The 55,297-nt window shown below is 72.3% G+C and carries 51 protein-coding genes, 1 tRNA gene and 2 pseudogenes (1 of these 54 running past the window's edge); 17 read left to right on the top strand and 37 right to left on the bottom strand.

Annotated features, from left to right (window positions below; translation table 11 throughout):
- Window positions 1-21 precede the first annotated feature (21 nt).
- Entirely contained in the window at window positions 22-345 is a 324-nt protein-coding gene (locus tag AC07FY_RS26960; RefSeq protein WP_479010958.1) for a PTS sugar transporter subunit IIB, read from the bottom strand.
- Between the two features lie 136 nt (window positions 346-481).
- Between AC07FY_RS26960 and AC07FY_RS26955 the strand changes: the two genes are divergently transcribed.
- The 4 genes and pseudogenes from AC07FY_RS26955 to AC07FY_RS26940 all read left to right on the top strand — a co-directional run.
- Window positions 482-1,783: a PTS transporter subunit EIIC gene (locus tag AC07FY_RS26955; RefSeq protein ID WP_479010955.1), complete on the top strand. Its 1,302-nt coding sequence runs from the start codon at window positions 482-484 to the stop codon at window positions 1,781-1,783.
- 406 nt (window positions 1,784-2,189) lie between these two features.
- Window positions 2,190-3,413: a PTS transporter subunit EIIC gene (locus AC07FY_RS26950; RefSeq protein ID WP_479011037.1), complete on the top strand. Its 1,224-nt coding sequence runs from the start codon at window positions 2,190-2,192 to the stop codon at window positions 3,411-3,413.
- A 104-nt stretch (window positions 3,414-3,517) separates the two neighbouring features.
- Window positions 3,518-3,682: pseudogene (locus tag AC07FY_RS26945) on the top strand (hypothetical protein); the annotation flags it as partial.
- A 68-nt stretch (window positions 3,683-3,750) separates the two neighbouring features.
- Window positions 3,751-3,903: pseudogene (locus AC07FY_RS26940) on the top strand (DUF7916 family protein); the annotation flags it as partial.
- Window positions 3,904-3,907: 4 nt separating this feature from the next.
- Here the strand turns inward: AC07FY_RS26940 and AC07FY_RS26935 are convergent.
- Complete coding sequence (locus AC07FY_RS26935) at window positions 3,908-4,660, bottom strand: MBL fold metallo-hydrolase (protein ID WP_479010952.1); 753 nt, start codon at window positions 4,658-4,660, stop codon at window positions 3,908-3,910.
- Window positions 4,661-4,865: 205 nt separating this feature from the next.
- On the opposite strand from AC07FY_RS26935, the gene AC07FY_RS26930 reads away from it, so the two are divergent.
- Window positions 4,866-5,300, top strand: a complete 435-nt coding sequence (locus AC07FY_RS26930; protein ID WP_479010949.1) for a hypothetical protein — start codon at window positions 4,866-4,868, stop codon at window positions 5,298-5,300.
- On the top strand, window positions 5,297-5,677 hold the full coding sequence (locus tag AC07FY_RS26925; RefSeq protein WP_479010946.1) for a DUF488 domain-containing protein: 381 nt from the start codon (window positions 5,297-5,299) through the stop codon (window positions 5,675-5,677). The genes AC07FY_RS26930 and AC07FY_RS26925 overlap by 4 nt, the downstream gene beginning before the upstream one ends.
- A gap of 55 nt (window positions 5,678-5,732) precedes the next feature.
- Here the strand turns inward: AC07FY_RS26925 and AC07FY_RS26920 are convergent, their stop codons facing one another.
- From AC07FY_RS26920 to clpS, 8 genes are all read right to left on the bottom strand, one after another.
- Window positions 5,733-6,194 (bottom strand): DUF7144 family membrane protein, encoded by a 462-nt coding sequence (locus AC07FY_RS26920; protein ID WP_479010943.1) that lies wholly within the window; start codon window positions 6,192-6,194, stop codon window positions 5,733-5,735.
- 222 nt (window positions 6,195-6,416) lie between these two features.
- Entirely contained in the window at window positions 6,417-7,367 is a 951-nt protein-coding gene (locus AC07FY_RS26915; protein ID WP_479010940.1) for a PLP-dependent cysteine synthase family protein, read from the bottom strand.
- Window positions 7,367-7,654 carry a MoaD/ThiS family protein gene (locus AC07FY_RS26910; RefSeq protein ID WP_479010938.1) on the bottom strand — a complete coding sequence of 96 codons (288 nt, stop codon included), beginning with the start codon at window positions 7,652-7,654 and terminating at the stop codon, window positions 7,367-7,369. The genes AC07FY_RS26915 and AC07FY_RS26910 overlap by 1 nt, the downstream gene beginning before the upstream one ends.
- Window positions 7,655-7,744: 90 nt before the next feature.
- The gene (locus AC07FY_RS26905) at window positions 7,745-7,852 is read right to left on the bottom strand and encodes a putative leader peptide (RefSeq protein ID WP_312847437.1); all 108 of its coding nucleotides are present in this window, start codon (window positions 7,850-7,852) and stop codon (window positions 7,745-7,747) included.
- A gap of 88 nt (window positions 7,853-7,940) precedes the next feature.
- Complete coding sequence (locus tag AC07FY_RS26900; RefSeq protein ID WP_479010935.1) at window positions 7,941-8,363, bottom strand: M67 family metallopeptidase; 423 nt, start codon at window positions 8,361-8,363, stop codon at window positions 7,941-7,943.
- Window positions 8,364-8,439: 76 nt separating this feature from the next.
- Window positions 8,440-9,882, bottom strand: a complete 1,443-nt coding sequence (locus AC07FY_RS26895) for an amino acid permease (protein WP_479010932.1) — start codon at window positions 9,880-9,882, stop codon at window positions 8,440-8,442.
- Window positions 9,883-10,200: 318 nt separating this feature from the next.
- Complete coding sequence (locus AC07FY_RS26890; protein WP_479010929.1) at window positions 10,201-10,803, bottom strand: DUF2017 domain-containing protein; 603 nt, start codon at window positions 10,801-10,803, stop codon at window positions 10,201-10,203.
- Window positions 10,803-11,117 (bottom strand): ATP-dependent Clp protease adapter ClpS, encoded by a 315-nt coding sequence (gene clpS, locus AC07FY_RS26885; protein ID WP_479010926.1) that lies wholly within the window; start codon window positions 11,115-11,117, stop codon window positions 10,803-10,805. Before clpS ends, AC07FY_RS26890 begins: the two co-directional genes overlap by 1 nt.
- 80 nt (window positions 11,118-11,197) lie before the next feature.
- Here clpS and AC07FY_RS26880 point away from each other — a divergent pair, with 80 nt between their 5' ends.
- Entirely contained in the window at window positions 11,198-12,526 is a 1,329-nt protein-coding gene (locus AC07FY_RS26880) for a nicotinate phosphoribosyltransferase (RefSeq protein ID WP_479010923.1), read from the top strand.
- A 268-nt stretch (window positions 12,527-12,794) separates the two neighbouring features.
- On the top strand, window positions 12,795-13,397 hold the full coding sequence (locus AC07FY_RS26875) for an isochorismatase family protein (protein ID WP_479010920.1): 603 nt from the start codon (window positions 12,795-12,797) through the stop codon (window positions 13,395-13,397).
- A 37-nt stretch (window positions 13,398-13,434) separates the two neighbouring features.
- Here AC07FY_RS26875 and AC07FY_RS26870 read toward each other — a convergent pair whose 3' ends face one another.
- The gene (locus AC07FY_RS26870; protein WP_479010918.1) at window positions 13,435-13,737 is read right to left on the bottom strand and encodes a hypothetical protein; all 303 of its coding nucleotides are present in this window, start codon (window positions 13,735-13,737) and stop codon (window positions 13,435-13,437) included.
- Window positions 13,738-13,849: 112 nt separating this feature from the next.
- Complete coding sequence (locus AC07FY_RS26865) at window positions 13,850-16,204, bottom strand: immune inhibitor A domain-containing protein (protein ID WP_479011034.1); 2,355 nt, start codon at window positions 16,202-16,204, stop codon at window positions 13,850-13,852.
- A 471-nt stretch (window positions 16,205-16,675) separates the two neighbouring features.
- Between AC07FY_RS26865 and AC07FY_RS26860 the strand changes: the two genes are divergently transcribed.
- Entirely contained in the window at window positions 16,676-17,038 is a 363-nt protein-coding gene (locus AC07FY_RS26860; protein WP_479010916.1) for a hypothetical protein, read from the top strand.
- A 4-nt stretch (window positions 17,039-17,042) separates the two neighbouring features.
- On the opposite strand, the gene AC07FY_RS26855 is transcribed toward AC07FY_RS26860, so the two are convergent.
- The gene (locus AC07FY_RS26855) at window positions 17,043-17,771 is read right to left on the bottom strand and encodes an RDD family protein (protein WP_479010913.1); all 729 of its coding nucleotides are present in this window, start codon (window positions 17,769-17,771) and stop codon (window positions 17,043-17,045) included.
- Window positions 17,772-17,847: 76 nt separating this feature from the next.
- A complete protein-coding gene (locus tag AC07FY_RS26850) occupies window positions 17,848-19,617 on the bottom strand; it encodes an RDD family protein (protein WP_479010910.1) in 1,770 nt (589 codons plus the stop codon).
- Window positions 19,618-19,867: 250 nt separating this feature from the next.
- Here AC07FY_RS26850 and AC07FY_RS26845 point away from each other — a divergent pair, with 250 nt between their 5' ends.
- Window positions 19,868-20,347: an SsgA family sporulation/cell division regulator gene (locus tag AC07FY_RS26845; RefSeq protein WP_479010907.1), complete on the top strand. Its 480-nt coding sequence runs from the start codon at window positions 19,868-19,870 to the stop codon at window positions 20,345-20,347.
- A gap of 32 nt (window positions 20,348-20,379) precedes the next feature.
- Here the strand turns inward: AC07FY_RS26845 and AC07FY_RS26840 are convergent, their stop codons facing one another.
- Complete coding sequence (locus AC07FY_RS26840; RefSeq protein WP_479010904.1) at window positions 20,380-21,762, bottom strand: FAD-binding oxidoreductase; 1,383 nt, start codon at window positions 21,760-21,762, stop codon at window positions 20,380-20,382.
- A 125-nt stretch (window positions 21,763-21,887) separates the two neighbouring features.
- Here AC07FY_RS26840 and AC07FY_RS26835 point away from each other — a divergent pair, with 125 nt between their 5' ends.
- Window positions 21,888-23,399, top strand: coding sequence for a tetratricopeptide repeat protein (locus AC07FY_RS26835; protein ID WP_479010901.1), 1,512 nt, complete (start codon window positions 21,888-21,890; stop codon window positions 23,397-23,399).
- Window positions 23,400-23,690: 291 nt separating this feature from the next.
- Here the strand turns inward: AC07FY_RS26835 and hppD are convergent, their stop codons facing one another.
- A complete protein-coding gene (gene hppD, locus AC07FY_RS26830; protein ID WP_479010898.1) occupies window positions 23,691-24,845 on the bottom strand; it encodes a 4-hydroxyphenylpyruvate dioxygenase in 1,155 nt (384 codons plus the stop codon).
- A 121-nt stretch (window positions 24,846-24,966) separates the two neighbouring features.
- On the opposite strand from hppD, the gene AC07FY_RS26825 reads away from it, so the two are divergent.
- The 4 genes from AC07FY_RS26825 (at window position 24,967) to AC07FY_RS26810 (ending at window position 27,739) form a co-directional block, all read left to right on the top strand.
- Window positions 24,967-25,455: an Lrp/AsnC family transcriptional regulator gene (locus tag AC07FY_RS26825; RefSeq protein ID WP_479010895.1), complete on the top strand. Its 489-nt coding sequence runs from the start codon at window positions 24,967-24,969 to the stop codon at window positions 25,453-25,455.
- A 104-nt stretch (window positions 25,456-25,559) separates the two neighbouring features.
- Window positions 25,560-26,216: an ArsR/SmtB family transcription factor gene (locus AC07FY_RS26820; RefSeq protein WP_479010892.1), complete on the top strand. Its 657-nt coding sequence runs from the start codon at window positions 25,560-25,562 to the stop codon at window positions 26,214-26,216.
- A 27-nt stretch (window positions 26,217-26,243) separates the two neighbouring features.
- On the top strand, window positions 26,244-26,447 hold the full coding sequence (locus AC07FY_RS26815) for a hypothetical protein (protein ID WP_479010889.1): 204 nt from the start codon (window positions 26,244-26,246) through the stop codon (window positions 26,445-26,447).
- A complete protein-coding gene (locus AC07FY_RS26810; RefSeq protein WP_479010886.1) occupies window positions 26,444-27,739 on the top strand; it encodes an MFS transporter in 1,296 nt (431 codons plus the stop codon). The genes AC07FY_RS26815 and AC07FY_RS26810 overlap by 4 nt, the downstream gene beginning before the upstream one ends.
- Here AC07FY_RS26810 and AC07FY_RS26805 read toward each other — a convergent pair.
- The 6 genes from AC07FY_RS26805 to AC07FY_RS26780 form a co-directional block, all read right to left on the bottom strand.
- Window positions 27,669-28,466, bottom strand: a complete 798-nt coding sequence (locus tag AC07FY_RS26805) for a YlbL family protein (protein ID WP_479010883.1) — start codon at window positions 28,464-28,466, stop codon at window positions 27,669-27,671. The two genes, AC07FY_RS26810 and AC07FY_RS26805, sit on opposite strands and share 71 nt — an antisense overlap.
- 310 nt (window positions 28,467-28,776) lie before the next feature.
- Window positions 28,777-29,418, bottom strand: coding sequence for an IclR family transcriptional regulator (locus AC07FY_RS26800; protein WP_069920456.1), 642 nt, complete (start codon window positions 29,416-29,418; stop codon window positions 28,777-28,779).
- Window positions 29,419-29,812: 394 nt separating this feature from the next.
- Window positions 29,813-31,597 (bottom strand): DEAD/DEAH box helicase, encoded by a 1,785-nt coding sequence (locus AC07FY_RS26795; RefSeq protein WP_479010880.1) that lies wholly within the window; start codon window positions 31,595-31,597, stop codon window positions 29,813-29,815.
- Window positions 31,598-31,712: 115 nt separating this feature from the next.
- Window positions 31,713-32,156, bottom strand: a complete 444-nt coding sequence (locus tag AC07FY_RS26790) for a type II toxin-antitoxin system death-on-curing family toxin (RefSeq protein ID WP_479010878.1) — start codon at window positions 32,154-32,156, stop codon at window positions 31,713-31,715.
- On the bottom strand, window positions 32,153-32,353 hold the full coding sequence (locus tag AC07FY_RS26785) for a hypothetical protein (protein WP_479010875.1): 201 nt from the start codon (window positions 32,351-32,353) through the stop codon (window positions 32,153-32,155). Before AC07FY_RS26785 ends, AC07FY_RS26790 begins: the two co-directional genes overlap by 4 nt.
- 9 nt (window positions 32,354-32,362) lie before the next feature.
- Window positions 32,363-33,877 (bottom strand): MFS transporter, encoded by a 1,515-nt coding sequence (locus AC07FY_RS26780; protein WP_479010872.1) that lies wholly within the window; start codon window positions 33,875-33,877, stop codon window positions 32,363-32,365.
- 190 nt (window positions 33,878-34,067) lie between these two features.
- On the opposite strand from AC07FY_RS26780, the gene AC07FY_RS26775 reads away from it, so the two are divergent.
- A tRNA-Cys gene (locus tag AC07FY_RS26775) sits at window positions 34,068-34,142 on the top strand.
- A 64-nt stretch (window positions 34,143-34,206) separates the two neighbouring features.
- On the opposite strand, the gene AC07FY_RS26770 is transcribed toward AC07FY_RS26775, so the two are convergent.
- The 12 genes from AC07FY_RS26770 to AC07FY_RS26715 all read right to left on the bottom strand — a co-directional run bounded on the left by AC07FY_RS26770 (window position 34,207) and on the right by AC07FY_RS26715 (window position 49,270).
- Window positions 34,207-34,752 (bottom strand): hypothetical protein, encoded by a 546-nt coding sequence (locus AC07FY_RS26770; RefSeq protein ID WP_479010869.1) that lies wholly within the window; start codon window positions 34,750-34,752, stop codon window positions 34,207-34,209.
- The gene (locus AC07FY_RS26765; protein WP_479010866.1) at window positions 34,752-37,064 is read right to left on the bottom strand and encodes a DUF6571 family protein; all 2,313 of its coding nucleotides are present in this window, start codon (window positions 37,062-37,064) and stop codon (window positions 34,752-34,754) included. The genes AC07FY_RS26770 and AC07FY_RS26765 overlap by 1 nt, the downstream gene beginning before the upstream one ends.
- An 8-nt stretch (window positions 37,065-37,072) precedes the next feature.
- Window positions 37,073-37,495: a hypothetical protein gene (locus AC07FY_RS26760; protein ID WP_479010863.1), complete on the bottom strand. Its 423-nt coding sequence runs from the start codon at window positions 37,493-37,495 to the stop codon at window positions 37,073-37,075.
- A 52-nt stretch (window positions 37,496-37,547) separates the two neighbouring features.
- Entirely contained in the window at window positions 37,548-38,729 is a 1,182-nt protein-coding gene (mycP, locus tag AC07FY_RS26755) for a type VII secretion-associated serine protease mycosin (RefSeq protein ID WP_479010860.1), read from the bottom strand.
- Between the two features lie 21 nt (window positions 38,730-38,750).
- Window positions 38,751-40,151, bottom strand: a complete 1,401-nt coding sequence (locus AC07FY_RS26750) for a WXG100 family type VII secretion target (RefSeq protein WP_479010857.1) — start codon at window positions 40,149-40,151, stop codon at window positions 38,751-38,753.
- A complete protein-coding gene (locus AC07FY_RS26745; RefSeq protein ID WP_479010855.1) occupies window positions 40,151-40,642 on the bottom strand; it encodes a hypothetical protein in 492 nt (163 codons plus the stop codon). The genes AC07FY_RS26750 and AC07FY_RS26745 overlap by 1 nt, the downstream gene beginning before the upstream one ends.
- A gap of 209 nt (window positions 40,643-40,851) precedes the next feature.
- Window positions 40,852-43,164, bottom strand: coding sequence for a xanthine dehydrogenase family protein molybdopterin-binding subunit (locus AC07FY_RS26740; RefSeq protein ID WP_479011031.1), 2,313 nt, complete (start codon window positions 43,162-43,164; stop codon window positions 40,852-40,854).
- A 32-nt stretch (window positions 43,165-43,196) separates the two neighbouring features.
- Window positions 43,197-45,428 carry a (2Fe-2S)-binding protein gene (locus AC07FY_RS26735; RefSeq protein ID WP_479010852.1) on the bottom strand — a complete coding sequence of 744 codons (2,232 nt, stop codon included), beginning with the start codon at window positions 45,426-45,428 and terminating at the stop codon, window positions 43,197-43,199.
- Complete coding sequence (locus tag AC07FY_RS26730; protein ID WP_479010849.1) at window positions 45,425-46,297, bottom strand: FAD binding domain-containing protein; 873 nt, start codon at window positions 46,295-46,297, stop codon at window positions 45,425-45,427. Before AC07FY_RS26730 ends, AC07FY_RS26735 begins: the two co-directional genes overlap by 4 nt.
- A 252-nt stretch (window positions 46,298-46,549) precedes the next feature.
- Window positions 46,550-48,250 (bottom strand): family 20 glycosylhydrolase, encoded by a 1,701-nt coding sequence (locus AC07FY_RS26725; RefSeq protein ID WP_479010846.1) that lies wholly within the window; start codon window positions 48,248-48,250, stop codon window positions 46,550-46,552.
- A 145-nt stretch (window positions 48,251-48,395) separates the two neighbouring features.
- Window positions 48,396-48,680 carry a DUF3039 domain-containing protein gene (locus AC07FY_RS26720; protein WP_030010729.1) on the bottom strand — a complete coding sequence of 95 codons (285 nt, stop codon included), beginning with the start codon at window positions 48,678-48,680 and terminating at the stop codon, window positions 48,396-48,398.
- Between the two features lie 29 nt (window positions 48,681-48,709).
- Window positions 48,710-49,270, bottom strand: coding sequence for a YqgE/AlgH family protein (locus tag AC07FY_RS26715; RefSeq protein ID WP_479010843.1), 561 nt, complete (start codon window positions 49,268-49,270; stop codon window positions 48,710-48,712).
- 264 nt (window positions 49,271-49,534) lie between these two features.
- Here AC07FY_RS26715 and murA point away from each other — a divergent pair, with 264 nt between their 5' ends.
- Complete coding sequence (gene murA, locus AC07FY_RS26710; RefSeq protein ID WP_479010840.1) at window positions 49,535-50,881, top strand: UDP-N-acetylglucosamine 1-carboxyvinyltransferase; 1,347 nt, start codon at window positions 49,535-49,537, stop codon at window positions 50,879-50,881.
- 282 nt (window positions 50,882-51,163) lie between these two features.
- Here the strand turns inward: murA and AC07FY_RS26705 are convergent, their stop codons facing one another.
- The 3 genes from AC07FY_RS26705 to AC07FY_RS26695 form a co-directional block, all read right to left on the bottom strand.
- On the bottom strand, window positions 51,164-51,445 hold the full coding sequence (locus AC07FY_RS26705; RefSeq protein WP_007264399.1) for an HU family DNA-binding protein: 282 nt from the start codon (window positions 51,443-51,445) through the stop codon (window positions 51,164-51,166).
- Window positions 51,446-51,818: 373 nt separating this feature from the next.
- On the bottom strand, window positions 51,819-53,228 hold the full coding sequence (locus AC07FY_RS26700; protein ID WP_479010837.1) for an NAD-dependent malic enzyme: 1,410 nt from the start codon (window positions 53,226-53,228) through the stop codon (window positions 51,819-51,821).
- A 506-nt stretch (window positions 53,229-53,734) separates the two neighbouring features.
- Window positions 53,735-55,297 carry the 3' portion of a HelD family protein gene (locus AC07FY_RS26695; RefSeq protein WP_479010834.1) on the bottom strand. 744 nt of this gene lie beyond the right edge of the window, so the window shows 1,563 of its 2,307 coding nt (coding positions 745-2,307); the start codon falls outside the window, past its right edge; the stop codon is at window positions 53,735-53,737.

Raw genomic sequence — 55,297 nt, 5'->3', positions numbered from 1 at the left:
GGGTGAGCCGGTGGGCTCAGCTCACATCATGTCTTCGATCTCGCCGGCGATCGGGTCGGCGTCGGTGCCGATGACGACCTGGATCGCGGTGCCCATCTTGACGACGCCGTGGGCGCCGGCGGCCTTCAGGGCGGCCTCGTCGACCAGGCCGGCGTCGTGGACTTCGGTGCGCAGGCGGGTGATGCAGCCTTCGACCTCTTCGATGTTGTCGATGCCGCCGAGCCCGGCGACGATCTTCTCAGCCTTGGTGGCCATGTGTTTCTCCCTGAGTGTTTCGAAGAACGGGTCTCGGCGCCCGGTGCGCGGGCTGGAGCCCGCACGGTCCGCTTTGTCACGGTAACGCACGGTTGGCCCAGCTAGGCGGGCGCGTGACCGCTGCCTGCCGAATCATGACGATCAGCAGCAGTCTGCCCACAACTGGTCTACACCAGTGTGCCGCACGTGCTGCGACTGCCAAAACGGGGCCGGTCAGGAGGATGCGATGAGCGCGAGCAGCGCCGCGGCGAAGCCACGCGGGCAGTGGTGGGGCGGCTTGTTCCAGGGGCTGCAGAAGATGGGCCGCAGCTTGCAGCTGCCGATCGCCGTGCTGCCGGCGGCGGGGATCCTCAACCGCCTGGGCCAGCCGGACGTGTTCGGCAAGGACGGTCTGGACTGGACGGGCCTGGCCAATGTGATCGCGGGCGCGGGTGGCGCGCTGCTCGACCCCGACCTCGGACTGCCGCTGCTGTTCTGCATCGGTGTCGCGATCGGCATGGCGAAGAAGGCGGACGGTTCGACGGCGCTGGCGGCGGTGGCGGGTTTCCTGGTCTACCGGGGGGTGCTGCACGCCTTCCCCAAGGAGTGTCCGCCGGGGACGAAGGACATCGGGGGCGGCTGCCTGACGGCGACGGACACCTTCCAGGGGTTCACCTACCAGAATCCGGGGGTGTTCGGCGGCATCGTGATGGGCCTGCTGGCGGCCTGGTTCTGGCAGCGCTACCACCGGGTGAAGCTGGTGGACTGGCTGGGCTTCTTCAACGGGCGCCGGCTGGTCCCGATCATCATGTCGTTCGTCGCCATCGCCTTCGCGGTGCTGTGCCTGTGGGTCTGGCCGCCGGTGGGCAACGCGCTGGAGAGCTTCTCCGACTGGCTGACCGGGCTGGGCGAGTGGGGCGCGGGGATCTTCGGCGTGGCGAACCGGGCGCTGCTGGTGATCGGGCTGCACCAGTTCCTGAACGTGCCGATGTGGTTCCAGTTCGGCTCGTACACCACGCCGGACGGGAAGACGGTCAACGGCGACATCAACATGTTCCTGAACGGGGACCCGGAGGCGGGCCTGTTCCTGTCCGGGTTCTTCCCCATCATGATGTTCGCCCTGCCGGCGGCGGCGCTGGCGATCACGCACTGCGCGAAGCCGCTGCGCCGCAAGGAGGTCGGGGGGCTGATGCTGTCGGTGGCCCTGACCTCGTTCGTCACGGGCATCACCGAGCCGCTGGAGTACTCGTTCCTGTTCGTGGCGCCCGCGCTGTACGCGGTGCACGCGGTGCTGACGGGTGTGTCGATGGCGGTGACGTGGGCGCTGGGCGTGCACGACGGGTTCAGTTTCTCGGCGGGCCTGATCGACTACGTCATCAACTGGAACCTGGCGACCAAGCCGTGGCTGATCGTTCCGATCGGGCTGGGTTTCGCGGTCGTCTACTACGCGGTGTTCCGCTTCGCGATCACGAAGTTCGACATCAAGACGCCGGGTCGGGAGTCGGACGAGGAGATCGAGGAGATGCGGAAGGAGAACACGAAGGCGTAGGCGCGGGCGCGGCGGTCGCCGCCGGCCGCGGGGCCGCGCCTTTCGGGCGGCCCGGGCCGGCCCCGGCCGGGCCGGGCCGTTCGGCCATGTGGTGCGAGCCCTCGGATCTGCGGATCCGGGGGCTTCGGTCGTGTCCGCGGGGGCGGATCGGCGGGTGCGGGGCGGGCCGGAAGCCCGTGTGGTGTAGACCACAGGAAATCGAAGGTTCCTTATCTATCCCTCACCGTGTTACAACTGGTCTACACCACGCATTGGTGTAGACCACGCGGGCCTGTCTTGCGCTCGCGTACCCCCTTTCTGAGACGCCGCCGTCTCCCTTTTCCCCTTGGCGGCGCCTTGCCCACTGGAGGAAGTTGTGACCACGGCTGCCGCCCCCGCGGCTGAGAAGAAGAAGGGCGCTGGCGTGATGGCCGTCATGCAGCGCATCGGCCGGAGCCTGATGCTCCCCGTCGCCGTGATGCCCGCCGCCGCCCTCCTGGTCCGCTTCGGCCAGGACGACATGCTGGCGCGCGCTTCGTTCCCCGACTTCGTCCAGAAGCTCGCCGGGTACATGGCCGCCGGCGGCGACGCGATCCTCGGCAACATGGCGCTGCTCTTCTGCGTCGGCATCGCGATCGGCTTCGCCAAGAAGTCGGACGGCTCGACCGCGCTGGCGGCCGTGGCCGGATACCTCGTCTTCCAGAAGGTGCTCGCCACCTTCACCGACGGCAACCTCCCGAAGGTCGCCAAAGTCGCGGGTGACAAGATCGTCCACGTCGACGCCCCGGTCAACGCCGGCGTGCTCGGCGGCGTGGTGATGGGCATCGTCGTCGCCCTGCTGTACCAAAAGTTCTACCGGACCAAGCTGCCGGACTGGGCGGGCTTCTTCGGCGGCCGCCGCCTCGTCCCGATCCTGTCCTCCTTCGCGGGCCTGGCCATCGGCATCCTCTTCGGTCTGATCTGGCCCGTCCTCGGCACCCTGCTCCACAACTTCAGCGAGTGGCTGGTCGGCTCCGGCGCCGTCGGCGCGGGCATCTTCGGTGTCGCCAACCGCGCCCTCATCCCGATCGGCATGCACCACCTGCTCAACTCCTTCCCGTGGTTCCAGGCCGGCACGTACTCCGACGCCGGTACCGACTACCACGGCGACATCGCCCGCTTCCTGCACGGCGACCCGACGGCCGGCCAGTTCATGACCGGCTTCTTCCCGATCATGATGTTCGCCCTCCCGGCGGCCTGCCTCGCGATCACTCACGCCGCCCGCCCCGAGCGCCGCAAGGTCGTCGGCGGCATGATGTTCTCCCTCGCGCTCACCGCCTTCGTCACCGGTGTGACCGAGCCGATCGAGTTCACCTTCATGTTCATCGCCCCGGTGCTCTACGCGATCCACGCGGTCCTTACCGGTGTGTCCATGGCCCTGACCTGGGCCCTCGGCATGAAGGACGGCTTCGGCTTCTCCGCGGGAGCGGTCGACTACCTGCTGAACCTCGGTAAGGCCACCAACCCCCTGGGGCTCGCCGTCGTCGGTCTCTGCTTCGCCGCGCTGTACTACGTGATCTTCCGCGTCGCGATCACGAAGTTCAACATCCCCACCCCGGGCCGCGAGTCCGACGAGGAGCTCGCCGAGCTGGCCAAGGCCGAGGCGAAGTAAGCCCCGCCCCGCGCGAAAACAAGGTCCGAAGCCCCCGTCCTTCCTTCCGAAGGACGGGGGCTTCGGCCTGTCCGCGCCGCATAGCGTGGAAACCATGACAGCGCATTCTCGACCTGGACCGTGACCAGCTCGCCGCCCTGCGCGGCCGCGCCCTGACCGGGGCGGTGGCCGCCGCCGAGGGGCGCACGATGGTCGCCGAGGTGTTCGCCGAGCGCGCCGCGCTCTCCCCGCACCCGGACGGCCGCGGCGTGCACAACGCCGAGCTGGTGGCGGCCTTCGGCGGACATTGTCGTCCTGAACCTCATCGAGCAGGCCTGGGACGGGGGCCAAGGAGGCGGGGTTCGACGCGCACCACTTCGGGGACTCGTACCTTCCCGGCATGTGCGATCCGGAGGGGATGTACGCCTACTCGGTCGCGATACGCGGCCGCCGGCACACGTGGAACCGGATGGCCCTCGGCGGCCGGCAATCCCGCGCCGCCACCGGCTAGCCGTCTAGATCTCGTACACGGCGCCGGGGCGGGCCAGTTCGACGGGGCCGTCGTAGACCGCGCGGGCGTCGGCGAGGTTCTGCCGGGCGTCCGTCCACGGCGGGATGTGCGTCAGAACGAGCCGGCCGGCCCGGGCGTCCCGGGCGTACTGTCCGGCCTCGCGGCCGTTGAGGTGGAGGCCGGGGATGTCCTCCTTGCCGTGGGTGAAGGACGCCTCGCACAGGAAGAGGTCGGTGCCCTCGGTGAGGAGGCCGAGCTCGGGACAGGTCCCGGTGTCGCCGGAGTAGGTGAGCGTGCGGCCGCCGTGCTCGACGCGGATGCCGTACGACTCGACGGGGTGGCTGACCCGTTCGGTGCGGACCTGGAAGGGGCCGATCTCGAAGGTGCCGGACTTCAGCGTGCGGAAGTCGAAGACCTCGCTCATCGAGCGCTCGTCGGGGACGTCGTCGTAGGCGGTGGTCAGGCGCTTCTCGGTGCCGTCGGGGCCGTAGACGGGGATGGTGCCGCAGCGGCCGCCCTCGTGCCGGTAGAAGCGGGCGACGAAGTAGGCGCACATGTCGATGCAGTGGTCGGCGTGCAGGTGGCTCAGGAAGATCGCGTCGAGGTCGTACAGACCGATGTGGCGCTGGAGGTCGCCGAGGGCGCCGTTGCCCATGTCGAGGAGCAGCCGGAAGCCGTCGGCCTCGACGAGGTAGCTCGAGCAGGCCGATTCCGCGGACGGGAACGAGCCGGAGCAGCCGACGACGGTGAGCTTCATGGAGCGTGAACCTCCGTGGACGGTCCGTGGACGGAATGCGGGCCGTGCGTGGGTCGAGCGTAAGGCGCGAAACGACCGGTCGCTCCTCCGCGGCGGGCCGTTGTGGGGGGAATCACCTGCGCTGTCACCCGGGGGAGCGACGGCGGGCACGGGCGTTGCCGCACGTTGCCATGCCGGGGCGTTCCCGCACGGCTACGGTCGAAACATGGACACGTCCTGGTGGCCCGCGGTGGCCGCGGTCGTGGCCGTGGCGGTGGTGGCGCTGTCCGGGCTGGTCGCGGGCAGGCGGCTGGGGCTGCCCAGCGAGGCCAGGCCGGTTGCCGCGCGGGGTCCTGGGCCGCCGCCGCGGCCCCGGGCGGGTGAGCTGTGGTACCTGGCGGACGGCCGGGCGTGCCTGGTGCTGGCGGTCGGGCAGGTGCGGGGGCACCGGGCGCGGGTGGCGTGGATCAGTTCGAAGTACGACGACCGGCGGGCCGGGGTGATTCCGCTGCCGCCGGGGACGGTGGGGGCGCGGGGCCGGACGGCGTTCCTGGAGGCGGACCGGCCGCAGGAGGTGTCGCTGTGGGAGTTCGCCAGGCGGGTGGGGATGCTGGATCCGGTGGTGTGGGACGAGGTCAAGGGCCTGGGGGGCGGGCGGTGAGGCGGGCGGCGGTCCGCGTGCGGCGGGTCTACGACGCTCCGGAGCCGGGGGCGGACGGGGTCCGGGTGCTGGTGGACCGGTTGTGGCCGCGGGGGGTGTCGAAGGAGGCGGCCGCAGTGGACCGGTGGCCGCGGGCGGTCACTCCGTCCGCAGAGCTGCGGACGTGGTTCCACGCGGGCGGTTCGGCCGCGGAGTTCCGGCGGCGCTACGCGGCGGAGCTGGCGGAGCCGGAGGCGGCGGCCGAGCTGGAGCGACTGCGGGAGCTGGCGGCGGCCGGGCCGGTGACGCTGCTGACCGCGGTGAGGGAGCCGGCCTCCGGTCACGCGGCGGTCCTGGCGGAGCTGCTGGGCGGTGAGGGGGCGGCTGGGAGCGGGTGAGCGCCGCGGGCCGGGGCGCCGTGAGGCGTCCCGGCCCGCGGCGGCCGATGGTGACTCAGGGTGTGCGGAGGGCGTCGTGGGTGCCGTAGGTGCGGTCGGAGCACAGGGCCCAGATGATGAACACGCCGATGGCGATGCAGATCAGGGACCAGAAGGGCTGATAGGGCAGCCACAGGAAGTGCAGGATGATCATGAGGCCGGTCAGGGCGATGCCGAGGGCCCGGCCCCAGGTCGTGCCCTTCAGGACGGCGATGCCGACGATCACGACGATGATGCCCAGGATCAGGTGGATCCAGCCCCAGGACGTCAGGTCGAACTTGAAGGTGTAGCCGCGGACCCGCCAGATGACGTCGTCCTTGGCGAGGGCGGCGATGCCCTCCAAGATCGCGAACACGCCGTTGATCATCATCAGGACGGCGGCGAACAGCACGCCTCCGGATGCCCAGGCGGAGCCGCCACCGGGTGGGGGCGTCGTACGGGGCGTGCCGGAAGCCGCGGGGTTGGGAGTGGTCGTCATCGAGCCACCACCCTCTCTGTGGGGTCGGTCGGGCAGGTCCAGCGTCCGCCCGTACCGCCGTCCCGGCGACTTCACAGGGCCGTTCGGGTGACGTCCGCCGGGCGGGGCCGCGGCCCCGCCCCCTCGAAACGGCCTCGGCCCCGTCCCCTCGAAAACGGCCGCCCCGCTCCCCCGGGGAAGGGGAGACGGGGCGGGAACCGTGCGTGGGGGCGGGGAGCCGGGCTACGCCCAGAGCTGGCCCTGGAGGACCTCGATGGCCTCTTCGGTGGTGGCGGCGGTGTAGACGCCCGTCGACAGGTACTTCCAGCCGCCGTCGGCCACGACGAACACGATGTCGGCGCTCTCGCCCGCGGCGACCGCCTTGCGGCCCATGCCGATCGCGGCGTGCAGCGCGGCCCCGGTGGAGACGCCCGCGAAGATGCCCTCCTGCTGGAGGAGTTCGCGGGTGCGGGTGACCGCGTCGGCCGAGCCCACCGAGAAGCGGGTGGTGAGCACGGAGGCGTCGTACAGCTCGGGGACGAAGCCCTCGTCGAGGTTCCGCAGGCCGTACACCAGGTCGTCGTACCGCGGCTCCGCAGCGACGATCTTGATTGCGGGCACGTTCTCGCGCAGGTAGCGGCCGACGCCCATCAGGGTGCCGGTCGTGCCCAGGCCCGCCACGAAGTGCGTGATGGAGGGCAGGTCGGCGAGGATCTCCGGACCCGTGGTGGCGTAGTGGGCGCCGGCGTTGTCCGGGTTGCCGTACTGGTAGAGCATCACCCAGTCCGGGTGCTCGGCCGCCAGTTCCTTGGCGACCCGCACCGCGGTGTTGGACCCGCCCGCCGCCGGCGACGAGATGATCTCGGCTCCCCACATCGCCAGCAGGTCGCGCCGCTCCTGCGAGGTGTTCTCCGGCATCACGCAGACGATGCGGTAGCCCTTGAGCTTGGCCGCCATCGCCAGGGAGATCCCGGTGTTGCCCGAGGTGGGCTCCAGGATCGTGCAGCCGGGGTACAGCCGGCCGTCCTTCTCCGCCTGCTCGACCATGTGGAGCGCCGGGCGGTCCTTGATCGAGCCGGTGGGGTTGCGGTCCTCGAGCTTCGCCCAGATGCGGACGTCCTGCGAGGGCGACAGCCGGGGCAGCCGCACCAGCGGGGTGTTGCCCACGGCCGCCAGCGGGGAGTCGTAACGCATCAGGCAGCGCCGCCGGCCACGGCCGGGAGGATGGTGACGCTGTCGCCGTCCTTGAGCGCGGTGGAGATGCCGTCGAGGAAGCGGACGTCCTCGTCGTTGAGGTAGACGTTCACGAAGCGGCGCAGCTGGCCCGCGGACGCCTCGTCGACGAGTCGCTCCCGGATGCCCTTGTGCCGCGTCTCCAGGTCGGAGAAGAGGTCGGCGAGGGTGGCGCCCTCCCCGGAGACGGCCTTCTCGCCGTCGGTGTAGGTGCGGAGGATGGTGGGGATGCGGACCTCGATGGCCATGGCCGGCTCCAGTCGTGAGTGAGGGCGTGAGAACGTGTGGGCGCGCGGGTTCGTGGCCCCCCGCGCGAGAGGGCTCTGGTGCTCCGGTGCTCAGACGGCGGGACAGATCGCGCTGGCGAGACGGCACAGGTCGACGTGCAGCCGCGCCACGAGCAGCAGCCTGCCGGGCGTCTCGATGCTCACGTCGTGGGAAACCATGCGGTCATGTTAACGACGCCAGGCCCCCCGTTTGGAGTGGGATCCCGCATGGTGGACGCATCGCGCTCACATGCTGGACGGGAGAGGGTCAGTAGGACGCCACGACCCGGACTTCCTCCTCGGTGATCTCGCCCTCGACGATGCGGTACGAGCGGAACTGGAACTCCCCGAGCCCGTCCTTGTCCGCCGTGGAGACGACCACGTAGTGCGCACCGGGCTCGTTGGCGTAGGTGACGTCCGTGCGGGAGGGGTAGGCCTCGGTCGCGGTGTGCGAGTGGTAGACGATCACCGGATCCTCGTCGCGGTCGTCCAGCTCGCGGTAGAGCTTCAGCAGGTCCTTCGAGTCGAACTCGTAGAACGTGGGCGAGCGGGCCGCGTTGAGCATGGGGATGAAGCGCTCGGGGCGGCCGGTGCCCGCCGGGCCGGCCACGACGCCGCACGCCTCATCGGGGTGGTCCTGGCGGGCGTGCGCGACGATCCGGTCGTACAGGTCCTGGGTGAGGGTCAGCATGAGCGACAGGATAAGCAGACGGGCCCTGCCGTACCGAGGAGTGGTACGGCAGGGCCCGAATGACGGACAGACCCGTTCAGGAGACCTTGGTGAAGGCGGCGCCGCGCGGGTTGCGGGACTTCAGCATCAGGTAGGACAGGCCCAGGACCAGGCCCCACAGGGGTGCGCAGTACAGCGAGACGCGCGCGTCCTTGTCGACGCCCATCATCACGATGACCATGCCGATGAAGAGCAGGGCGAACCAGCTGGTCCAGGGGGCGCCCGGCGCCCGGAAGGAGGACTGCGGCAGTTCGCCGCGGTCGGCCTTGGCGCGGTAGCGGATCTGGCAGACCAGGATCATGACCCAGGCCCACATGCCGGAGATGGTGGCGAAGGAGACGACGTAGTCGAAGGCCTTGCCCGGGGCGACGTAGTTGATCCAGACGCCCACCAGCATCAGCGCGGCGGAGAACGTGGTCCCGATCAGCGGGGTGCCGTTCTTGGTCAGCCGGGTGAAGAACTTCGGCCCCTGGCCGTTCAGCGCGAGGTCGCGCAGCATGCGGCCGGTGGAGTACATGCCCGAGTTGCAGGAGGACAGGGCCGCGGTCAGGACGACGAAGTTGACGATCGCGGCGCCGACGCCCAGGCCCATGCGCTCGAAGGCGGCGACGAAGGGCGAGACGCCGGGCTGGAAGTGCGTCCACGGGACGACCGACAGGATCATGATCAGCGCGCCGACGTAGAAGACGGCGATGCGCCACGGCACGGTGTTGATGGCCTTGGGCAGGGTCGTCTTCGGGTCCTTGGACTCGCCGGCGGTGACGCCGACCAGTTCGACGGCGAGGAAGGCGAACATCACGATCTGCAGGGTCATCAGCGTGCCGCCGAGGCCCTTGGGGAAGAACCCGCCGTCGTTCCACAGGTTGCTGACGGTCGCGGTGTCGGCGGCGTCCGAGAACCCGATGGTGAGGATGCCGGCGCAGATCAGGATCATGCCGACGATGGCGGTGACCTTGACCATGGAGAACCAGAACTCCAGCTCGCCGAAGAGCTTCACGGAGATCAGGTTGGCGCCGTAGAGGATGACGGTGAAGATCAGCGCGTACGCCCACTGCGGGAAGCTGTCATGGGTCCAGTACGCCATGTACTGCGCGGCCGCGGTGACCTCGGTGATGCCGGTGACCACCCAGAACAGCCAGTACGTCCAGCCGGTCACGTACCCCCAGAACGGGCCCAGGAACTCGCGGGCGTAGTCCGAGAAGGAGCCGGACACGGGGCGGTACATGAGCAGCTCGCCCAGGGCCCGCATGATGAAGAAGATGACCAGGCCCGCGATGGCGTAGGCCAGGATCAGGCTCGGTCCGGCCTTGGAGATCGCCTTGCCGGCGCCCAGGAACAGGCCGGTGCCGATGGCTCCGCCGATCGCGATCATCTGGATCTGGCGGGCGCCGAGTGCGCGGTGGTAGCCGTCGCCCTCGCCCTCGCCCCGCGTGCCCTCACCGGGCGTCTTGCCGTGCTGCTCGACCTGCACAGAGGTCATGTCTGCTGCGCCTTTCTCCACGCCGATCCGCGCCTGGACGGCTGCGGATCGGGTCCTCGATCCCCCCGGATACGGATGGAGTTGCACCCCGGCGGTCCGCCGGTTCAAGCAGGCCGCGGGACATGGGTGGCGTCCCGGCGGCGATCGTGAAGATTTATCACGTGCGCAACAGTGACCGGTGGCGCGAAATGTGACGCAGGACACGGCAATTTCAGGACATCGCCCCTGAAACGGATCAGACCACCGCATCGCGGTGATCTGATCGTTATCCGGATTTGAGCGTCCGCTGAGCGAACGGAACCGTGCCGTGGGGGATCTTCAGAGGGTCTCGATGAGGGTCTCCTGCAGACCGCCGAGCCACAGGTACGCCATCACCATCGGCTTGCGCGGATCGTCGTCCGGCAGCCGGAACAGCGCCGCGCTCTCGTCGTCCTCGGTGATGTCGAGGCGGGCCGCGATCGTCAGGCGCAGGTCGTTGAGCGCGCCGAGCCAGCGCAGCGGCAGCTCCCCGCCCAGTTCGAGCACCGCCGCCCCGTCGCCGGCCGGGGTGAGCCGGTCCAGGCTGCGCACGACGGCCAGCGCGTCCTCCCGCTTGCGGGTGCGCAGGTCGTTCTCGGTGAAGCGGCGGAACTCCGCCGAGCGGGCGCGCTGCTCCTCGGGGTCCTCCTTCGGCCCGGGGCCGCCGGGGCCGCCGTAGGCGTCGGGGAAGAGCCGGGCGAGCGCCGGGTCGGAAGGGGGCTCGGTGGGGCCGTCGGAGGCGAACAGCGCCGCCAGCGGGTCGGCGTCCTCGGCGGGCTCGGGCTCGCCGGGCCCGATCAGCTCGAGCAGCTGGACGGCGAGGGAGCGCAGGATGGAGATCTCGATCTCGTCCAGGGCGATGGCGGCGCCGCCGCCCTTGAGGGGCTCGAACATGCCGCCCATCAGGTGCGGTCCTGGGAGAGGGTCGCCCACAGGCCGTAGCCGTGCATGGCCTGCACGTCGCGCTCCATTTCCTCGCGGGTGCCGCTGGAGACGACCGCCCGCCCCTTGTGGTGGACGTCGAGCATCAGCTTGTGCGCCACGTCCTTGGAGTAGCCGAAGTACGCCTGGAACACGTAGGCCACGTAGCTCATGAGGTTGACCGGGTCGTTGTGCACCAGGGTCACCCAGGGGACGTCGGGTTCGGGGACCGCGAAGGCCTCTTCGGCCGACTCGGTGCGTTCGATCTCAAGGGGAGCAACACTCACTTGTCCCATGCTGCCACCGCGGCGGGTCCGTCGCACAAACGGGTCCTAGATCTCGTCACTTTGACGAGATGTGCGCTAGCATCGCCGACATGAACCCTGCGGACCTGGGCCTGCCGGTGGACGTGCCGTCGACAGCGCTCTTCACGGACCATTACGAGCTGACGATGCTGCAGGCCGCCCTGGCGAACGGCACCGCCGACCGCCGCTCGGTCTTCGAGGTGTTCACCCGGCGGCTGCCGGAGGGACGCCGCTACGGCGTGGTCGGCGGCACCGGCCGGGTGCTCGACGCGGTGGAGAACTTCCGCTTCGACGGCGCCGTGCTGGACTTCCTGCGCGAGCGGGCCGTCGTCGACATGCGGACCCTGGACTGGCTGGCCTCCTACCGCTTCTCCGGCGACATCTGGGGCTATCCGGAGGGCGAGGTCTACTTCCCCGGCTCCCCGATCCTGCGCGTCGAGGGCAGCTTCGCCGAGTGCGTGCTGCTGGAGACGGTGATCCTGTCGATCCTCAACCACGACTCGGCGATCGCCGCCGCCGCCTCCCGGATGGCCTCGGCGGCCGGTGAGCGGCCGCTGATCGAGATGGGTGCCCGACGCACGCACGAGCTGGCCGCCGTGGCCGCGTCGCGCGCCGCGTACGTGGGCGGCTTCACCTCCACCTCGGACCTGGCGGCCGGGTTCCGCTACGGCATCCCGACGGTCGGCACCAGCGCCCACGCCTTCACGCTGCTGCACGACAGCGAGCGGGACGCCTTCACCGCGCAGGTGGCCTCGCTGGGCGCCGGGACCACCCTGCTGGTGGACACCTACGACGTCGGCGAGGCGGTGCGGACGGCCGTGGAGGTGGCCGGGCCCGGGCTGGGGGCGGTCCGGATCGACTCCGGCGACCTGCTGCTGGTGGCCCACCGGGTGCGCCAGCAGCTGGACGAGCTCGGGGCGACCGACACCAGGATCGTGGTCACCTCGGACCTGGACGAGTACGCCATCGCCTCGCTGGCGGCGGCGCCGGTGGACGCGTACGGGGTCGGCACCCAGCTGGTGACGGGCAGCGGGCACCCGACGTGCTCGATGGTCTACAAGCTGGTCGCGCGGGCGGCGTCGGCGGACCCCAAGGCACCGCTGGTGCCGGTGGCGAAGAAGTCCTCGGGCGGCAAGACCTCGATCGGCGGCCGCAAGTGGGCCGCCCGGCGCCGGGACGCCGAGGGCGTGGCGGAGGCGGAGGTCGTCGGGGTCGGCCCGGTGCCCGCGGCCCTCGCCGATCAGCAGCTGCTGACCCACCTGGTCAAGGCGGGCGAGGTGATCGCGCGCGAACCGCTGGAGGCCGCCCGCGACCGCCACCGCGCGGCGCGCGGCGCGCTGCCGCTGTCGGCGACCCAGCTGTCCCGCGGCGAGGCCGTGATCCCGACGGAGTACGTCTAGTGCTGTGGCCGGAAAGGTTGCCGGGTCGCGGTGCCCGGTGTGGTGCACAAGGCGGAGGGGCGCGGCTCGTACTGGACGTACGTGCGCGGTCCGACAACGCGGCGAGGTGCCGTGCCGGGCTCCGCGACGCGGTGAACCTTTCCGGTCACAGCATTAGCCGTTCAGCCCCCGTTTCGGGCAGGGGCGGGGCGGGGCAAGAGCCCCCGCGGGGCCCCGCCGGGCCGCGCGCCCCGCTGCCGCACCAGGACATCGAGCCGAAGGACACGTCATGCACCGCGCACTGATCGTCGTCGACGTACAGAACGACTTCTGCGAAGGCGGCAGCCTCGCGGTGGCCGGCGGAGCCGACGTCGCCGCCGCCGTCACCGAGCTGATCGGGCAGGCCACCGCCGGCTACCGGCACGTCGTGGCCACCCGCGACCACCACGTCGACCCGGGCGCCCACTTCGCGCACCCGCCGGCCGAGCCGGACTTCGAGACCTCCTGGCCCGTCCACTGCGTCGCCGGGACCGAGGGCGTCGGCTTCCACCCGAACTTCGCCCCCGCCGTCGCCTCCGGCGCGGTCGCCGCCGTCTTCGACAAGGGGGCCTACGAGGCCGCGTACAGCGGTTTCGAGGGGGCCGACGAGAACGGGACGGACCTGGCCCGCTGGCTGCGGGACCGGCACGTCACCGAGGTGGACGTGGTCGGTATCGCCACCGACCACTGCGTCCGGGCCACCGCCCTGGACGCCGTCCGCGCCGGCTTCGCCACCCGCGTCCTGCTGGACCTGACGGCCGCCGTGGCCCCGCACACCGCCGCCCGCGCCCTGGAGGACCTGCGGACGGCCGGCGTCGGGCTGGTCGGCGGCGGGGGACCCGGGGGCGCGTAGCTCCGCCGGGGTCCGCCCCGGGCCTGCGGGGCCCCGCCTACGTCCCCAGCAGGGCCCGGATCGGGTGCCAGAGCTCTGCCGCCACGTCGGGCGCGCAGCGCCACAGCAGGCCGTCGGGGTGGTGCAGGACGGCCGTCACCTCGTCGGGGGTCGGCGGCTGCACGTTGCCCCGCAGGTACACCGCCCGCATGCCGAGGTTCCGCAGCCTGGTCAGGGCGCGGGCCCGGTTCGGGGCGTGCACCAGGATCCGGACGCTGCCGCCCTCGCCCGAGGGCCTCGGCAGCGTCAGCGCGACCACCACGCTGCCGCCCGGCAATCTGACGAAACCTCCACCTGGCACGGCTGTCCTCTCCCCCGTCAATAGGAAACTCGCACCACGCATCTAAACGCGATCGGCCGCCGCCCGCTAGAGGGCGACGGCCGATCATGCTTTGACCTGCGGTTTTATCGAATTACTTCGAGGAGGGGCCCACCTCGACGGTCATGACCTCACCGTCGTAGGTCTCCTTCAGGATCTTGATCTTGGTGTTGGTGTCAGTGACCTTCACCGATCCGGTCGGGTTCTCGTCGAAGTAGTACTTGCCCTTGCGGTCGTCGAAGACCAGGTTGGCCGGCTTCGGCTTCAGGAAGAGCGACTCGCCGTTCTTGTGCAGCGTGAACGCGTCCGTGGAGTACGCGCTGAAGGCGGCGTCGTACGGCTGGATCTTGTTCCGCAGCAGGGTGCCGTCCGCCCACTTCATGGGCTTGGCGTTGGCGTCGATCGGCAGGATCAGGCCCTGGCCCGGGTGCTGGCTGGTGTTGTTGTCCTTCTGGGAGGTGTCCCACTGCCAGATCAGCAGACCGTCCTGGTACGGGTAGTGCTCGACCCAGTCCGGACGGGTGTTGCCGAAGCCGAAGTTGTACGGGCCCACCTTGAGGGTGGAGTCGTACGAGACGTAACGGCGGTTCTCGGCCAGGTAGTACTGCGCGTACTCCTTGGTGAAGCCCGCGCCGATCCGCGAGAAGCCCTTGCCGGTCCAGCCGTTGTCGCCGTTCTCGGCGCCGTCGGTGAACAGCGCGGAGCCGTCCGCGGTCAGGGTGACGGCGTCGGCCGTGAAGCCCTTGCCGCCCGCGCCGCCGTCCGTCTGGTAGCGGAAGCGCAGGTCGATCTTCTTGCCCGCGTAGGCGTCGAGCGGGAAGTTCAGCGACTTCCAGGAGCCCGAGACGCCGGTCAGGGACGGGCTGCCGGCCGCGTCGACCGGAAGGGCCGTGCCGTCGGCGGTACCGGCGAGGGCGGTCCAGGTGGCCCCGCCGTCGGTGGACACCTCGGTGTAGAGGTAGTCGTACTCGGCCTCGATGTCCCACCAGCCCTTGAGGGACAGCGCGGCGGACGTCTTGCCCGTCAGGTCCACGGAGCGGGTCAGGGTGTTCTTGAGGTCGTCACCCATGTTGCTCCACCACTGCGAGGAGCCCTCGGCGGGAGCGACGACATCGGTCTTGACCTGCTTCTTCGGCAGCTCGACGACCAGCGCCTGCTTGTCCTTGGTGTTGTACTCCGCCACGCCCAGCTTGTGGGTGGACTTCGTCGCGGCCTTGGCCGTGTCGTAGTTCAGCCAGCCCAGCTGGAGCTTGTCCCAGGCCGTCATGTCGCCCGGGAGGTCGCCTATGGAGTCCTTGCCGGTGCCGAGCCAGGAGCCGGCCGACATCAGGGACCAGAAGCCGACGCCGTTCTCGCCGCCACCGGAGGTGTCGTAGAGGTCCGGCAGGCCGAGGTCGTGGCCGTACTCGTGCGCGAAGACGCCGAGGCCGCCGTTCTCCGGCTGCATCGTGTAGTCGCCGACCCAGATGCCGGTGTCACCGATCTGGGTGCCGCCCGCCTTGTTGTGGTCGGGGCCGGTCTTGCCCGCGCTGGTGCCGTACGCGTACCAGCGGTGCGCCCACAGCGCGGTCGTGCCCTGCACGCCGCCGCCGGCCGACTCGTCCTCGCCCGCGTGGACGATCTGGAAGTGGTCGATGTAGCCGTCGGGCTCGTTGAAGTTGCCGTCGGCGTCGAAGTCGTAGCGGTCCCACTGGTCGTACTGGGCCAGCTGCGCCTTGATCTGCGCGTCGGTCTTCCCGGCCTTCTTCTGGGCCTCCGTCCACGCGGTGACGCCGTCCTTGACGGTGTCCCACACGTTGGAGCAGTTGGTCTGGCCGCAGTAGTTGGAGCCGTAGCGGCCCTCGTTGTACGGGACCTTGACCCAGTCGGAGACCTCGCCCTCGACCGAGTAGCGGCCCGAGGAGGTCTTCTCGTAGTAGGTCTTCAGCGAGTGCTTGCCCTGGCCCGTGCCGAAGTACAGGTCCTGGAAGTAGTCACGGCTGAAGTCCGCGCGCCAGGCGGTGGAGTTGTCGTTGGCGCGGTCCGGCTGGGCGATCGTGTTGTGCAGCGGGCCGGGCGTGCCGCCGTACTTCGGGACGGCCGGCTTGGGGCCGGGGCCGTCCGGGTCGAACATGGTGGTGTTGTCGACCTGGTCGCCGAACTCCACGAGGATCGTGAAGATCTTGTCGGTCTTCTCCCGGCCGAGCTCGACGTACTTCTTGTCGTCGAGCTTGACGACCTTGGAGGCGCCGCGCTGCTCGACGTCCTTCTTGCCCTGGAGGACCTGGTCCAGGGCGGCCTCGCGCTGCTGCGCCTGCTGCTCGCTGAACGGGCCCTTGAGGTTGTGCTCGACCACCTTCGAAGGGGCGGTCGGGTCCTGCCGGTCGGCCGCGGGGGCCGCCGGAACACGCTCGTCGGCCTGGGCCGAGGCGACGGTGAAGAAGGTGGCGCTGCTGGCGCAGGCGGCCATGGTCACGGCGACGGCGGCGGTACGAAGCGCACGCCGTCTGGCGGAATTGCTGGTCACTTGATGTCGTTCCCCTCCCGCGGCCGCATGGACGGTCGGAACGTCTCCATAGGAGCGGGGGGTTCCGCGCGGCGCGCGTCTCAAGTGACGACATTTGACCGGAGAGTCGAGAGAAAAGACAGACCTTGACTTGTTCCTTACAACTGCACTATGCGGTCAGTCAGTTCCGGTATTCGGACGTTCCCCGGCCATATGGGGCGAAGGGCGCATCCCGACCGCCCCGCGCGCGCCCCGGCCGGACGCCGCGGGGCCGAGAGGGCGCGCGATGTGAACCCGTGCGCCCCCCGTGCACCGGCACCGTGGGTTAGGTCACGCTTACCGGTAGTTCCGCTCGGGCATGCCCCGTCGTAGAGTCACTTGACGCGCGACCGAGTTGAGCCGACTCCCCCTCCCCTCCTGAGGACGGAAATCGCCATGCCGCGTCCGACTGCCGCCCAGCTCGCCTACGGGACCGCCACCGTCGTCGTGTCGACGATCGCCATGCTGCTGCTCTCGCAGACGGGTTCGGGGCTCTGGATCGCCTTCATCGCCGCCGCCGCGCTCGCGCTCGGCCTGCTCGTCGCCGTCACCGTGCCGCTCCCGGGACGCCGGGGCCGGCACGCGGCGCCGCGTCGCGTCCCGGCCCGGGCCGGCGCGGCCGAGGCCGCGTCGCAGTCCGCGGGGGGCTCCGGCGGTGCCGAAGAATCCGGGGCGCACCTGTCGCACGGGGACGCACCGACGGCCGCCCGGGTGCGGGAACCCCGGACGGCCGCTGCCGAACACCCCGTCCACCACTGAGGCGTCAGCCGGTCGACTGCACGACCACCGTCTTGCCGACCTTGTCGTGGAGGCCCTGCCGGTAGGGCTTGTCCACCAGGACGGAGATCACCAGCACGATCGGCCACAGGCAGAAGCAGCAGATCAGCGTGGGCAGCCAGAGCACGGCGGCACGGGTGAGCGCCGAGGTGGACTGCGGGACGCTGCCGTCGTTGAGCATCGCGACGCGCAGGCCCATCGCCTTCTTGCCGACGGTCTGGCCGTTCTTCTTGGTGAACCACCAGTCGTAGCCGACGTACGCGAGGATCGAGATCAGCGTCATGATCAGGCCGCTGCCGCTGTAGGACCGCGTGACGACCTCGCTGATGTCCTCGCCCCGGTTCGTCTCGACCATGTACCGCTTGGTCCCGAAGGCCAGTTGGATGAGGAAGAGCGGCACGGCGACGATGACCACGTCGATGACGCGGGCGGCGAGCCGCCTGCCGAAGTCGGCGAGCGGGGGCATGCCGGCGAGCGGGTCGGGCATGCCGTAGCCGCCGCTGCCGCCGTAGGGGTCGCCGCCACCGCCGTACGGGGGCGGAGGCGGGGGCGGGTATCCGGCGCCGCCCGCGCCGCCCGTGCCGCCGGGGGGCGGAGGGCCGGGGGGCGGCGAGCCGTACGGCGAACCGCCGGACGGGGGCGTCGGTTCCTGGGGCTTCTTGAGGAACGGGTCGTCCTCGGGGCGTTCGCCCGGCGGCGGCTGATCGGTACTCATGGCCCGAGTCGAACCCGGCCCCGGGAACCCCGCAACGCGGCCCGGTCCATTCGGGGGACCGGCCCGCCAGGGGGCCTCAGCGGGCCACGTACGTGCCGGCCGCCCTGTCGTGCCAGGCGCGGCGGCGCGGGCGGTCCACGAGGCACCAGAGGCTGCCGGGGAGGCCGAGGAGGGCGTACACCAGCCAGCGGCGCAGGGCCGCGCCGACGGTGGGCGGGCGCAGGGTCGCGGTGGCCAGCACCCGCACGCCGAGCAGCTTCTTGCCCGGGGTGCGGCCCCAGCGGGCGGTGGGCAGGACTTCGTAGAAGACGCCGAAGAGGAGCACGGCGCCGAGGACGAGGCCGAGTTGGCCGGTGATGGTCCCGTCGAGCAGCCAGACCGTGGTGCTGCGGCCGCTCGCCCGGGCGGCGTCGACCTTGGCCTGGAGGTGGGCGGTGGCGGCGGGGAGCAGCGGCAGCGCGGCGGCGGCCGCGACGGCGGCGAGCACCAGGCAGTCCACGGCCCGGGCCGTGCCCCGCCGGACCAGTCCGGCGGGCCGCACGGCCCGCTCGGCCATCTCCTCGAACACCGTGCGCGGGGTCGCCTCCCCACGGGGTGCGGGTGCCTCGGCGGCGTCCCCGCGCGGCCTCCACCCGTCGTCGCCCGCCTCACGGTCGGGCCCGGCCGCTTCCCGCCGGGCTGCCGGGGCTCCGGCGGCCTGCCCGCGCGCCGCCCGGCCCTCCGCGGCGGGCTCCCGCCGGTGCGCGGGGGCTTCGGCGGCGTGCTCGCACGGGGCGGCGACCCCGCCGCCGCGCGGCGCCCGGGCCTCGCCGGCGGCTTCGCCGCGGGAGCTGCGGGACTCCACGGCCTCGCGGCGGGGCTCACGGGACTCGGCGGCATCCCGCCACGGCGCACGGGGTCCGGCGGCGGGCTCGTGGCGGGGTTCGCGGGGCTCGGCGGGCTCGTGGCGGGGTTCGCGGGGCTCGGCGGTGTCCCCGCGCGGGGGCCGGGCGTCGGCGGCCCCTCCCCCGCCGGCCGCCCGGGCTTCGGCGGAGTGCCCGTGCGGCGCCCAGCCCTTCGCGCGGGGCTCGGCGGCGGCCCCGTCGCGTGGCGCCCAGGCCTCGCCCGGCCCCCGGCGCTGGGGGCGGGCGGTGGTGGCGGGCGGTGGTTGTGTCGCCTCGGGCGTCGCCTCGGGCATCGTTTCGGGCGTCGTCTCGGGCCATGAGGAGGTCAGCCCGGTCGCTCTCGAACCGCCCGATCCCCCCGCCGCGTCGGGCCACGCCGGGGCCGGAGCCGGAACCGGAACCGGAGCCGCCGGGGAGCGGGCCGACAGGATGCCGGCCGCGGCGGACGGCGTACGGGCGAGGGAGATCCCGGCGCCCGGGGCCGGGCCCCGGGCCGGGAGGGGCGCCGGCCGCTCGGACGCGGGCGCGGGAGCGGGCGCAGAAGCAGAAGCAGAAGCAGGGGCCGGGGCAGGGGCAGGGGCCGGGGCCGGGTCGGGATCCCGCTCGGGTTCCGCCGGGTTGCCCCACGACACCCGGTGGTCGCGCGGCCCGCCGAAGCCCGCCTGGTGGAGCGGATCGGCCTGCCACACCGCCTGCCCCACGGCCCGCTCGGCGACGCGCTCGGGCACGCGCTCGGCCGCCGGCGCGGCCACCGCCTCCGTGGCCGAGGTCTGGTCCAGGAACACCGGCCCCGTCTCCTCCGCGGCGGCGGGCACCGGCACCGCCGGGGCAGGGCGGCTCGTACCCGGGACCCACGCGGAGCCGTTCCAGTACCGGACGTACCCGGGAATGGACGGATCGGGGTAGTAGCCCTCGCGGGCCGCGTGCTCGCCGACACCAGGGGAGGCCGTCAATGTCCCCAACTCCGATCGTGGCTTGAGGCATGTGCAGGGCAGGACCATAGCCAAGAACCGCCCCCCGACAGGTCCGGTAACGGGAGATTGCAAACCTTCGGGCGAACCCCGGGCCATGCGACCGTTTCCGGTCACTCCGAAGAGAACCGGCCAACCTTCCGCCCGGCCCGGGAAGTCGCGTCATGGCCAGGCACCCGGAAGCTCTCTGCGGGTGTGGGGCGCGATCCGGCCCCGCGCACCGAACCGAAGCGAGGCCCTCATGCACCACTCCGTCATCGAGCGCGAGCTGGAGCTCACGCTGGTCCTGTCCCCCGAGCGCAGCGTCCCCGTACCCGCGCGGCTGCGCTACCTCGCGCACGACCCGTACGCCGTGCACATCACCTTCCACACCGGCTCCACCGCCCCCGTCGACTGGACCTTCGCCCGCGAGCTGCTGGTCGAGGGGGTGTTCCGGCCCTGCGGGCAGGGCGACGTCCGGATCTGGCCCACCCGGATCGACAGCAGGGCGGTGCTCCGCGTCGCGCTCAGCTCACCCGACGGCGACGCCCTGCTGGAGGCCCCCGCCGCCCCCGTGTCGGCCTGGCTGGAGCGCACCCTGCGCAGCGTCCCGCCCGGCACCGAGGCCGAGCGGCTCGGCCTGGACGACGCGCTGGCCGAGCTGCTGACCCCGACCCCGGCAGACGACCTGTGGCTGCGCGACCCCTGGCCCTCGGACGAGTCCGCCGACGGGGACGTGTGACGCCGGGCGGCACGTCCACCGGCGCCGGCGGATCAGAAGAGCTTGCCCGGATTCAGCAGGCCCAGCGGGTCGAAGGCGGCCTTGACCGCCCGCTGCATCTCCAGCCCGACGGGGCCGAGTTCGCGGGCCAGCCATTCCTTCTTCAGTACGCCCACCCCGTGCTCCCCGGTGATGGTCCCGCCGAGCGAGAGCCCCAGCGCCATGATCTCGCCGAAGGACTCGCGGGCCCGCCGCGTCTCGTCCTCGTCGGCGGGGTCGAAGCAGACGATCGGGTGGGTGTTGCCGTCGCCCGCGTGCGCGCAGACCCCGATGAGCAGGTCGTGCGTGCGGGCGATGGCGGCCGTGCCGTCCAGCATCTCGGCGAGCCGCGAGCGCGGTACGCAGACGTCGTCGATCATCGTCGCCGGCCTGAGCGCCTCCAGCGCCGGGAAGGCCGACCGGCGGGCCTGGAGCAGCAGGTGCGACTCCGCCTCGTCCTCCGCGGGCACGACGGCGGTGGCCCCGGCGGCCGTGCACAGCTCCCCCACGGCCGCGAGGTCCGCGGGGGCCTGCGGGGTGTCGAAGGCGGCGAGCAGCAGGGCCTCGGTGTCCTCGGGCAGGCCCATCCTGCCGAGCGCGTTGACGGCCCGGAGGGTCGTACGGTCCATCAGTTCCAGCAGCGAGGGGGTCAGGCCCGCCTCCATGACGGCGCAGACGGCCGCGCAGGCGGCCGCGACCGAAGGGAACTCCGCGGCCAGCACGAGCTGGCGGGGCGGCGCCGGCCGCAGCGCGAGCACGGCCCGGACCACGATGCCGAGGCTGCCCTCGGAGCCCACGAAGAGCCGGGTGAGGTCGTAGCCGGCGACGCCCTTGGCGGTACGCCGGCCCGTGCTCAGCAGCCGTCCGTCGGCCAGGACCACGTCGAGGCCCAGGACGTACTCGGCGGTGACCCCGTACTTGACGCAGCACAGCCCGCCGGAGGCGGTGCCGATGTTGCCGCCGATGGTGCACTGCTCCCAGCTGGAGGGGTCCGGCGGGTAGGACAGGCCCTGTGCGGCGACGGCCCGCGACAGCACGGCGTTGACCACGCCCGGTTCGACGACGGCGATCCGGTCGACGGCGGAGATCTCCAGGATCCGGTCCATCCGGACGAGGGACAGCACGATGCAGCCGTCGGAGGCGTTGGCCCCGCCCGACAGGCCGGTGCGGGCGCCCTGGGGGACCACCGGGACCCGGAGGGCGGTGGCGGTGCGCATGACGTGCTGGACCTGTTCGACGGTCCGGGGCAGAACGACGGCCGCGGGGGTGCCCGCGGCGCAGAAGCCGGCCATGTCGGTGGCGTAGGAGGCGGTCACCTGGGGGTCGGTGATCAGGGCCTCGGCGGGGAGCCCGGCCAGCAGTTCCGAGCGAAGACGTGCGAAGAGGTCGTCATCCATGGGTCCAGTGTGGGCGCCGGCGGGCGCGCCTCCCGGGAGGCGGCCGGGGGACCATCGGTGTGAACACGGCCGCGACCGGCTTCGGGCACCCCGGAGAGCTCTTCATATTGACGCACAGTGAGCCCATGGACCGTATCGACCGTAACGACGGTATCGACGAGGATGCGCAGATTCCCGCGCCGCCCGTGACCTTCACCGGCCGCAAGACGCTCGTGGCGGCCGCGGTCGCGGTGGTCCTGATCGCGGGGGCCCTGCTGATCCGGCCGGCCCGCACCGGCGACGACGCCCGCCCGCCCGGACCGAGCGAACGGGCCGCGGCGGCGGTCGGGATGGGCGCGCCGGTGGCGGCAGTGGACCTGACGGCTCTGGTCGCGGACCGTGAGAAGTGGCTGGCGAAGCACGGGGACGACGACGCCTCCTGGGCCGTGCTGGGCGGCGCCTACCTGGAGCAGGCGCGGCGCTCCGCGGACCCGGCCTGGTTTCCGAAGGCGGAGAAGGCGCTGAAGAGGTCCCTGGAGGTCCGCCCGGCCGAGAAGGGCAACTTCGACGCGATGACGGGCATGGGCACGCTCGCCAACGCGCGGGGGGACTTCGGGACCGGCAAGAAGTGGGGCGAGCTGGTGCGGGCGCAGGCGCCGAAGCGGTGGACGGCGTACCCGGTGCTGGTGGACGCGTACACGGGGCTGGGCGAGTACAAGGCCGCGCAGGCGGCCATGGAGCGGCTGCTGGAGCTGCGACCGGGGCTGGCGGCGTACGTGCGGGCCTCGCAGGTCTACCGGGACCGCGGCTGGCGTGAGGACGCGGTGGTCGCGATGGAGCACGCGGCGGGGGCGGCGGGGACTCCGGCGGAGAAGGCGTACACGCTGTTCCGGCTCGGGGAGCTGTCCTGGGAGCGGGGCGAGGCGGCGGAGGCACTGCGGCAGTACGAGGGGGCGCTGCGGACGGATCCGGCGCAGCCGCAGGCGCTGGGCGGCCGGGCGCGCGCGCTGGCCGCGCTGGGGCGCGACGGGGAGGCGGTACGGGACTACCGGTTGGCGCTGAGCCGTACCCCGGTGCCGCGGCTGGCGCTGGAGCTGGGTGAGCTGCTGGAGTCGCTCGGCCGGGAGGAGGAGGCGCGCCTGCCGTACGACACGCTGGCGGCGCTGGCGGCGGGGAACGGCAAGGACGGGGTCGACGACGACGTGGTGCTGGGCCTGTACGAGGCGGACCACGGCGACCCGGCGGCAGCGGTGCGGCGGCTGTCACAGGAGTGGTCGCGGCATCGGAGCGTGCAGGTGGCGGATGCGCTGGGGTGGGCGCTGCACAAGGTGGGTGAGGACGCGGCGGCGCTGGAGTACGCGAAGAAGGCGACCGACCTCGGGCTGCGCAGCGCCGACTTCGCGTTCCACCGGGCGGTGATCGAGCGGGAGCTGGGGGACGAGGCGGCGGCGCGGCGCCACCTGCAGGAGGCGATGCGCACGAATCCGCACTTCTCGCCGCTGCGGGCGCCGTTGGCGAAGGAGGCCCTGGCGTCGATCGGGCAGCCGGCTGCGGGCGGCCCGGAGAACATGCGTCCGACGAAGCCGTGGGTGGCGCCGGAACTCCCGAAGCCGAACAAACCCACCCCGACCCCCAAGCCGTCTCCGACCCCCCGCTGAACCGAACGGAACCGCCCGCCCCGGCCCCACCCGGCCCTACCGGCGCTCGATGCACGCCCCACACCCGCCCGCGCCGGCGTTCGAGACGCCGCCGGAGGCACACCGGCACGCGCTGACAGCTCACACCCGGAAGCCAGGGCGGACACCCCCCATCCAGCCCCGCCGGCGTTTGAGGCGCCGCCGGAGGCACCTCGGCGCGGCCGACGGACCAACCGCAGGGCCGGGCGGGCGCCGCCTCCGCCGAGGGAAGCGGCCCCGCCCAGAAGAGTGCGGCCCCGCAGGACCCCGCGGCTACAGGTTGCCGCGCTTCGCCTGCTCCCGCTCGATCGCCTCGAACAGCGCCTTGAAGTTGCCCTTGCCGAAGCCCATCGACCCGTGCCGCTCGATCATCTCGAAGAAGACCGTCGGCCGGTCCTGCACCGGCTTGGTGAAGATCTGCAGCAGGTAGCCGTCCTCGTCGCGGTCGACGAGGATCTTCAGCTCGCGCAGGGTCTCCACCGGGACGCGCGTCTCGCCCGCCCACTCGCCCAGCGTGTCGTAGTACGAGTCCGGCGTGTCCAGGAACTGCACGCCCGCCGCCCGCATGGAGCGGACCGTGGCCACGATGTCGTTCGTGGCCAGCGCGATGTGCTGGACGCCGGCGCCGCCGTAGAACTCCAGGTACTCGTCGATCTGCGACTTCTTCTTCGCGATCGCCGGCTCGTTGATCGGGAACTTGACCTTCAGGGTGCCGTCCGCGACCACCTTGGACATCAGCGCCGAGTACTCGGTCGCGATGTCGTCGCCCACGAACTCCTTCATGTTCGTGAAGCCCATGACCTTGTTGTAGAAGGCGACCCACTCGTTCATGCGGCCGAGCTCGACGTTGCCCACGCAGTGGTCGATGGCCTGGAAGGTGCGCTTGGCCGGGGGCGCGACCATCGGGTCGACGGCCACGAAGCCCGGCAGGTAGGGGCCGGCGTAGTCGCCGCGCTGCACCAGCGTGTGGCGGGTCTGGCCGTAGGTGGCGATCGCGGCCATCGTGACCGTGCCGTGCTCGTCCTTGACCTCGTACGGCTCGTCCAGGCCGCGGGCGCCGTGCTCGACGGCGTACGCGTACGCCGCCCGCACGTCCGGGACCTCGATGGCCAGGTCGATCACGCCGTCGCCGTGCTCGGCGACGTGCTCGGCGAGGAAGCGGCCGCGGTCGGTCGTCGCCTTGATGACCGAGGTGAGGACGAAGCGCGCGGCGCCGTTGGTCAAGACGTAGCTGGCCGTCTCGCGCACGCCGTTCTCCGGCCCGGAGTAGGCGACGAGCTTCATGCCGAAGGCGGTCGAGTAGTAGTGCGCGGCCTGCTTGGCGTTGCCGACGGCGAAGACGACGGCGTCCATGCCCTTCACCGGGAAGGGGTCCGCCTCACGCGCGGTGTGCGGGGTGGTTTCGAGGTTCGCCAGAGACTCAGTCATGACCGCAGCGTCGCGCCGATCCACAAGCTGCGCAATAGTTTCCTGATTGACTGTACAGAATGAGCAGCGCAGGCCGACGATGGCTGAAACATCTGTGCACTATGACCACTCGGAGGCTCCCGTGGGCATCGATGAACTCGACGGCCGTCTCATCCTCCTGCTCGCCCGCGAGCCGCGGATCGGTGTCCTGGAGGCCTCGCGCCGCCTCGGGGTGGCGCGCGGGACCGTCCAGGCGCGCCTGGACCGGCTGCAGTCGAACGGAGTGATCCGCGGCTTCGGCCCCCAGGTCGACCCGGCGGCCCTCGGTTATCCGGTCACCGCGTTCGCCACGCTGGAGATCAAACAGGGCCAGGGCGTCGACGTACGGGCGCACTTGGCGGGGGTTCCCGAGGTGCTGGAACTGCACACCACCACGGGGCACGGGGACATGCTGTGCCGGCTCGTGGCCCGCTCCAACGCCGATCTCCAGCGGGTGATCGACCGCGTCGTCGGATTCGAGGGGATCGTGCGGGCTTCGACGGCGATCGTCATGGAGAATCCCGTGCCCCTGCGGATCATCCCGCTGGTCGAACAGGCCGCCGGGGACGACGGTCGACCCGCAGAGGCGTGATGGCCGAGCCGCTGAATCCACCCCCGACACCCCCGCCCGAGATGCAAAGGATCCTCTGCAAAGAAATGCTTGCAGAGGATCCTTTGCAACTCTAGAGTGGGGGCATGCCCGAGAAGCCCGGCCACGAGCCCACGGTCCGCCACCTGGACGCCCACGCCCTGCGCGGCCTGGCCCACCCCTTGCGCATGCGGCTGCTGGCCGCCCTGCGCCAGGACGGCCCGGCCACGGCCTCGCGGCTGGCCGAGCGGCTCGGCGAGTCGAGCGGCGCCACCAGCTACCACCTGCGCCAGCTCGCCGCGCACGGGTTCGTCGAGGACGCGCCCGAACACGGCAAGGGGCGCGAGCGGTGGTGGAAGGCCTCCCACGACGGCACCTCCTTCGACGAGGGGCTGGTCCACGCCGACGACGCGGCGACCCGCGGCGCGGCGGACGTTTTCCTGTCCGAGGTCGCGAAGATCCACGCGCAGGAGATGAACACCTGGCTCGCCACGGCGCACGAGTGGAGCGCCGACTGGCGGGCCGCCTCGGACATCAGCGACTTCACGCTGACCCTGACGGCCGCGCAGAGCCGCGAACTGATCCAGAAGATGCACGACCTGATCAACAGTTACCGCGGCCCGGCGCCCTCGGACGCCGGCGCGGGCGCGGATGCACCTGCCGCCGAGGATGCGCGGACCGATGCGCCTGCGGCCGCCGGTGCGCAGAGCACGGAAACGGTCCGCTTCCACACGCACGTCTTCGCGCGCCGCAGCCCCGAATAGCCCGCCTTTCCCAGAAGGAGTCCTGCCATGCACGCCTTCACCCATGCCCGGATACACGCCGCCCGCACCGCCGAACTGGCCGCCGAGGCCGCCGCCTGGCGCCTCGCGGCCGCGGCGGACACCACGCCCGCCCTGCGCGACCGCCTCGGCGCGGCGCTGGTCGCCACCGGGATCCGCCTGATGCGGCCCGCTTACGTCCACGCCCGCCTCCAGCACCCGCACGCGGCATGAGCCGAGGGCCGTTCGCGGCGGTCCTGGCCGCCAACACCATCTCCATCGCGGGAAGTTCACTCACCCTGATCGGTGTGCCGTGGTTCGTGCTGCAGACCACGGGCAGCGCCGGGCGGGCCGGGATCGTCGCCTTCTGCGCCACCCTGCCCGTCGTCGTCGCCGCGCTCGTCGGCGGCCCGGTCATCGACCGGATCGGCCGCCGGCGCGTCTCCGCCGCCTCCGACCTGATCTGCGCGGTCTCGGTCGGAGCGGTCCCGCTGCTGCACGGTGCGGGCCTGCTCGAGTTCTGGATGCTGTGCGCGCTGATGGCCGTCGGCGGGCTCGTCCACACCCCGGGCCTGACCGCCCGGTACGTGCTCCTGCCGAATCTGGCCGAGCACGCGGGCACCACCGTGGCCCGGGCGGCCAGCCTCTACGACGCCGTCTCGCGCGGGGCCCGGATGATCGGGGCGGCGCTGGCCGGCGTACTGATCGCGGCCTTCGGAGCCGAAACGGTACTGCTGCTGGACGCGGCCACCTTCGCCGTCTCCGCCCTGCTGGTCTCGGCCTTCCTGCGCGGGGTGCCGGCGGCGGAACCCCAACCGGGCTCCGGAAAGGTCTCGTTCGCGGGCTACCGGGCGGAACTGGCGGAGGGCTGGGCCTTCCTGACCCGGTCGCGGCTGCTGCTGGGCATCACCGTGATGGTGATGATGACCAACGGCCTGGACCAGGGCTGGGCCTCCGTCCTGCTGCCGGTGCACGGCGACGAGGTCCTCGGCGGCGCCACCGCCCTGGGCCTGATGATCTCCCTCTTCGGCGGCTTCGCGCTGCTGGGCGCGCTGCTCTACGGGGCCTGGGGCGAGCGGCTGCCCCGCCGGGCGGTGTTCGCCGCCGCGTTCCTGCTGTGCGGGGCGCCCCGCTTCGTCACCGCCGCCGTCACCGACACGCCGCTGCCGCTCGCGGTGACCATGGCCCTGTCCGGACTGGGCGCGGGCGTGCTGAACCCGATCCTGACCACGGTCGTGTACGAGAACGTGCCGGAGGGGTTGCGCAGCCGGGTCTCGGGCGTGAGCACGGCGGGCTCCGAGCTGGCCATGCCGATGGGCGGGCTGGCCGCCGGTCTGCTGGTCGACGGGTTCGGGGTGACGCGGGCCCTGCTGCTGTTCGGCGGCGCCTACCTGCTGACGACGCTGGCCCCGCTGGTGTTTCCGGCGTGGCGCGGGCTGAACGCCACGGCCGCCGTCAGCAGGACGGAGCCTTCTCTCCCCGGTTCAGTGCCCGCAGGGCGTTCACCGCATCCGTCAGGGAAGTGACGGGGACCAGCCGCAATCCCTCGGGGAGTTCGGAGCGCGCGTCCGAGCACTCCGCCTTCGGTACGAGGAACACCGTGGCCCCGTCGCGCCGCGCGGCCTGGGTCTTCAGGGCGACTCCGCCGACCGCGCCGACCTCGCCGTTCGCGGTGATGGTGCCGGTACCGGCGATGGTGCGCCCGCCGGTGAGGTCGCCGCCGCTGCCGTCGCCGTCGAGCTTGTCGACGATGCCGAGGGAGAACAGCAGCCCTGCGCTGGGACCGCCGACGTCGGCGAGGTTCAGGTCGACCTCGATCCCCTTGGGGTCCTTGTGGAGGTAGCCCAGTGCGGCCTCGGTGGCGGAGGACTGGGATTTGGCCATTTCCTCCAGATTGTGCTGCTCGATCTCCTTGTCGGTTCCGCCCGAGGAGTAGACGACTTCCTTCGGCATGACGGCCCGGGAGCTGTCGAACCAGTTGTCGAGGAGTTCGGGCAGGGTCACCGTGGTGGAGGGGCCGGTGGCCTGGATGGTGGTCATCCGCAGCTGGCCGGTGGTCGGCCGGGTCGGCGCACCGGCGACGGTGATGACCGGCTTCCCGTCCCGCTCCCCCAGCACGTCGGCGGTGAGCCCCGGCTGGGCGACCACGAAGGGCAGCGGCGCGAGGAGCGCCACCCCGAACAACCCGAGCACGGGCACGGCACAGACGGCCAGGGCGACGGGACGCGGCAGACGCAGAAGACGAGAGAGCACCCGGCCAATCTATCCGCCCCCTCCCACCCACGGAGCACCCCGTCGGCCACACCCGCCCCGGCCGCCACCCCGCGAGGCGGGGCGCCGGGCGCGGGTGACGGGGCGGGACCCCATCCAGCCCGGCAGGGCCCGGCCCGCCCCGCGGCCTAGGTCCTGCCGTCACAGTGGCGCCGGTCAGGCCCGCGGCGTCCGGTGCCGTGCATCGCACGGCGGTGGGGCGCCCGCGTACTGGACGCACTCGGGCGCCCCGACAACGCGGCGACGTGCGGTGCCGGGCGTCGCGGGCCAGGCGGGACTTCGACGACAGGGCCTAGCGAAGGGCGTCGGCGACCTCGCGCGCCGCGTCCACGACCCTCGGCCCCACCCGCTCCGGCACCGCGTCCGCCAGCATCACCACGCCCACGCTGCCCTCCAGCCCGGTGATCCCCACGAGCGGCGCGGCAGCGCCACTGGCGCCCGCTTCCAGCTCTCCGTGGGTCAGCGTGTAGCCCGGCTCGATCAGCGCCCCCTGACGGGCGGCCAGGATCGCCCGCCCCGCGGCGCCCCGGTCCAGCGGGTGGCGGAAACCGGCCCGGTAGGCCACGTGGTAGTCCGTCCAGGTCGGCTCGACGACGGCGACGGCGAGCGCCTCGGTGCCGTCCACGAGGGTCAGGTGCGCGGTGGCGCCTATGTCCTCGGCGAGGGACCGCAGCGCGGGCAGGGCCGCCTCGCGTACGAGCGGATGCACCTGCCGGCCCAGCCGCAGCACCCCGAGCCCGACCCGGGCCCGCCCGCCGAGGTCGCGGCGGACCAGGGCGTGCTGCTCCAGGGTGGCCAGGAGCCGGTAGACCACGGTGCGGTTGACACCGAGGCGGTTGGAGAGCTCGGTGACGGTCAGACCGTGGTCGGTGTCGGCGAGCAGTTTGAGGACTCTGAGCCCTCGGTCGAGAGTCTGGGAGGTTTCCGCGGTCACGACGCCTCTCCCTCTTTCGGTGAGCGGCGGTGACTCTCGGCGTGGCACGTCGCCGGTCCCGCGGCGACGCACGGAGAGGCCGCCGGTAGCGGCCATGGCACCGGCTGCGCTCCCGCGGCGGCGCTGCCACGGTGCGTTCGATGCGGGGACAGTAGCGAGCGGGTCCGCTCAGCGGAAGGCCTCGTCCAGAATCCGGGCGCCTGCTACCGCTTTGTGCCGGTTCTTGATCGCCCCCGGCGTCGATTCGTGACCTCGATCCCTCCAAGAGCCCTTTACCCCGCCCTTACTGCGCTCTCGTCGGGAAACACGGAAACGGGGCCCGTGCGCGCCCGCGCACGAACCCCGCCACCACCCGCGCCCCGCCGCCGTTACCGCGACGGGCCGCCGGATCACATCACCGCATCCGGGTGGCCCACTCCTGCACCTTCTTGATCCGCTCCCGCAGCTGCCCCGCCGTCGCCTCCGCGCTCGGCGGTCCGCCGCACACCCGGCGCAGCTCCGTGTGGATGACCCCGTGCGGCTTGCCGCTCTGGTGGACGTACGCGCCCACCATCGTGTTCAGCGACTTGCGCAGCTCCAGCAGCTCCTTGTGCGAGACCACGGGCCGCCGTTCGGCCGGCAGTTCCAGCAGGTCCGCCTCCGCGTCCGGCTTGCGCCGGCTGTGCGCGATCTGCCGCGACTGCCGCTTCTGCAGCAGCATCTGCACCTGGTCCGGCTCCAGCAACCCGGGGATGCCGAGGTAGTCCTGCTCCTCCTCGCTGCCCGGGTGCGCCTGCATGCCGAACTCGGCGCCGTCGTACAGCACGCGGTCGAAGACGGCGTCGGACTCGAGCGCCTCGAAGGACATCTGCTCGTCCTCGCCGGTGTCCTCGTCCTCCTGCCGGTTCGCCTCGTCCATCTCCTTCTCGGACTCGGCGTACGGGTCCTCCTCGCCCTGCTTCTTCGGCTTGTCCAGGACGTGGTCGCGCTCGACCTCCATCTCGTTGGCGAAGCCGAGCAGGTAGGGGATGGTCGGAAGGAACACGGACGCGGTCTCGCCACGTCTGCGCGATCGTACGAAGCGTCCGACGGCCTGCGCGAAGAACAGCGGCGTCGAGATGGTCGTCGCGTACACCCCGACCGCGAGCCGGGGCACGTCGACGCCTTCGGACACCATCCGGACCGCGACCATCCAGCGGCTGCCGTCCGAGCTGAACTCGTCGATCCGCTTCGACGCGCCGGTGTCGTCGGACAGGACGACGGTCGCCTTGGTGCCGGTGATCTCGCGCAGCAGTTTGGCGTACGCGCGCGCCGACTCCTGGTCGGAGGCGATGACCAGGCCGCCCGCGTCGGGGATGCCCTTGCGGACCTCCGTCAGGCGCTGGTCGGCGGCGCGCAGGACGTTCGGCATCCAGTCGCCGCGGGGGTCCAGCGCCGTGCGCCACGCCTGCGAGATGGCGTCCTTGGTCATCGGTTCGCCGAGGCGGGCGGCGATCTCGTCGCCCGCCTTCGTCCGCCAGCGCATGTTGCCGCTGTAGGAGAGGAAGATGACGGGCCGCACGACCCCGTCGCCGAGTGCGTTGCCGTAGCCGTAGGTGTAGTCGGCGGAGGACCGCCGGATCCCGTCGTTGCCCTCCTCGTACGACACGAACGGGATGGGGTTGGTGTCGGACCGGAAAGGGGTGCCGGTCAGGGCGAGGCGGCGGGTCGCCGGGTCGAAGGCCTCCAGGCACGCCTCGCCCCAGGACTTCGAGTCGCCCGCGTGGTGGATCTCGTCGAGGATCACCAGGGTCTTGCGCTGCTCGCAGCGGTTGCGGTGCAGCATCGGGCGCACGCCGACGCCGGCGTAGGTGACCGCGACCCCGTGGTAGTCCTTGCTCAGCGGCCCGGCGGAGTACTCCGGGTCCAGTCGGATGCCTATCCGCGCCGCGGCCTCGGCCCACTGCTTCTTCAGGTGCTCGGTCGGCGCGACCACGGTGACCTGCTGCACGACGTGGTGGTGCAGCAGCCAGGAGGCGAGGGTGAGCGCGAAGGTGGTCTTGCCGGCGCCGGGCGTGGCGACGGCGAGGAAGTCCCGCGGCTGGTTCTGGATGTAGCGGTCCAGCGCTCCCTGCTGCCAGGCGCGCAGCTTGTTGGCGGTGCCCCAGGGGGCGCGGCCGGGGAAGGCGGGTGAGAGGTGGTGGGAGGCGGTAGTAGTCACGGTCTCCGGTTCGTCGCTCTCGGCAGTCGTACGTAGGACAACCGGGCCACCCTACCGGCACGGGCAGACCCGCCGAGGAGGGACAGGCCCATGACCTCGGCGGGTGCGGCGAGCGTCACACCGGCCGGTGCGGCGGGTGCCCGTGCGGCAGCGGGTCCGGCGCGTGCAGCGAGCGCAGCCGTCCGGCGATCCGCCCCACGTCCCCCTCGGCTCCCGACGCGACGTCGATGACCAGCGCGTACGCGAGGTCCTGGTCGGCGCCGGAGAGATCCACCCCGTTCACGGCGAGGAAGGTCGCGGCGGCGAGCCAGGCCGTGCGCTTGTTGCCGTCGACCAGCGGGTGGTTCGAGGCGAGGGCGTGCAGCAGCGCGGCGGCCTGCTCGAACCGGTCCTCGTAGGCGGGCGTCCCCATCATCCTGGCCCGCGGCCGGTGCACGGCCGACTCCAGGAGGCCGGGGGCCCGCAGCTCGACGGGCTGGTCCTGGGCGAGGCAGGCGTGCCGGGCGAGGTCGAGCACCTCGGCGAGCGTCAGGTGGCGGACCGCCGTTCCGCCGCTCACGCGCCCAGCCGCTTCAGCAGCGCGGCGTGCCGCTCGGCGAGCCGTCCGGCGGCTTCCCCGACGCGCTGCCGCTCGGCCCGCAGGTGTGCCCGTACGGCGTCCAGCGCGACCTGCTCGGGAGTGTGCCCGCCCGCGTCGGCGAGGTCGGCGAGCTCCGCGCGGTCGGCGTCGGAGAGCCGGATGGTCAGCTCGTTCATCCGGCGACGCTACCGCGCCGCCCGCCGGCTCCGCGCACCTTTGCCCCGCTCCGCCGCCACCGCTTGCTCCGGCGGCTTCGCGACCGGCTCCAGCCGGGTCGCGACCCATGCCCCCACCAGCGCCACGCACGCCATCGGCAGGAAGACCACCACGAAGGCCACCGGGTGCGAGGCTCCGGCGCCCTCCGCCGCCGTGTGCGCGGCCCCCACGGCGCCTCCGCCGAGCGCGGCGAACGCCGCGCCGCCGGCGGCCAGCAGCACGACGTTGGCCAGGGCGTCGGAGATCTGCAGCGCGGCCGAGTTGGCCCCCGCCTCCTCCGGGGCGGACAGCTTCAGCAGCAGCACGCTGGTGGAGCCGATCACCAGCCCCATCCCCAGGCACCCCACCGCCCAGGCCAGCGCCAGCGTCCAGACCGGCACGGACTCGATCAGCACGGCGGGCGCCGCGGCGATGGCGAGGGCGACCAGCACCATCCCACCCACCATCAGCCGTTCCCGGTAGGGCGCCATCCGCCCCTTCGACTGGACCCACGAGCCGCCCGCCCACGTCAGCCCGCCCAGCGCCAGCGAGAAACCGGCCAGCGTCGGGCTCAGGCCGCGCTGGGTGACGAGCATGAGCGGTACGAAGGTTTCGGCCGCGATGAAGGACCCCGCCGCGACCCCGCGCAGCAGCACCACGGAGGGCAGCCCGCGCCGCGCGAGGTACGTCCCGCGCGGCAGCAGTCCCAGCACGGCGGGCACCAGCAGGGCCACACCCGCGGCCGCCGGGAGCAGCGAGAACCACCGCACGTCCTGGGCGGCGTACTGGAGCAGGCCGGCGCCGAGCGAGATCCCGAGGGCCAGCCGGATCCGCCGCCGGTCGAAGGCGGCGGGCGGCGCGCCGGGGTCTATCGGCCCGGAGGCGGTCCTGCGGATCACGGGCAGGGCGACGGCGAGGGGCACGACGACGAGCGCTGGGATGCCGAGGAACACCCACCGCCAGCCGAGGTGCTCGGTCACGGTCCCGGAGGCCAGCGGGCCGACGATGGACGGCACGACCCAGCTCGCGGCGAAGGCGGCCATGATCGCGGGCCTCAGCCGGTCCTCGTAGGCCCGGCTGACGACGACGTACAGCGCGACGATCACCAGCCCGCCCCCGAACCCCTGCACGGCCCGGCCGAGCACGAACAGCTCCATGGACCCGGCGGTCCCGGACACCAGGAGCCCGCCGGCGAACGAGGCGATCCCGACGGCCAGCGGCCGCAGCGGTCCCTGCCGGTCGGCCCACTGCCCGGACAGGACCATGCCGAAGAGGCTGGTGGTGAAGTAGGCGGAGAAGGCGAAGGCGTAGAGCCCGATCCCCTCCAGTTCCCGCGCGGCGACGGGCATGGCCGTCCCCACGGCGGTCGCCTCGAAGGCGATCAGGAACACGACGGAGATGATCCCGATGCTGAGCACCCGGTACGGGGCCGCGAGAATCCCGCCCGACGAGGGGGCGGGGGCCGGCGCGGGGACCTGGGGCACACGGGGATCGAGGGCACTCATCGCCCCAGGGTAAGGGGCATTCCCACTTTTGAGCCCTGTCAACCGGACGGACCCGGATCGTCCCTTGGACCTAGGACCGGGGCCGTGCGCCGGGCGTTCGTGAACGCGGCATGGCATTCCCGTTGCACCCCCGGCGGTCCTCTTCCCCCACGGGACGGGCCCCCGTACGGTCAAGCCATCACCACCCCGCAGCCGTGTGCCCGAGTGGTTGAGGGACTCGCCTGCAAAGCGAGTTACGCCGGTTCGATTCCGGTCACGGCTTCCAAGGCCGAAGGCCGCCCGGGACACCTTGCCTGGGCGGCCTTTCGGCGTTGGCGCCGTGGGTCAGGTCAGGGGGCGCAGTTCAGCTTGGTGCGGGTGAAGTCCTGGAAGTCCTTCATCAGCTGCTTGTTCAGCGCCCTGACCTTCGTGCTCTCCAGATCCGTGGGAACGTGGCTGATTTCCAGCTCCAGCTCGAAGGACTCTGTGGGAGTTCGGCAGGTATAGAGGAGCGTCGCACCGGAGTCCCACACCAGGCCCTTGCGTCCGAAGTCTAGGTTTTCCGGATGCAGCGGATCGAAGGACTGCCAGAAGGCATCCGAACCGAGCGGCTTGCGCGCGGCCTGGGCCGTCAGCAACGTCTTCCCGTCCACACCTACACGGCACGTGACCGTCTTCAGGTCAGCAGGCAGCGCGAAGACGTCCCGGGTGTTCTCGGTGACGCGCTTTCCGCTGCCCAGTAGGGGAAGTACCGCCTTGCCTTCGAAGGCCTCCCAACACACCCTTCCCGGTGCCTCGGGAGCAGCGGCTTTCTCCTTTGCGTCCGAACAACCGACCAACACGGCGCAGGTCACGATGACAGCAGCAACAGCACGCAACGAAGTGTCCACGATCATCAGGATGTCCCCTTGGAGCTGTCCACCAGGCCGCGGCCGACCGTGTGGGCGACCGAAGACTCTTTGGAAGCCGTACCTGCGAGCACATTGACGTCCGCTTGGGACAGACCTGAGCCGATGGCAGCGCTGCGGACCGCGTCCTCAGCCGACTTGCTGACCCCGCGGTCTGCCTTCGCGTACATCTCCGCTACGGCCTTCTCGGTGTCCGCCGTCTTTTCCTTGCCCTCGTCCTTGGCGTTGTCGACGAAGTGCTCGGTGACGTCCTCTTGGACCCACTCCACGACATCACCGGCCACCGGTACCAATTCCAGGTACTTACCGCCGGCGGCCGTGATACCCCGGTTGATCCACTTCGCCCCGTCCTCGACGCCCTTCACGTACTCCTCGTTCTTGTGCGCCGTCTCGGCGTGCATGCCCTGGGCGCGGGCCTCCGTCATCATGCCCGCGATCTGGCCGCCAGGCTGGACGGCGTTCTCAACCGCCTCGCCGAGCAATGTGTACTCGCCACGGTGCTGAACGACATCGTTGACCAGGACTGCGGTGAATGCCTGATTGGCGTTGGTGATCGCACCGTAGGCGCCGGGGTCCTGGCCGACCGCCCCGAGGAAGCGGGAGACCGTCGCCTCGTCGAACTCGGCCATCGTCCCATTGGCCTTGATCTGGTTTCCGCCGTTCTCGGCGGCTGCCTGGAAGTCCGCGATGTACTCCGCCGTCATGTTGCCGAAGTGCCCGGCCAAGGGACCCAGTCGCGGATCCTTGTCCTCACCCGGCTCCTGTGCCACCAGCGACGGGTCGTCGCCGATCTTCTCGACGACCCGTTCCATGATCGCCGCCATGTCCTTGGTGTGCGGCACCGGCTTCGCGTCCTCGTCGCCCGGGACGCGTCCCGAGACCGCCGCCTCCAGCGCACCGCCGACGGCCTCCTGGGCCGGGCCCGTCTCGCCGTAGGGGTGGTCCGGGGTCCGGTCGAAGGCGTCGGCCCACGACTCCTTGTCCAGCATGTAGTCGACCATGCCCCGGGCCTTGCCGTGCTGACCGTCCACGGCCTTGTCCGCCGCCGTGACGATGCCGTCGCCGTTGCTGTCCTTGCGGACCGGCTCGTTGAAGAACGCGGTCGCCGCGTCCGGGTTGTTGGCCATGGCGTCCATCAACCCGGTCAGCGGGTAGAAGCCCCGGCTGCCGTCCTTCCCCTGGCTGAGCACCGTCTTCGGGTCGTACGGCGACCCGTGCTCCCACGCCTTGGGGTTCTCGCGGTCGAACGCGACCATGTCCCGGCCGACCGAGGTCAGGAAGTTCTTGTCGTACTTCCCTTCGTGCAGCAGCGCACCCAGGGCCTGGTAGCCGTAGATCTTGCTGGTCAGATCCCCGGTGACCTGCATCTCCTTGCGGCCGGCCTTCATCAGGTCGGTGGTCCACGCCGCGTCCAGATGGTTCGGCGAGCTCTTCTGCGTGGCGAGGCCCAGCATCGCGCCCATGTCGTTCTGGATGTTGCCGACCATCGCGAGGCGGTCCTTGCCCGCCTCGCCCAGGGACGACGCGTCGATGGACAGCTTGGCGTACGCCTCGAGCGTGCCGTCCGGGCCGAGCGTGCGGTAGAAGTCCGTCGAGAAGTCGGCCTCGTTGCGGTTGTCGTCGAGCAGGTCCTCCAGCTCGCGCAGCGCCTCGGGGTGGCGGGCCACCCCGCCCGGCTCCTTGCTGAGCTTCGTCATCAGCTGCGCTGCCCGGTCGGCCTGCTCGCCGTCCAGGGTGGTGTACTTCGGCGCGGTGAAGTCGTGGTCGTCCGTGACGTTGGCGCGCAGCGCGCGGGCCAGGGAGTCGTCGGCGTCCGAGCAGTCCTCGACGAGCCGGTCCACTCGGGCCTGCCATGCCTTGCGGTTCTGCTCCTGCTTGCGCAGGAACTCGGGATAGTCCGGGTCGTGCCGGGCCGTGTACTCGGTCTTCGGGTCCATCGGCACCACCGAGACCTTGCCGACCGCGTCCACCCGGAACCCGGCGGCCGGGGCCTCCTCCTCGGCGGTCTTCTTCAGTGCGGCCTGCGCCGTCTTCAGGGTGGTGTGGGCATCGCTGAGGAGCTGGTGCACGCCCTTGGCCTCTTTGGCCGCGTCCTCGAACTCCTTGGCCGTCTTGGCGACGAACTCCCGCCCCACACCGGCGGTGACCCCGCTCCACTCGGCCTTCTCGGCCTTCGTCCTCATACCGTTGCGGGCCACCTCGGCGAGGTCGTCGAGCTTGTCGACCATCGCCTTCCAGTCGCCCACCGCCGTCTGGAGCTTGTCCAGCGGCGCGTTCATCACGTTCTCGTACGTCAGCATGCGGGCGGCTACTTGAGGTAGGAGGTGAGCGCGGACGTGGTGAAGTCGGCGCGGAGCTGCTCCTCGTCCTTCGCGTGGGAGGAGAGCGAGTAGTTCAGCCCGTTGGAGATGTTCGCGCAGGCGGCCACGAGGGTCTTCACCTGGCTCTCCCAGACGGTGTTCACCTTCAGCAGCGCCGCCCCGCTCGTGAAATTCTCCTTCGTGAGCGCGCCCGCGGCCTCGGCGGTGGCGGTCGCGGCGTGCTTGCCGTCGGTCTGGAGCCGGGAGTGCAGCTTGTACGCCTCGGAGCCGATGGCTCCGATGTGGTCCTGGTTGAGGTCGAGGCCGCCCGGGCTCCCGCCGCCCGGATCGCCCGGGACCTGGTTCAGCCGCATGGAGACGTTGGCGGCGGCCGTGGCGCGTGCCGCCGACCATTCCTCGTCGAACGACATCCTCGTGAACTCCTTGTCAGGTCCCGGGCGGCGAAGGTCACCCGTGGAGGGGTCAGCGGTTACGGCGTACGGCGACGGCCGTGACGGCACCGCCGATCAGCAGACAGGCTCCCAGCCCGATCCCGATCCAGGGAAGCAGGCTGCCCTCTTCCTTCTCCCCGGCCCGGGCCGCCGGCGCGGGCGAAGCCGCCGGGTCCGGCAGCTTGCCGTCGGTCGGCGCGGCGGGGGACTTGGCCGCCGCGTCGGCCGCCGCCAGGTCGGGCAGCGGGAACTGGTCCGCCGGGCCCGGGTCGCCGGGGGTGGGCACGGCGACACGGGGGCGGACCACGCCGTAGCCGACGAAGTCGTTCCGCTCGGAGCCGTCGACGGGCTTGCCGGCGGTGTTCAGGAGGACACGGAGCACCTGGTTGTTGGTCCAGTCGGGGTGAGCGGACCAGAGGAGGGCGGCGGAGGCGGAGGCGAGGGCCGACGCATCGCTGGTGCCGTGTGTATTGCACAGGCCCGTTTTGCCCTTGCATGCTGTGAGGATGTCGGTGCCCGGGGCTGCCATGTCGATATACGGCCCCTGCTGGGATTCTTTGGTCGGCTCGCCGTTGGCGTCCACCGCTGCAACACCGACCACGCCGGGGGTAGCGGAGGGGTACTTAACCGTCCTGTCCCCGTCATTGCCAGCGCCGGCGAAGATCAGCTTTCCTTTGGAGAGCGCGTACCTGACCGCGTCGGCCCGGTCGCGGTCGTCTTCCGGCTTTCCGCCGCGCGCCAGGGAGATGTTGATGACCTTGGCTTCCGAGTCCGCCGCGTATCGAATGGCTGCGGCAATCGCCGGGGTCGTGCTTCCCTCTAGGACGTCGGGCACGCGAATGGGAAGTACTTTGACGCCAGGCGCGAGGCCGTAGGCGCCATCACCACTCGGATGCTTCCCGGTAGCGGCGATCATCGCAGAGACACCCGTCCCGTGACCGTCGTAATCGTTGTCTCTGCCACCCTCAGCAGAGCCAGTAGGAAATGCCGCGCCGGGAAGTACCTGCCCCTCAAGCTCCGGGATGCGGTCGACCCCCGTGTCGATCACGGCAACGGTGATTCCCTTACCCGTGCTGATCTTCCAGATGTCGTCTGCCTTCATGGCGTCGAGATGCCATTGCCGTGACCGAATCGTCTCGGCGTGAGCCGGGGTCGCGGCGACCCCGGCCAGCAGAAGACCCACGAGCGCCGAGGTCGCCTTACGCATGCGCATCCCGTACAACGTCCGTTCCGCTCAGTCGATCACCGGTGGGACAACCCGACGGTTGCCCTGCCACGTCTCTTCGTCCTCGGCCAGGTAGTCGGGGCGCTCGCTCCTCTGGTCATCGCGGCGGCTGCCCGGAGTGTGCGCACCCGCGCCGATGCCACCCGCGGTGTTCCGCACGAGACCGGAACCGCCCTGCGTGAACGGTGTCGCCCGGATGCCCGCCGCAGGCTGGCGCCCGCCGACGATACCTCCCGACTCCGTGGCCAGCCGACGACCGCCGACGGGTCCGGCACCGCCGGCATGGGCGCCGCCCAGGCCGCCGCCCATCATGCCGTTCACGGGACGGCCGGCGTGCCCGGCTTCGGTGCCGATGACCGTGCCGCGCGGAATGCCGGCGCCCGGACCAGTGGCGGTGACCGGGCGGCCGCCCATGATGCCGCTGTCACGCGGGGGCAGGCCGAGCTTGCCGAGGGGGCCGCTCGTTCCGGGGGCGGGCCCTATCGGGCCGACGGGGCCAATGCCGGGAATCGTCTTCATGCCCCCGAGCGGCGGCAGATGTACAGGCGGGGGGACGGGGAAGGGACCGGGACCGGTGGGGCCTGTGGGCAGCGGGTTGCTAGGCGGCACCGTCACGAGAGTACCGGTCGGGTTCGGAAGCGTGGTGACCGTGTCGAGCTCTACGTCCACGTTGCGGTCTGGCATTACCGCGACGGGAGCCGTCGGAGGGAGCGAGTTATCCCATTGCGGCGGTTGTCCAAGCACCTCGCCACGTCCATGCGTAGAAGCACTGGTCTGGGGTGCCGACGACGTATAAGCGGAGCTGCTGGAGTAGCCCTCCGGCCCGGAGCTCTCGCCCGAGCGAGCCACATCGACCTGGCCATAAACGCGCTCCGGTACAAAAATGTCCGGCGGCTTGCGAAACGTAGGAATCTCCGCCTTGTCCATCTCCGCCTTGGACAAGCTGTACGACTGCGACAGCTTCGTCAGCGCGTCCACCGCCCGCGTGTGGTCACCGCTCAGCTTCGACCATGCCTCCTGGCCCAGTTGCCTCGCGTCCGGGTCGTTGTGGTACTTGCGCGAGACCTCCAGGTTCTCCTTGAGGGCCGCCTCCGCCCCCGCGTCGTACGGGGGCATGTGGATCTCGGACATCGTCTGGGCCGCCAGCGTCATCCAGTGGCCGCCCGTCGAGCTGAAGTCGGCCAGGACCAAGGTCGCGCTGCCCGCGCGGTTCACCCAGTTCTGGAAGGCCGTCGCCGCCTCGCCCTCCCAGCCCTTGACCCTGTGGTCCTTGAGCTTCTGGCCGATCTCCTTGATGGTCTTCGCGGCTTCGGTGAGCTGCGTACCCCGCTGCGACACCGTCTTCGGGTCCAGCGAGGCGACCATCGCGGCCAGTTGCGCGTGCGAGTACCCCTCGAAGTTCGTCGCCATCAGATCTCACCACCCCGCCCGGTGCCGCCGTTCGAACCCGCGGACGCCTCGTCCGCGTACGGGTCGCGCTTCGCCACATAGTTGTCCTGGGCTTCCTTGGCGATGGTCGCCATGCGCCGCCTGGTCTCCTCGTCCACGTCGCCGAAGCCCTTGCCCGCCGTCAGGATGGCGATGCCCAGGGCCTCGATCTGGTCCGCCAGGCCCTTCGACAGCTTCTGCAGCTCCGAGTGGACCTTGGTGTACGACGAGTGGAGGTCGGCGGCCTCCGGGAAGCCGGTGCCGAGGGCGCCCGCCGGGAGCGTGCCGTCGGCCAGTCTGCCGTGGGCCGCCTCCGAGTCCTGCAGGGACGTCAGGAGGCCGTCGACCAGGCCCTTGTACTCCTTCATCGTGTCGTACTCGACCGACAGCGCCGCCGCCTGCGCCATGACCGCGTCGGCCAGCCCCGGCGCGATGCCCTGCCCAAACAGCCCGGGCTCACTCTCCACTGCCACGCCGGCCTCCCCGCATCCCCGTCATCCCCGTCATCCCCGCATCCCCGTCGCCCCCGTCGCCCCCGTCGCCCCCGTCATCCCCGCATCCCCGCATCCCCGTCGCCCCCATCCCCGTTCGCACGCGCGCGTGCGCAACCTCACCCGTCACTGTAGCGACCGGCACCGACAGCCCCAACACCGAGGTTGCAGGTGCAATGCGGGTCACACGGTCACGAGTTGGGTGCCGCGACCGCCGCCGACGGCCTGATCGGGAGCCTGTTCACCGGGCGGCCCGTGGCCGCCCGGACCGCCGAGGCCACCGCCGCGGGCGTCGTCACCACCGGGACGGCGCTCGCCGCCTTCGCGCCGAAGGGGGCCACCACGTCCCGCTCCTCGACCAGTTTGACGATGCGGACCGCGGGGGCGTCCAGGGACGTCGGCAGGGCATAGCCCGTGAGGTCGGGGTGGCGGACCAGGCCGGAGACCGTGCGCAGGTTCTCCGTCAGCGCCGCGCCCACGCCCTGCGTGACGCCCGCCTCGATACGGGCGTGCAGCTGGCGGGGGTTGAGGACGCGGCCCACGTCCTGGGCCACCGCGAGCTCCACGACCCGTACCGAGCCCAGCTCGATGTCGACGTCCACCACCGCGCGGATCGCGCAGAAGGCGAGGCCGACGAAGGCGTCCCCCTGGCCGTCCGCGTCCAGGGGTTCCGTCGGGTGGGGGCGGCACTGGGCCGTCGCCCAGAGCTCCTTGCCCTCTATGGCCTCGGCGACCGTCATCGAGAAGGCGCCGTCGTACGACGTGATCCGGCCGTCCGTGATCTGCAGGAGCTCCGTGGACATGCCCAGCTTGTGGGCCATCGGCTGCAGGAGCTGCGTGCGCACCATCTTCGCCGCGCGCTCCACCGCGCCGCCCGACACCCAGGTGTGGCGGCCGTGCGCCGACGGGCCGGCCGGCGGCTGGTCGGTGTCGACCGGGGCCGTGGTCACCTCGTCGACGCCGAGGACCTCCTGGACGATCTGGCGGGCGAGGGTGGCGAAGCCCTGGCCCGTGTCGACGGCCGCGCAGATCACCGTGGCGACCCCGTCGACCACCTTCACGGTGGCCGTCGAGACCTCGTCGGCGCCCTCGGCGCCGAGCATGTGCACCATGCCGACGCCGTACCCGACTCCGCGCCGTACCGCGCCCGGTTCGCCCGCGCCCTCCGGGCCGCCCGGCAGGAGCCACTCGTCCTCGGGGGTGTCCTTCGGCAGAGCGGGCAGTTCGAAGTCCCGGACGGCACGCAGCAGTTCGGCGACGGGCGCCGGGCAGGTCACCGTCTGGCCGGTGGGCAGGAGGTCCCCGGTGGCCAGGACGTTGCGCAGGCGCAGCTCGGCGCCGTCGAGGCCGAGGGCGGCCGCGAGCTTGTCCATCTGGCCCTCGTACGCGGCGCACACCTGCATCGCGCCCTCGCCGCGGACGTGGCCGGACGGCGGGTTGTTGGTGCGTACCGCCCAGCCCTCCACGAAGGCGTGCGGGACGACGTACGGGCCGCAGGCGAAGGCCACCGCCGCGGCCAGGGATTCCGCGGACGCGTCGGCGTACGCGCCCGCGTCCATCAGGATCTGCGCCTCGACCTTGACCAGCCGGCCCTCCGCGTCCGCGTGGTGGCGGTAGCGCAGCAGGGTGGGGTGGCGGTGCGTGTGGCCGAGGAAGGACTCCTCGCGGGTGGCGGCCAGTTTGACCGGGCAGCCGGTGCGCAGGGCGAGCAGGCCCAGCGGCAGCTGGAAGGCGGCGTCCTCGCGGTCGGCCGTCGCGCCCGGCACACCGGTGACGACGACGCGTACGCGGTCCGGTTCGAGGCCGAAGCAGGCGGCGGCAAGGTCGCGGTCGCCGTGCGGGTCGGTGGAGGCGGTGTAGAGCTCCACGCCGCCGTCGGGGCGGGGCACGGCCAGCCCGGCCTCGGCGCCGATGGGGGCGGGGTCCTGGCGGCCGATCCGGTACAGGCCCTCGACGACGACCTCGCCGGTGGCCTCCGGGTCGCCGTAGCGGAGCGGGATGTGCCGGATCAGGTTGCCGTCGGGGTGCAGGGCGGGCGCACCGAAGGACTGCTCGGGGTCGGTGACGGGGTCGAGCAGTTCGTACTCGACGGCGATCGCGGCCGCGGCGAGGCGGGCGGTGTCCGGGTGGTCGGCGGCGACGGCGGCGATGGGCTCGCCGTGGTGGCGGACGACGTCGTGCGCGAAGACCGGCCGGTCGGCGATGCGGCGGCCGTGCGTGGTGGCGCCGGGCACGTCGTCGTGGGTGACGACGGCGCGCACACCGGGCATCTGGGCGGCGGCCGAGGTGTCGATGGACAGGATCCGGGCGTGGGCGTGCGGGGAGCGCAGCACGGCGGCCCACAGGAGGCCCTCGGCCCACAGGTCGGCGGCGTAGGGGAAGGTGCCCTCGCTCTTGGCGCGGGTGTCGGCGGCCGGGACGGACGCTCCGATTCCGCTCGGCGCCCGCTGCTCGTCGGCGGCGGCCCCGCCCTCGGCCGCCAGGGCGGTGACCGTGGTGTTCATGGTTGTCGTCGCCGTCGCCGCGTCCTGCCCGCTCACGCCGTGCCTCCGTGGTGGATGCCGCCCTCGCCGGGCGCCGCCTGGTGCGGAATGCGAGCTTCCGCCGACATCGCGGCCGCCCCCGATCCGGGGCCCGGCCCGTGGCCGTGCCCCTGGCCCTGGCCGTGGCCCTGGCCCTGGCCCTGGCCCCGGCCGTGACCCTGGTCCTGGCCGTGACCCTGGTCCTGAGTCGATGACGGCCCCTGGGCCGCCTCGGCCGCCGCCTCGCGGCCGGCCACGACCTCGCGCACGGCGTCGACGACCCCCGCGTAGCCCGAGCAGCGGCAGAGGTTGCCGCACAGGGCCTGCCGCGTCTCCAGCTCGCTGGGGGCGTGGTTGCCCTCCAGGAGGTCATGGATGGTCATGGCCATGCCGGGCACGCAGAACCCACACTGCACCGCGCCCGACCTGCACAACGCCTGCTGCACGTCCGAGGGTTCCCCGCCCGTGGCGAGACCTTCGACGGTCCGGACCTCGCTCCCGGCGGTCGTCGCGGCCGGGACCAGGCAGGAGGCGACGAGCCGGCCGTCGACCTGCACGGCGCAGGCACCGCATTCGCCCTGCGAGCAGCCGTCCTTGGCCCCGGCGAGGCCGAGCCGCTCGCGCAGCACGTAGAGCAGGGACTCGCCGATCCAGGCGCCGGTGACGGGCCGGTCGGCTCCGTTGACGCGCAGGACGTAGGAGGCTTGCGGATGCTCGTGATGGACGGCGGCCTCGGGCGTCCCGCCGTCGTGCACCCCCGCCTCGCGCGCCCCGTCCTCGTGCGCGGCGACGGCCCCGGCTTCCGCCGTTCCTTCTTCGTACGTCGGCACCTCGGCCGGGACACGGTCGGCGGTGTCCTCGGCCGGGGGTGCCACAGCGATGTCGGCGGTGTCCCCGGTCGGCGTGGAGCCGGCCGGAATCCCGGCCGGTCCGGGGGCGACCCCGGCGAACCCGTGCCCGTCCGTACCGCCGGGCTCCGCGAACGGCTCCGCGAACGGCTCCCCGGACGGCTCCGTCCCGTCGGCCGGCCCGGGCTCCTCCCGGACCCCGGCGACCGGCTCGGCCGCGGTTTCGGGCTGCGCCTCGAACCCGGGCTCGACGCCGGGCTCGGGCGCGGGCTGGTACTGCGACTCGGACTCGGACTCGGGCTCGGGGTCCGGGGCCGCCGCCTCCTCCCGCACTCCCCCGAACAGATCCAGTCCGCGCGGAGGTGACACCGGGTGCGGCCGCTCCTCCGCGACCGGCACGGCAGCCGACGCGTGCGCGGCGTCGATGTCGTGGGGCGCCGGGTGCACCGTCTCGCCGGCCTCCGGCAGCGGGGTGCCCACACCGGGGCCGCCCAGCACGCGCGGCCCGCGCGGGGCGGCGGAGCCGGCCCCGGGGCCGCCGAGCGGCCGCTCCGGGGCGCCCGCCGACGCCACGGCTTCGTCCGTTCCCGGCAGCGTTCCGGGCTCGGGGAACCGCTGCGCGGACCGCGGCTCCGGCTGCTGCGCCGCGTAGTCGGGGTGGTCGGCCCAGGGAGCCGCGGCGCCGCCCGGCAGGGTCGCCGGGGCCTGGCTCCAGTCGGCGGCCCACTGACCGGTCGAGGAGGACTCGTCGGCGAACCGCCACTCGGCCGTCGCCCCCGGCTCCGGCCGGGGGGCCGGCGGGAACGGGGACTCGAAAGCGGACCCGGGGCCGGAACCGGAGCCGGGGTCGTTCGGGTAGCCCGTGCCGTTCTGGAACCCGGTGCCGTTCGAATATCCGGGCTCGTCCTGGTACCCGGTCTCCTCCTGGAACCCGGCCTCGCTCTGGAACCCGGTCTCCTCCTGGAACCCGGCCTCGTCCTGGAACCGCGCCTCCTCCGGCTCCGCCTCGGCGAACGCCGCCGCCACCGACGCCGGAATGGGGATCGACGCCGGGATCGGCCCGCCGACCGGAGCCGGCGGGGTCGGAGCGGGAGCGGGGGTCTGGCCGTCCGGGCCCGAGGCCCCCGCCTCCGGCCACTGCACCGGCATCGTCCACGTGCCCGTGGCCGCCGGGTCCGTGCTGGCCGAGCCGAGCGGCAGGATCATCGGCGGCGGCACGTAGCCGTGGCCGGGGGCGGCGAGCGGCTCGCCGGTGCCCAGCGCGTCCAGCATGTCCTGCGGCAGCTTCACGAAAGCCGTCGCGTCCGAGTCGTACTCGCCGCCCTGCGGCACGGGCTCCCAGCCCCAGCTTGCCGCACCGTTCCCCTGGGTCACGTTCTCGTTCTCGTTCCCGCTCATGAGCTCAGCGCCCTCCCCAGGGCCCTGCGCGCCAGCACGGCCACCGTCCGCCGCAGATGCAGTACACCGGGGGCCACCGGCTCCCCCTGGTCGGGCACGCAGGCGGCCGCGACGTACTCGCCGAAGGCCTCCAGCGCCTCGGGGGCGAGGTGGCGCTCCCCGTCCCAGTCGATCAGCGAGGCCACCCACTGCTCGGCCTCGAGCGGGCGCAGCGGCATCGGGGCGACCGCCCCGATCGCACAGCGCACGCCCCGGCGCGCAGGGTCCAGCACCAGCCCCACGGACGCCGTCGCCCGCCCCGGCCCGGTGCGGCCCGTGGCCTTGAGGAACACCTGCGGCGCGTGCAGCAACGGCACCCGGACGAAGCCGATCAGTTCGCCGGGCCGCAGCATCTCGCGGCCGGCCAGCAGGTGCGACACGGGGATCTCGCGCGATCCGGCGGGGCCGACGATGACGAGCACGGCCTCCAGCGCGGCCAGCACGGGCAGTGCGTCGCCGGTGGGCGCGGCGGAGGCGATGTTGCCGCCGAGGGTGCCCGCGTTGCGGATCTGCGGGGGCCCGGCGGCGCGGGCGGCGGCCGCGAGCGCGGGGATCAGAGCGGCGAAATCCGGCCGTCCCATCCGCGCGTGGGTGAGTCCCGCGCCGAGGAGCGCGTGGCCGTCCTGGTACTGCCAGCCGCGGATCTCGTTGATGCGCCCCAGGCCCACCAGTGCGGCGGGCCGCAGCAGCCCGGCGTTGACGGCGGCCATGAGGTCGGTGCCGCCCGCGACGGGCACGGCGGCGGGCATGGCGGCGAGAGCCGCCACGGCCTCGTCGAGCGAGGCCGGCAGCGTCACGGACTGCGCCGCCTGCGGTGCGTGCGTGGTCAACCCAGCTGCCCCTTCCCGATGTCCCGGTCCCGGCGCTCACGCCTGTCCGCCGTACGGTACGTGCTCACCGCCGGGAGGTGGCAACTCTGGCACATCTTCCCGGGCGACCGGCGCGAGGGTGGGGCGGGCGTCCCCGGACGGGAGGACCGCCCCGGCGTGCGGGCCCGGGGCCGCCGGGACGGGCACACCTGCGGCCGATCGTCCGCTTTCCCCCGTATTACCGGAAATCCAGCCAGAGTTCCGGTTCTCGTGTCACACGTTCGGGGGCGTTCCCTCCGCGGGCCGCCCCAGCACTCCCGGGCGCCGCTGCCAGGGCAGCGGCCCGCCCGGCGGCCGGTAACCGACCCCGAGGGCGTCCAGGCGCTCGTAGTGGGCCCTCATCCGCTCCTCGAACCGGCCGAAGTCCCGTTCGGCGGGGGGCGGCTGGGGGGACCAGACGACTTCGGCGAAGGCGGCGAGCCGCGGGAACACCTGGTAGTCGATCCGGCCCCGGTCCTCCGCCACCTCGGTCCACATGTTCGCCTGGGCGCCGAGCACATGGGCGGCCGCCTCCGGCGACAACGCGGGCGGAACCGGCTCGAACCGGTACACGTCCTCCAAGGTGCGCACGTACCCGATGGGCACCGGCTCCTCGAGGCCGTCCGCCTGCCGGTGGTCCAGGTAGACGTGCTGCTCCGGGCACATGACCACGTCGTGCCCGGCCTCGGCGGCGGCGATCCCGCCCGCGTAGCCGCGCCAGGAGGAGACGGCCGCGCCGGGCGCCAGGCCGCCCTCCAGGATCTCGTCCCACCCGATCAGCCGCCGCCCGCGCGCGGCGAGCCAGGTGTCGAAGTGCCGGACGAACCAGGACTGCAGGCCGTCCTCGCCGTCCACCCCGAGCTCGCGGATCCGCTCCTGCGCCGCCGGAGACGCCTTCCACTGCACCTTGGGGCACTCGTCCCCGCCCACGTGGACGAAGGGCGAGACCTCGGCGGGGAAGAGTTCCAGCAGTTCCTCGAAGACCCCCTCGTAGAACCGCAGGACGGCCTCGGTCGGGGCGAGCACGTTCTCGCTGATCCCCCAGTCGTCCCACACCCGAAGGGCGGAGGTGTCGACCACGTCCGTGTTGCCGAGTTCCGGGTAGGCGGCGATCGCGGCCTGCGAGTGACCGGGGACGTCGATCTCCGGGACGATCCGGACGTGCCGGTCGGCGGCGTACGCGACGATCTCGCGGATGTCGTCCTGCGTGTAGAAGCCGCCGTGCGGGGCCTCGTTCCACAGCGGGGACGCCCGGTGGCCCCGGCGGCTGCGCGCCCGCCACGCACCGACCCCGGTCAGCCGCGGATGGCGCTCGATCTCCACGCGCCATCCCTGATCGTCGGTCAGGTGCAGGTGCAGCACGTTGAGTTTGTGCGCGGCGAGCAGGTCGATGTACCGCAGCACGCCGTCCTTGGGCGTGAAGTGGCGGGCGACGTCGAGCATCAGCCCGCGCCACCCGAACCGGGGGGCGTCCGCGATCCGTACGTGGGGCAGGCTCCAGGCGCGCCCGGGGAGCGGGGCCTTGCGGTGCGCGTCGGGTCCCAGGAGCTGACGCAGCGTCTGGACCCCCCAGAAGAGCCCCGCCTCGCTCGCCGCGGCCAACTCGACACCCGTCGCGTCGACGGTCAGGGCGTACGCCTCCGGAGCCGCCTGCGCCGCCGCCTCCCGCCCGGCCCGCCGCCCCGCCTCCGCCGCCGCCTCCCGCCCGGCCCGCGGATCGATCCGCAGCCGTATCTCGGCGCCGCCGGCCTCCGGGCCCGCACCGGGGCCCGCCACCGGCAGGCTCCAGCCGGTGGCCGGGCCCAGTTCCCGGCGCAGCCGGCGCGCGGCGCCCTCGGCTCCCGGTCCGGCGGCGAGCACCGGCTCGGGTCCGAACGCGAAGCGGGCCCCGCCCTCGGGGAAGTCGGCGAGCCGGGGTGCGGGGATCAGGTCCATGCGTCAACCCTTCGCAGCAGCCTGTTGCAGTCCGCGCAACGCCCGTTCCGCAGAGTGCTCGTCCCGCCCGACCCTAGTGCGCGAAAAGGCCCCCGGGACACGCCGATGCGCGTCCGGGGGCCCGGTCCTGCCGCGGAAGGACGGACTACTTGTCCTTGCCGCCCTTGTCCTTGTCCCCGCCGGGGCCCATGGACTCGTAGATCTCCTTGCACATGGGACACACCGGGTACTTCTTCGGATCCCGGCCCGGCACCCAGACCTTGCCGCAGAGCGCGACGACGGGGGTGCCGTCGAGCGCGCTCGCCATGATCTTGTCCTTCTGGACGTAGTGGGCGAAGCGCTCGTGGTCGCCGTCGCCGTGGGACACCTGCGGCGTCGGCTCTACGAGGGTCCCCGTACCAGTCCCGCGCTCGGGCTCAAGAGTGCTCATGAAACCCAGGGTACTGAACCCGGCGGGGGTCAGTTGAGCGACGGGTCGTCCGGGTAGGTGGCCACCATCGCGAGGTCGCTGCGCTGGCGGCGCAGGACCGCCCGCCAGAGGCGCTCGGGGTCCGGGAAGGAGACGTCACCGGGCTCGGACTCCACCACGTACCAGGCGCCCTCGCCCACCTCGTCCTCCAGCTGACCGGGACCCCAGCCGGAGTAGCCGGCGAAGATGCGCAGCGAGCCGAGGGCCGCGGCCAGCAGTTCGGGCGGCGCCTCCAGGTCGACCAGCCCGATCGCCCCGTGCACCCGGCGCCAGCCCAGGGGGCCCTCCTCGCCGGGGATGACCGCCAGTCCCAGCGCCGAGTCCAGGGCGACGGGACCGCCTTGGAAGACCACGCCCGGATCGCCGGCGAGGGGCGCCCAGGGCAGCAGGACGTCGCCGACGCCCACCGGGGTCGGCCGGTTCAGGACCACGCCGAGGGAGCCCTGCTCGTCGTGGTCGAGCAGCAGCACCACCGCGCGGTCGAAGTTCGGGTCCGCGAGGGCGGGGGTGGCCACGAGCAACCGCCCTGTGAGGGAGGACACCTCGGTCATGCCGCCATGATCCCCCACATTCGCCCGCGGCGGGGAGCGGCCGGCGAAGATCGGGCCGCCCGCAGCTCAGAGCGCACGGCGGCGGGAGGCGGGGCACGGCGGAACCGCGAGCGGAACGCGACGCTCCGCCATGTGGTGGGTACGGAGGGTGGTGTACCGAATTCATGACAGTCCTATGGCCGCGTCGCCCATACAAACAAAGGGGTGGTGGCCCTTACTCTTTTCCCTGGCCCCCTGCCCACCCCACTCCGGAACGCGAGATTCATGACCGGCACAGTCAGTGACGATGTACTGCTTGTCCACGGCGGCACCCCGCTCGAGGGCGAGATCCGTGTCCGCGGTGCGAAGAACCTCGTGCCCAAGGCCATGGTCGCCGCTCTGCTCGGCAGCGGACCCAGCCGACTGCGCAACGTCCCCGACATCCGTGACGTCCGGGTCGTGCGCGGGCTGCTCCAGCTGCACGGGGTGACGGTCCGCCCCGGCGAGGAGCCGGGCGAGCTGGTGCTCGACCCGACCCACGTCGAGAGCGCGAACGTCGCCGACATCGACGCCCACGCGGGCTCGTCGCGCATCCCGATCCTGTTCTGCGGCCCGCTGCTGCACCGCCTCGGCCACGCCTTCATCCCCGGCCTCGGCGGCTGCGACATCGGCGGACGGCCGATCGACTTCCACTTCGACGTGCTCCGCCAGTTCGGCGCGACCATCGAGAAGCGGGAGGGCGGCCAGTACCTGGAGGCCCCCCAGCGCCTGCGCGGCTGCAAGATCCGCCTCCCCTACCCGTCGGTCGGCTCGACCGAGCAGGTGCTGCTGACGGCCGTGCTGGCCGAGGGCGTCACCGAGCTCAGCAACGCCGCCGTGGAGCCCGAGATCGAGGACCTCATCTGCGTACTGCAGAAGATGGGCGCGATCATCTCCATGGACACCGACCGGACCATCCGGATCACCGGCGTCGACCGCCTCGGCGGTTACAACCACAAGGCGCTCCCGGACCGCCTGGAGGCCGCCTCCTGGGCTTCCGCGGCCCTGGCGACCGGCGGCAACATCTACGTGCGCGGCGCCCAGCAGCGCTCGATGATGACCTTCCTGAACACCTTCCGCCGGGTCGGCGGGGCGTTCGAGATCGACGACAACGGCATCCGCTTCTGGCACCCGGGCGGCCCGCTCAACGCCATCGCGCTGGAGACGGACGTGCACCCCGGCTTCCAGACCGACTGGCAGCAGCCGCTCGTGGTGGCGCTGACGCAGGCCTCCGGCCTCTCGATCGTCCACGAGACGGTCTACGAGTCCCGGCTCGGCTTCACCTCCGCGCTCAACCAGATGGGTGCTCACATCCAGCTGTATCGGGAGTGCCTGGGCGGGTCCGCCTGCCGCTTCGGCCAGCGCAACTTCCTGCACTCGGCGGTCGTCTCCGGCCCCACCAAGCTGCAGGGCGCCGACCTGGTCATCCCCGACCTGCGCGGCGGGTTCTCGTACCTCATCGCGGCGCTGGCCGCCGAGGGCACCTCGCGGGTCCACGGCATCGACCTGATCAACCGGGGCTACGAGAACTTCATGGAGAAGCTCGTGGAGCTGGGCGCCAAGGTCGAGCTGCCGGGCGGCGACCTCGTCTGAGCCGTGGTCCGGCCCCCGGCGGCGTCCCCCGCTGGGCCGTCGGACCGTCAGCAAGCCCCCCGCGGGCCCCGCAAGGGCCCCGGGGGGCTTTCTCATGGCCCCGCACGGGCAGCGGGGGCTCCGGGCGCATGCGGGGGCGGGGCGGCGGCCGCCGGGCCCCTGGCGGGATCCGGACACGGACGGACGCAACGCCGAAGGGCGGCCGCCCCGTCCGGGGTGGCCGCCCTTCGCCGTTCTGCTGCCGTTCCGGAGACCTGTGCGGCCTCCGGCGCCGGGGCAGGACTACTTGCCCTTGGCGGCTTCCTTGAGCTTGGAGCCCGCGGAGACCTTCACGCTGTAGCCGGCCGGGATCTGGATGGGGTCGCCGGTCTGCGGGTTGCGCGCGGTGCGAGCGGCACGGTGGGTGCGCTCGAAGGTCAGGAAGCCGGGGATGGTGACCTTCTCGTCGCCCTTGGCGACGATCTCGCCGACGGTCTCGGCGAGCGCGGCCAGAACGGCGTCGGCGTCCTTGCGGGTCACCTCGGCGCGCTCGGACAGAGCGGCCACCAGCTCACTGCGGTTCATGTTGTACTCCCGTGTTCAACTTGCCTTAGAGGCGTGAGATCGAAGCCGATGCTGCCAGGGCCCTCGGACAGTCCCCGGACCCGGGTCTGAACGTCAGACCCTCTCGCCCGGTTACGCATCCTGCCCCCACCAGCGGCGGGAAAGCCAATCCGGCACCCGCCGGGGTCACACGAAAAGCGCCACAGTCACGCCGCGGTGACGCTCCGTCCACGCCCTCGCCCATACGCTGCTGCGCACCGCGGACCTCGCGGGCATCCCCGCAACCCTAGAGGCGCCCCGTACGGCCCGCATCTCGCGACGCGCCGGTACCGGGGCGCCCGTGAGGGTGCTCACAGCCCGCGCCGGGCGCGGCCCGGCGGTCCCGTGGGGCCGGTCAGCCCGCCGGGGTGGTGGCGGCCTTGCGGACGGCGCCCGCGACGGCGCCGGCGACCTTGTCGTTGAAGACCGACGGGATGATGTAGTTCGCGTTCAGCTCGTCCTCGCCGACGACGTCCGCCAGGGCGGTCGCCGCGGCCAGCATCATCTCGGTGTTGACCGTCCGGGACTGCGCGTCCAGCAGGCCGCGGAAGACACCCGGGAAGACCAGCACGTTGTTGATCTGGTTGGGGAAGTCGGAGCGGCCGGTGGCGACGACGGCGGCGGTCTGCCGGGCGATGGCCGGGTCCACCTCGGGGTCCGGGTTCGCGAGCGCGAACACGATCGCGCCTTCCGCCATCGCGGCCACGTCCTCGCCGGAGAGCACGTTCGGGGCCGAGACGCCGATGAAGACGTCGGCGCCGACCACGGCCTCCTTCAGCGTGCCGGTGTAGCCCTCGGGGTTGGTGTTGTCGGCGATCCAGCGCAGCGGGGAGTCGGGTGCCGCGTCGACGAGGTCGGGGCGGCCGGCGTGCACGATCCCGTGGATGTCGGCGCTGACGGCGTTCTTCACGCCCGCCGCAAGGAGCAGCTTGAGGATGGCGGTGCCGGCCGCGCCGGCGCCCGACATGACCACCTTGACGTCCCCAACTGCCTTGCCCACGACGCGCAGTGCGTTGGTGAGCGCGGCGAGCACCACGATGGCGGTGCCGTGCTGGTCGTCGTGGAAGACGGGGATGTCCAGGGCCTCGCGCAACCGGGCCTCGATCTCGAAGCAGCGGGGCGCGGAGATGTCCTCGAGGTTGATGCCCGCGAAGCCGGGGGCGATGGCCTTGACGATGGCGACGATCTCGTCGCTGTCCTGGGTGTCGAGGCAGATCGGCCACGCGTCGATGCCGGCGAAGCGCTTGAAGAGGGCCGCCTTGCCCTCCATGACGGGCAGCGCGGCCATCGGGCCGATGTTGCCCAGGCCCAGGACGGCCGAGCCGTCCGTCACGACTGCGACGGAATTGCGCTTGATGGTGAGGCGGCGGGCGTCCTCGGGGTTCTCGGCGATCGCCATGCACACGCGGGCCACGCCCGGTGTGTAGATCATCGAGAGGTCGTCACGGTTGCGGATGGGGTGCTTGGACGCCATCTCGATCTTGCCGCCGAGGTGCATCAGGAAGGTGCGGTCTGAGACCTTGCCGAGGCTGACGCCCTCGATGCCGCGCAGTTTCTCGACGATCTCGTCGGCGTGCGCGGTGGAGGTCGCGGCGATGGTGACGTCGATCCGGAGCTTCTCGTGGCCGGAGGCGGTCACGTCGAGGCCGGTGACCGAGCCGCCGGAGGACTCCACGGCGGTGGTGAGCTGGGAGACCGCGGTTCCGCTCGCGGGCACTTCCAGGCGGACCGTCATCGAATACGAGACGCTGGGCGCCGTTGCCATGGCCGTGTTTCCTCTTCTGTCCACTGGTTCGCTTAACACACAGCGGCCCGCTGCACAGCAGGTGCGGCAGGACCTGTTGTCCGATCGTCCCACCTACCAGCCGGTACGAGGTAACCAGCTACAAACTTCGGAAAGACTCTTCCACCATACGAGATTCAGGGAGCGGGTGGAATGGCGGGTCCATACAAAACAGGTCCGCGCCCTCCACTGGTGGAGGGCGCGGACCTGTTCTCCTACGTCTATGACACCGACCCGCCATGCTCGCCTCGCGGCAAGTGGTCGCTCTAAGCGACGAAGGTTGGGCCCGGGGGCTTGGATCGAGTCGGTGCCTTCACCAGGCTAACAAAGGATCGTCGAATGCGGTCCCCCTCCCGCCGGCGACTTGCGCGGACCACGCTCCTGGCCGCGGACCATCCGGCCGTACGGCGGGCGCGAGCCCACCCGCACGGCCGTCAGGCCCCGCCCGCACGGCCGGGAGGCGCCGCACGGCGCGGCCGAGCGGGGAATTACGGCAGCAGCAGTTCCGGCACTCCGGAGGCGTCGGGCCGGTCCCGCTCCGCCGAGACCACCGTGAGCTGCTGCGTCGCGCGCGTCAGCGCCACGTACAGCACCCGCAGTCCCGCCGGCGACTCCTCCGCGATCTCCGCCGGGGAGACGACGACCGTCGCGTCGTACTCCAGGCCCTTGGCCTCCAGGCTGCCCAGGGCCACCGCCCGCTCCCCCAGGTCGGCGAGCCAGCCCGCGGCCTCCGCGCGCCGGTCCATGGCCACCACCACGCCGACGGTGCCGTCGACCTGCTCCAGCAGCCTGCGGGTCTCCTCCCGGACGGTGGCGCCCAGCTCGTCCCCGGCGGCCGTGAAGCGCGGCTCGAGGCCCGTGGAGCGCACGGCCGTCGGCGGCTCCATGCCGGGCATCGCCCGCCGCAGCACCCGGGCCGCGACCTCGGCGACCTCGGCCGGGTTGCGGTAGTTCACCGTCAGCGTGAACCGCCGGCGCGGCCGGGAGCCGAGGGCCTCGTCCCGGGCCGCGGCCGCCTCCTGCGGGTCGGTCCAGGAGGACTGCGCCGGGTCGCCGACCACCGTCCAGGTGCCCGTCCGGCCCCGCCGGCCCACCATCCGCCACTGCATGGGCGTCAGGTCCTGGGCCTCGTCGACGATGACGTGCGCGTACTCGGTGCGTTCCGCCGCGAGCCGCTCGGCCCGCTCCCACTGGGTCTCCTCGCGGGTCGGCATCAGCTCCTCCAGCCCGCTGAGCTGGTCCAGCGGATCCATCTCCCGCTTGCGCCTGGGGCGGGCGGGCGCGCCGAGCAACTGGTGGAGCTCGTCCAGCAGCGCCACGTCGTGCACCGAGAGGGGGCCCGTGCCGTCCGGGCCGACCCGGCGCAGCGAGCGCGCCAGCTGGCGGGTCTCGCGCGGGTTGAGATCCCGGCGCGACCAGCGGCCGAGCCGCCGCTCGTCGGCCATCGCGGCGAGCACCCCGCGCGGGGTGAGTTCGGGCCACCAGCGGTCGAGGAAGTCGATGAAGGTGTCCTCGGTGGAGATGTCCTCGTCGAACGCGGAGCGCAGTTCGGCGGCCAGTTCCGGGTCGCTGTGCCGGCCCGCCTGGCCGGAGCGCGCGTAGAGGGCGTCGAGGAGCAGCTTGCGGGCGCGCGGGCGCAGCAGGTTCACCGGGGCGGTGCCGCCGAGCACGTTGTGGCGGATCCGGTTCAGCTCGTCGGCCTCCAGCTCCTGGCGCCGCCCGAACGCCACCACGCGCAGCCGGTCGGGGGCGCCGCCGAGCTCCAGGGCCCCGCGGGCGGCCTTGCGCAGGACGGATCGCATCCGCGAGGAGCCCTTGATCCGGGCCACGGCCGGGTCGTCGTACGTGGTCGCCTCGGCCCCGTCGACCAGGGAGCCCAGCGCCCGGATGGCGACCTGCCCCTCCTCGCCCAGGGAGGGCAGCACGCCCTCGGTGTAGGCGACGAGCAGCGGGGTCGGCGAGACGATCAGGATGCCGCCGGAGTAGCGCCGGCGGTCCTGGTAGAGCAGGTAGGCGGCGCGGTGCAGGGCGACGGCGGTCTTGCCGGTGCC

The organism is Streptomyces sp. NPDC045967 (assembly GCF_056430495.1).
The sequence above is the reverse complement of the archived record's forward strand: the minus strand, read 5'-3'. Positions and strand labels throughout refer to the sequence as shown.

What these genes read in the sequence shown, in the direction of transcription:
- AC07FY_RS26955 (WP_479010955.1), top strand. Translation starts at nt 482, where the DNA reads ATGAGCGCGAGCAGCGCCGCGGCGAAGCCACGCGGGCAGTGGTGGGGC.
- AC07FY_RS26950 (WP_479011037.1), top strand. Translation starts at nt 2,190, where the DNA reads ATGGCCGTCATGCAGCGCATCGGCCGGAGCCTGATGCTCCCCGTCGCC.
- AC07FY_RS26935 (WP_479010952.1), bottom strand. Translation starts at nt 4,660, where the DNA reads ATGAAGCTCACCGTCGTCGGCTGCTCCGGCTCGTTCCCGTCCGCGGAA.
- AC07FY_RS26930 (WP_479010949.1), top strand. Translation starts at nt 4,866, where the DNA reads ATGGACACGTCCTGGTGGCCCGCGGTGGCCGCGGTCGTGGCCGTGGCG.
- AC07FY_RS26920 (WP_479010943.1), bottom strand. Translation starts at nt 6,194, where the DNA reads ATGACGACCACTCCCAACCCCGCGGCTTCCGGCACGCCCCGTACGACG.
- AC07FY_RS26915 (WP_479010940.1), bottom strand. Translation starts at nt 7,367, where the DNA reads ATGCGTTACGACTCCCCGCTGGCGGCCGTGGGCAACACCCCGCTGGTG.
- AC07FY_RS26910 (WP_479010938.1), bottom strand. Translation starts at nt 7,654, where the DNA reads ATGGCCATCGAGGTCCGCATCCCCACCATCCTCCGCACCTACACCGAC.
- AC07FY_RS26905 (WP_312847437.1), bottom strand. Translation starts at nt 7,852, where the DNA reads ATGGTTTCCCACGACGTGAGCATCGAGACGCCCGGCAGGCTGCTGCTC.
- AC07FY_RS26900 (WP_479010935.1), bottom strand. Translation starts at nt 8,363, where the DNA reads ATGCTGACCCTCACCCAGGACCTGTACGACCGGATCGTCGCGCACGCC.
- AC07FY_RS26895 (WP_479010932.1), bottom strand. Translation starts at nt 9,882, where the DNA reads ATGACCTCTGTGCAGGTCGAGCAGCACGGCAAGACGCCCGGTGAGGGC.
- AC07FY_RS26890 (WP_479010929.1), bottom strand. Translation starts at nt 10,803, where the DNA reads ATGGGCGGCATGTTCGAGCCCCTCAAGGGCGGCGGCGCCGCCATCGCC.
- clpS (WP_479010926.1), bottom strand. Translation starts at nt 11,117, where the DNA reads ATGGGACAAGTGAGTGTTGCTCCCCTTGAGATCGAACGCACCGAGTCG.
- AC07FY_RS26880 (WP_479010923.1), top strand. Translation starts at nt 11,198, where the DNA reads ATGAACCCTGCGGACCTGGGCCTGCCGGTGGACGTGCCGTCGACAGCG.
- AC07FY_RS26875 (WP_479010920.1), top strand. Translation starts at nt 12,795, where the DNA reads ATGCACCGCGCACTGATCGTCGTCGACGTACAGAACGACTTCTGCGAA.
- AC07FY_RS26865 (WP_479011034.1), bottom strand. Translation starts at nt 16,204, where the DNA reads ATGGCCGCCTGCGCCAGCAGCGCCACCTTCTTCACCGTCGCCTCGGCC.
- AC07FY_RS26860 (WP_479010916.1), top strand. Translation starts at nt 16,676, where the DNA reads ATGCCGCGTCCGACTGCCGCCCAGCTCGCCTACGGGACCGCCACCGTC.
- AC07FY_RS26855 (WP_479010913.1), bottom strand. Translation starts at nt 17,771, where the DNA reads ATGAGTACCGATCAGCCGCCGCCGGGCGAACGCCCCGAGGACGACCCG.
- AC07FY_RS26845 (WP_479010907.1), top strand. Translation starts at nt 19,868, where the DNA reads ATGCACCACTCCGTCATCGAGCGCGAGCTGGAGCTCACGCTGGTCCTG.
- AC07FY_RS26840 (WP_479010904.1), bottom strand. Translation starts at nt 21,762, where the DNA reads ATGGATGACGACCTCTTCGCACGTCTTCGCTCGGAACTGCTGGCCGGG.
- AC07FY_RS26835 (WP_479010901.1), top strand. Translation starts at nt 21,888, where the DNA reads ATGGACCGTATCGACCGTAACGACGGTATCGACGAGGATGCGCAGATT.
- hppD (WP_479010898.1), bottom strand. Translation starts at nt 24,845, where the DNA reads ATGACTGAGTCTCTGGCGAACCTCGAAACCACCCCGCACACCGCGCGT.
- AC07FY_RS26820 (WP_479010892.1), top strand. Translation starts at nt 25,560, where the DNA reads ATGCCCGAGAAGCCCGGCCACGAGCCCACGGTCCGCCACCTGGACGCC.
- AC07FY_RS26815 (WP_479010889.1), top strand. Translation starts at nt 26,244, where the DNA reads ATGCACGCCTTCACCCATGCCCGGATACACGCCGCCCGCACCGCCGAA.
- AC07FY_RS26810 (WP_479010886.1), top strand. Translation starts at nt 26,444, where the DNA reads ATGAGCCGAGGGCCGTTCGCGGCGGTCCTGGCCGCCAACACCATCTCC.
- AC07FY_RS26785 (WP_479010875.1), bottom strand. Translation starts at nt 32,353, where the DNA reads ATGAACGAGCTGACCATCCGGCTCTCCGACGCCGACCGCGCGGAGCTC.
- AC07FY_RS26780 (WP_479010872.1), bottom strand. Translation starts at nt 33,877, where the DNA reads ATGAGTGCCCTCGATCCCCGTGTGCCCCAGGTCCCCGCGCCGGCCCCC.
- AC07FY_RS26770 (WP_479010869.1), bottom strand. Translation starts at nt 34,752, where the DNA reads ATGATCGTGGACACTTCGTTGCGTGCTGTTGCTGCTGTCATCGTGACC.
- AC07FY_RS26765 (WP_479010866.1), bottom strand. Translation starts at nt 37,064, where the DNA reads ATGCTGACGTACGAGAACGTGATGAACGCGCCGCTGGACAAGCTCCAG.
- AC07FY_RS26760 (WP_479010863.1), bottom strand. Translation starts at nt 37,495, where the DNA reads ATGTCGTTCGACGAGGAATGGTCGGCGGCACGCGCCACGGCCGCCGCC.
- mycP (WP_479010860.1), bottom strand. Translation starts at nt 38,729, where the DNA reads ATGCGCATGCGTAAGGCGACCTCGGCGCTCGTGGGTCTTCTGCTGGCC.
- AC07FY_RS26750 (WP_479010857.1), bottom strand. Translation starts at nt 40,151, where the DNA reads ATGGCGACGAACTTCGAGGGGTACTCGCACGCGCAACTGGCCGCGATG.
- AC07FY_RS26740 (WP_479011031.1), bottom strand. Translation starts at nt 43,164, where the DNA reads ATGAACACCACGGTCACCGCCCTGGCGGCCGAGGGCGGGGCCGCCGCC.
- AC07FY_RS26735 (WP_479010852.1), bottom strand. Translation starts at nt 45,428, where the DNA reads ATGAGCGGGAACGAGAACGAGAACGTGACCCAGGGGAACGGTGCGGCA.
- AC07FY_RS26725 (WP_479010846.1), bottom strand. Translation starts at nt 48,250, where the DNA reads ATGGACCTGATCCCCGCACCCCGGCTCGCCGACTTCCCCGAGGGCGGG.
- AC07FY_RS26720 (WP_030010729.1), bottom strand. Translation starts at nt 48,680, where the DNA reads ATGAGCACTCTTGAGCCCGAGCGCGGGACTGGTACGGGGACCCTCGTA.
- AC07FY_RS26715 (WP_479010843.1), bottom strand. Translation starts at nt 49,270, where the DNA reads ATGACCGAGGTGTCCTCCCTCACAGGGCGGTTGCTCGTGGCCACCCCC.
- murA (WP_479010840.1), top strand. Translation starts at nt 49,535, where the DNA reads ATGACCGGCACAGTCAGTGACGATGTACTGCTTGTCCACGGCGGCACC.
- AC07FY_RS26705 (WP_007264399.1), bottom strand. Translation starts at nt 51,445, where the DNA reads ATGAACCGCAGTGAGCTGGTGGCCGCTCTGTCCGAGCGCGCCGAGGTG.
- AC07FY_RS26700 (WP_479010837.1), bottom strand. Translation starts at nt 53,228, where the DNA reads ATGGCAACGGCGCCCAGCGTCTCGTATTCGATGACGGTCCGCCTGGAA.